Here is a 57671-nt window from a genome sequence, read left to right as displayed (position 1 = left end):
AATGCTTAGGAATCCGGATTTGTCCGGGAAGTACCTGGCATTAACTATATCTTCTGTTTTTTTATTTATTGGAGCTGCTGCACAGGACAACTCTCCCTATTCGAGGTACGGATTGGGCAATCAAACACCTACCACAAATGTAACCAACAGGGGTATGGGCGGTGTGGCCGCGGCTTATAATGATGCCTATACCGTAAACTATGCCAACCCTGCTTCTTTTTCGTTTTTCCAGTCTTTGCAAGAGCCTAACTCCAGGAAGCTGAACTCCGGCCGTGTGGTATTTAATGTAGGTGCCGACGGGCAGGGGCGCACGATTACAGATAAAAGCGGACAGGCAAAATTTACCTCGCCCAATGTATTATTCAGCCATGTAATGGTAGGGGTACCGCTAAGAAAAAACTGGGGTATGGCGTTGGGAATAAGGCCAATTACCAGCATCAGCTATAAAGTGCAAAACCTGGGAAATAAGTACGATCCGAACAGCGGAAAATTAATAGACACTTCTTCCACATTGTATGAAGGTCAGGGTGGAGCCTACCTGGGTTCTTTAGGTACCGCAGTAAAATTCAAAACAGGTAAATCTCAATATCTTAGCCTGGGTATGAATGCCGGTTATATGTTTGGCAGCCGCGACTATAATTCGCGTTTGTCATTGTTTAATGATTCTACGCAGTATGCCAGTGCCCATTATGAGCATAAGACCAGTCTGGCGGGTCTTTATTTTGATGCAGGTTTGCAATATCATTTAAAGGCCAGCGAAAAAATATATATAGGATTGGGTGCTTATGGTAACTGGCAGCAAAAGATCAGCACCAACCGGAATACCGTGGCTCAAACCTATACCTACAGCAATGAAACGGGTTATATAGCAATAGATACGGCTACTTTTACCAGTAATGAAAAAAATAATTTTATATATCCTTCCAGCATTACCGGTGGTTTTACCATACAGAAAGTAGGAAGCATGCTGGATAATGAAGGCGGATGGATGTTTGGAGCAGATTTTACGCAGAACAACTGGGATCAGTACCGGTTCGAGGGAAAACCTGACAGCTCGGTAAAAAGCAACTGGCAGCTAAAGATGGGCGCTGAATTTCATCCCGCGCCCAAAAAGAATTTATTAAGCCGTACCGCTTACCGGGTGGGCTTTTTTACCGGTCCTGATTATATCTACGCTCATAAAACCACAACACCGGTGTTAGGAATAACGGCCGGCCTGGGCCTGCCTATTGCCAACTACAGCATGATGAGCCGGCAGTCCAGCATGATCAATTTAAGCTTTGAATATATTAAGCGGGGAAATAACAGCAATGTTATTAAAGAAAACCTGTACCGGCTCTCGGTTGGCTTTTCACTCACTGATCTCTGGTTTGGAGGCAAAACCAAGTATTACGAGGATTAGTACAGGACTGTTATTATCTTCAGTCATTTCAATAGTTGTATGTTGAGGAACTTTATTGTTTTTATAGCTGCGGTCATCTTATGCTCCTCCTGCGAAAACAGTGAGAGCGATATAAACGCGCTCAATTCAAAATCGGTTCAGAAAGATGAAGCAATCCGGGTAGAAAGCTATTTGTCGCAGAATGGCAAAGTAAAAGCCAGGCTAACCGCGCCCTTAATGGTTCGTGTAATGGCAGCCATTCCTTCCGATACCCCTTATATTGAGTTCCCTAAAACCCTGCATGTAGATTTTTTTAATGATCTGAAAGTTGTCGAGAACAAGCTCGATAGCAAATATGGAAAATACTTCGAATCGCTTCGTAAAGTGTATTTAAAAGACAGCGTTCGGGTGGTAAGTGTGAAAGGAGATACATTAACCTGCGATGATCTTTGGTGGGACCAGAACAAAGAGCTGTTCTATACAGACAGGCCGGCTATTTTGAAATCACCGAGCGCTCTTCCTATTTATGGTAAGAACGGCTTAGAGGCCACGCAGGATTTTAAGAAGATTACCTTTAAAACAGTTGAAGAAAGCCGTATCTTAACCGGAGAGGGAACTTTGCCGGGCCCGCAATAGTGTAATTATTTAACAGGTTTTCAGGTTGGGTCTATTTTTCTGTTTTCTTAATGCTGATTTTTAATAAACCCGTTATGCAGCTAAAAAACAGGACGGCCTTTATTACCGGCGCCAGCCGGGGTATCGGTAAGGCCATAGCGCTTCGTTTGGCAAAAGAAGGTGCCAATATTGTAGTAGCCGCAAAGTCGGTAAAGGAAAATGAAAAGCTGGGGGGAACTATTTTTACCGCAGCCGAAGAAATTGAAGCTGCCGGAGGAAAAGCATTAGCCGTTCCCTGCGATGTAAGAGATGAAGCGTTGATACAGGACGCTGTGGCTCAAACAATCAGCAGGTTTGGCGGAATAGACATGGTAATTAACAATGCATCGGCTATAACGCTTACCAAAACCGGCGACACCCCAACCAATCGTTTCGACCTGATGCAGGATATTAATGTTCGCGGCACGTTCCTGGTTACTAAAAATTGCCTGCCGCATTTATCAAAGTCAGACCAGGCGCATATTCTTACACTTTCTCCGCCGCTGAACTTATGTCCTCAATGGCTGGGCGCCCATATGGCGTATACTATAAGCAAGTATAATATGACAATGATGGCTTTAGGCTGGGCAGAGGAGTTTAAAAATATACCAATAGCCTCTAATGCTCTTTGGCCATGCACTACCATAGATACCGCAGCGGTAAGGAACCTGCTGGGAGGACAGGCCCTTGTAAACATGAGCCGAAAGCCCGGCATTGTGGCTGATGCGGCTTTTTATATAGTGAGCCGAAAACCGCAAAGCTGTACCGGCAACAGCTTTACAGATGAGCAGGTACTGCGGCAAAACGGGATCACCGATTTTGCATCTTACGCTGTGGTAAAAGGTGCCCAGCTGTATAGGGATCTGTTTCTTGATGAATAACACGCTGTGGTGTTAGTTGGCAGCTGACAGCTGTTCGGCAATATACAGAGATTGGCTACGGTGAGTGTTGTATATAACGGATGATTGAATATTGATTGTTTTTGGATTTGATCTGTAACGGTTGTATTGCCCTTTCCTTTGAGGTGGAAGAGCCATCATAGCAATAAAAACTGTTGTCAAGTGTTCGATGTGAGCTATGAATCCGCCCATACCCCTATTTCTTTTGCCTTTTTCTGAAGAAATGCTAATGCTGCTTCCCGGTTATTTTGCACCTCCCCGTCAAGGATCGCGTCTTTCAGGCTGTCTTTTAAAAGCCCCACCGGCCTGGAAGGGCTGAGATGGAACAGCTGCATAATCTCTGAGCCGTCAACGGGCGGTTGCCAGTTCCTGATCTGGTCCTTTTCTTCCACTTCTCTACAGCGTTCGCGCACCAGTTTAAAGTTAGCCAGGTAGCGTTTTACTTTCTGTTTGTTTTTACTCGTAATATCTGCTTCGCAAAGCATCATGAGCGCATCAAAATCCTCCCCGGCATCAAAAAGTAAACGGCGTATGGCAGAATCGGTAATATTTTCTTTCGTAAGGCTGATAGGGCGCAGGTGTAGCTCCACCAGCTTTTTTACAAAACGCATTTTTTCATTGCCGGGTAGTTTCAGGGCGTTAAAGATTTTAGGAACCATTCTCCCGCCTACCGCTTCGTGCCCGTGAAAGGTCCAGCCATGCCCCTCTTCAAATTTTTTGGTGGCGGGCTTGGCAATGTCGTGCAGGATGGCGGCCCATCTCAGCCAGAGATCGCCAGATTTTTTTGCTACATTATCCAGTACCTGCAGCGTATGGTAAAAGTTATCTTTATGCCCGTGACCGTCAATATATTCAGCACCGGCCAAAGCCACCATTTTAGGGAAGATGATCTGTAACAGACCCGTTTTATACAACAGGTCAAAGCCAATGGACGGTTTCGGCGACAAGATGATCTTGTTCAGCTCGTCTGTGATCCTTTCCTGAGAAATAATCTTTATTCTTTCTGCCTGCTCAGTAATCGCCAGCAGTGTTGTACCGGCAATGGTAAAGTGGAGCTGGGTGGCAAAGCGTATGGCACGCAGCATCCGCAACGGGTCGTCGCTAAAGGTTTGCTCGGGTTCAAGCGGTGTGATAATTGTTTTTTCTTCAAGATGCTTTACCCCGCCAAACGGGTCTATGAGCCTGCCAAAGTCTTTTTCATTTAAGCTGATAGCCAAAGCGTTGATCGTAAAATCGCGCCTTTTCTGATCGTCATCCAGAGTGCCGGGTGTTACCTCCGGCTTGCGGCTGTTGCGCTGATAGCTTTCTTTTCGCGCCCCTACAAATTCAATATCAAAGGCAGCCTGCCCTCCATTTGAAGAAGGGATCGGAGGCGAGGTGATCTGGGCTGTTCCGAAATTTTTAAAGAAATTAACACGCGGAGCCGGATCAAATTTTTTAGAAACGGCATTAGCTAATTTAATTCCATCTCCCACGCAAACAATATCAGCATCTTTTGTAGGGCGGCCCAGCAGTTTGTCGCGTACAAAACCTCCTACCAGGTAGCTTTCCAGCTGAAGCTCCTGCGCCGATTGGGCTATCGCATTAATAATAAATTTTTCCTGATCGTTTAATTCAATGTCCATGCGGGACAAAGATAGTGTTAGGTTGAAAAGTTTGACGGTTGAAAAGTTGAAAAGTTTCATGTTTCAGCTTCGTGGTGTAAACTGAACATCAAACCCTCACCACCACCACTTTCCCATTTTTCCATTTTATAATAGATGAAGGTTGCGCGGGGCGGTTATCATTCTGCCTGTATTTTACACAGTAATCCACTCCTGATTTTATGGTTTCGCTGATAGATGAAAAATGTGGGGCGGCCGGCTCGCCCGATATATTGGCCGATGTAGACACGATGGGTTTTCCCAGTCGTTTAATAAGCGCTTTGCAAAAATCTTCTTTGCATATCCGGATAGCAATGCTGCCATCGCCGGCTAATAAATTTTCGGCAAAGCCCAGTCCGTTCTCATAAATAACCGTTGTGGGTTTGGTAGTAGTGTCCAGGTAATCGAACAGGCTCAGGTCTACGGCTGCAGTGTATTGCATTACATCCCGCTCGGTAGACACCAGTACAATCAGGGCTTTACTATCATCTCTCTTCTTCAGCTCATATACCTTTTTAACAGCCTCTTCATTAGTCGCATCGCAACCAATGCCCCAAACGGTATCGGTAGGATAAAGTATCGTGCCCCCGGCCCTTAACACTTCAACTGCTTTTTTTATATCTGCTTCAAAGTTCATAATTTCTGTTTGCATTTCACCCTGCATGTAATCCTTCACTACGCACTATTCGCCTGTAAGTGTTTATTTTCCTGCGGATTGGTACATATTCATTATCGACTGTACATAAACATCCGGAGCAAATCTCCTGGCATTTTGAAAACCTTTTTCTATTGCCTGTTGCCGGTAAGCGGCATCGCCATAAAACTTCCTGAACCCTTCGGCCATGGCTTCAGGGCTTGCGGGATCGGCTAAAAAAGCAGCATCGCCTGCAATTTCGGGCATACATGATGTGGTAGAAGTAATTACCGGCACTCCTCCAGACATGGCTTCAATAACAGGCATTCCAAACCCTTCATAAAAAGAGGGGTATATCATGGCCGTGGCCAGCTGGTATAATGCAGGGAAATCACCGGTTTCTATAAAGGGCTTTTTACCTGCAGCGGCTAACTCATCCGAAAGAAAGATCACTTGGTGCTCTAAATTATTTTCCGAAAGATATTGCTTCACCTTTTCCTTGTAAGTTCCCCCTTTACCTACTACAACCAGGGGTATAGGTATCTCTTTTTCAACAAGGTGTAAAGCTTTGCATATATTCAGCAGGTTTTTTCTTTCGATGATTGTACCTACATGCAGGAAGAACTGTTCCGGAAGCTGGTATTTTATGCGTACCGCTTCTTTTTTTTCTTCACTTTCAATAACGTTAAAAATGGGATCGCAGCTTTGATAAACAACTGCTACTCTCGAAGGATCGGTGCCATACAGGCTTATAATATGTTGTTTTGTTTCTTCGCTGATAGCCATTACTTTGCTGGCATTGCGGCAGGCATATCTCAGCTTGGTACGGTATATTTTTGCATCAATAGGTTTAAAGTCCCTGGGATGTAGTTCCGGAAAAAGATCATGAATGGTAACAACAGCAGGAATACCGGTTTGAACAATGCCAACCGGTATTTCCTGGCTGGGGCCGTGGTACAGATCTATATGAAGTCTTTTAAGATCCCGGGTTACCCATTTGCTGCGCCAGGCGCTGCGCCATATTTTGTGCAGCGGTAATTGCGGCAGTATTTCATGAATATTGGCTGTTTCCGGTTGAAACAGTTTCCCGGGCTTTGGATTAAATAAATAATATTCATTATCGGGATAATAAGTCGCCAGCAGTCCGATCATCACCCGGCTGAAAAAACCGAGCCCGGTAGCATTGTGGAAAGCTCTTTTAGCATCAAAACCAATGTTCATGGCGCAAAGATAACCTAAGTCTATTGTCAATAGACGATTAACTGGTTCACTGTTTGAGAGGCTGTGCGCCCCTGACTCAGGCAGGCCCCGTATTTACTATTTTGTCTTTGACAATTAATAGAGATAAAGGTATGTGGTTTTAACCGTAGTAAAAACTATTGCTGAGGCCGAACACGAAGCAGCATTTGAAAGGAAGCAGGCGGATGGTATTCCATTGGAAAAAGCAAGACAAGAGCTGTTGGAACATGTAAGAAGCTTTGAATAGAAGAAAAGGAAATAATAATCAGCAAGGCTGTTGTTATATTTTTAAAAGAGCTAACAGCCACACTTTTCCGAAAGGAATACTTTGGTTTTTTGGAAACAGCAGAGAATTATGTGAATGGTTTGATTGACGGGATATACTCACAGCTACTCAGCGTAAGCTATTACGAAACTCCCAAAGAGCTACAACATTAAGGCAATTACTATGTAAAGATAAAAGGCAGCAAACGTACAACCTGGTACGTGTTTTTTAATAAAAGCGCAAACCGTTATTTTATGCAGTTCATTACCAACAATCATACTCCGCAAAGCGCTTATCTCAATAAGTTATAGCTATCTTTGCCCCCACAAAATTTTACTATGCAAGATTTAATTTTAGAAGCCTGGGCCGATAGAGAGCTATTAAAAACAAAGAAATACAGCGACGCCGTAAGAGAAGTAATTGAATCGCTGGATAAAGGAAATTTACGGGTTGCCGAAAAAGCAGAAAACAAATGGAAGGTTAACGAATGGGTGAAGCAGGCTATACTGATGTACTTTGGGATACAGCCTATGCAAACATGGGAGGTGCCGCCATTTGAGTTTTACGATAAAATGTTGCTCAAAAAAGATTATGAAAAGCTGGGCGTGCGTGCGGTTCCTCATGCTGTAGCGCGCTATGGATCGTACCTGGCGAGGAATGTAGTACTGATGCCATCGTATGTGAACATCGGCGCTTATGTAGATGAAGGTACTATGGTGGACACCTGGGCAACGGTGGGCAGCTGTGCGCAGGTTGGTAAAGGTGTGCACCTGAGTGGTGGCGTAGGTATTGGCGGAGTGCTGGAACCCCTGCAGGCAAGTCCGGTTATTATTGAAGATGGCTGTTTCCTGGGTAGCCGTTCTATAGTGGTAGAAGGTGTGATTGTAGAGAAAGAAGCAGTGCTCGGTGCAAATGTGGTGCTTACCAAAAGCACCAGGATTATAGATGTAAGCAACGAAGTAGGCATTGAGTCGAGAGGCCGTATTCCTGCACGCAGTGTGGTAATTCCGGGGAGCTATTCCAAAAAATTCCCTGCAGGAGAATACCAGGTGCCCTGCGCCCTGATCATCGGCAAACGTAAAGCCAGCACTGACCTGAAAACCAGCCTGAACGATGCTTTGCGCGATTTTAATGTGGCGGTATAAACAGTTCATGGCGTATAGTTGATCGTTTATGGCAGACGTATGGATTTATCACCGGCCCCTCGATTATACGCTATGAACTATGGACCATTAACCATGAACTATTTTTCCATTTGAAGGCACTTGTATATAAATCAACCGGGAGCTGGTACACTGTTAAGGATGAGCAGGGTAAACTCCATAATGCCCGCATGAAGGGGGTATTCAAGATAGATGATATTACCAGCACCAACCCTATTGCCGTGGGGGATGAAGTAACGATTGAAATAGAGAACGTAACGGAAGCTACGGCCACCATCACTGAAATCCTGCCGCGCAGAAATTATATCAACCGGCAATCGCCCCGTCAAAAGTATCATCAGCATATTATTGCCGCTAACCTTGACCAGTCTTTGCTGGTAGCTACTTTAAAAGATCCTAAAACCTCTCAGGGGTTTATTGACCGCTTTTTGGTGGTTTGCGAGATGTACCATGTTCCGGCTATTATCATTTTCAATAAAACTGATATTTACCGCGATAAAGAATTGAAGAAGCTGGAAGAGCTGGGCAGTATGTACCGCTCTTTAAATTACCAGGTATTTGCTATCAGCGTGGAAAAGAACGAGGGGCTGGAAGCGCTGCATCAATTGCTAAAAGATAAAATTACTTTGGTAAGCGGGCATAGCGGTGTAGGTAAATCAACCTTTATTAATTATTTATTACCCGGACAGGAGATTAAAACCCAGGACGTAAGCGGGTGGAGCGGTAAGGGAATGCACACTACCACCTTTGCTACTATGTACGATCTGCCCGATAGCGGAAAGATCATTGATACGCCGGGTATCAGGGAGCTGGCCGTTACGGGGCTTGACAAAGAAGAGCTGTCCCATTATTTTCCTGAAATGCGCGACAGGCTTAACAACTGCCACTATAATAATTGCATGCACATTAACGAGCCGGGTTGCGCTGTTAAACAGGCCGTAATAGACGGGGAAATATATGAAGACCGGTATGTGAGCTATGTGAATATACTGGACAGTATGGAAAATAAAAGTTACTGAGTTGATAAGCTGTTTCAAATGTGGCTGTGCGAGGCGTCCTCGCTTCGCATTTTGTATGTTATCGTCTCCCGGCGATATATAAACTATCGCTCTAATACCCTAACGCGGTGCTTCATTCACTCCGTCAAACCAGCTGCTGTATTTTACATAATTATTGGCGATCCGGTTGATCTGGCCGCTCACCAATTCCTCCGAAACACTTTTTACTTTTTTTGCGGGCACGCCTGCATAAATACTGCCTGCTTCGCAGATAGTATTTTCCAGAACAACGGCACCTGCGGCAATGATCGTATTGCTATGCACCACAGCATGATCCATAACAATAGCCCCCATGCCAATTAATACATTATCATGCACCGTACAGCCATGTACAACAGCATTATGTCCGATAGAAACATTATTCCCGATGGTGGTGCCTGCACCCTGATAAGTACAATGTATGCAGGCCCCGTCCTGTACATTCACTTTATTGCCCATCTTAATAAAATTTACATCGCCGCGCAGCACGGCATTAAACCAGATGCTGCATTGATCACCCATTTGCACATCTCCTACAATGGTGGCATTGGGCGCAACAAAACAATCGGCTCCAAATTGTGGCTCTTTTCCTTCAACGGGTAATATCACCGGCATAATTTGTTTTTTGCTAAGATAATAAAATGATAACCGCTGTGTGCAACCTCCCCGATCCCAGGCAGACCGGCCGACTCTAAAAGTATATTTTACCTGTGTGCAGATTGGCCGGGAACAGGCCTCTGCCATAAAAACTTTTATGCTTTTTAAGGTTCAGACAATTAGTTACATTTGCCCGATGCAGGGAAAAATAGATAAGATAAAAAATTTATATAAGAAATGGAGTGGGCATGAGCCGGCTTCAATAGATATATTGCCGCAGGCAGGAAGCGAGCGCCGTTACTTCAGGCTTTGGAATGAAAATAAAGAACCGGTGATAGGTACACATGGGGCCAATATCCCGGAAAATGAGTCGTTCCTGTATTTTTCTGAACAGTTTTCAGCAAAAGAGTTACCGGTTGCCAATATTTATGCGGTCAGCAAAGACAGGCAGTTTTACCTGCAGGAAGATTTTGGCGATGTCTCGCTGATCAGCCGGCTGGAAAAAGAGGGATATACGCCCGAAGTTTATGCCTTGTTTAAACAGAGCCTGGAAAAGCTGGCTAAACTGCAGGTGGAAGGAGATAAAGGGCTGGATTACAGCAAATGCCTTACCAACAGTGAGTTTGGCAAGCAGGCTATTATGGCCGATCTCCTGTATTTCAAGTATTACTTTTTAGACGCGTTGCGTAAGCCGTACGATAAGCAAAAACTGATAGATGACTTTGAAGCGCTGAGCAATTACCTTACACATACCGATCATAAGTTCTTTATGTTCCGCGACTTTCAGAGCCGAAACATACAAATAACGGGAAATAACGGGAATGAGGCGGTTCACTTCATCGACTACCAGGGGGGCATGAAAGGTGCTCCGCAGTATGATGTAGCTTCTTTGCTTTGGCAGGCCCGGGCCGCATTGCCCGATGACTGGAAGAAAGACCTTTTGAAGGATTATATGACAGCACTGGAACCTTTACTGGAAAGGCCTTTGAACAGATCGAGCTTCAAAAGCCAGTATAACGGTTATGTATTGATAAGGTTACTGCAGGTATTGGGCGCTTATGGCTTCCGGGGCCTGTTTGAAAGAAAAGCCCACTTTTTAACCAGTATCCCGCTCGCATTAAAGAATTTAAAAGCGTTTATAGAAACGCACCCTATGGGTATTTCTGTACCCGAATTTGATAAAGTGCTGCAGTTATGTGTGGCTGATGAAATAATACAGCAGTTTACCCCGGTGCAGGCAACGGACGAAACCCCGCTTGTGGTAAAAGTGTGCAGTTTCTCTTTTAAAAAAGGATTGCCTGTTAATGATGAAGAAAACGGGGGCGGTTTTATATTCGATTGCAGGGGAATATTGAACCCGGGTCGGGTAGAAAGTATGAAATGCCAGACTGGTCGTGATAAGGATGTGATACAGTTCTTAGAGCAACAGACAAAAATGCCGGTGTTTTTGCACAGCGTTTTTGATGTAGTCGATATAAGCGTGGAAGATTATATCAAACGCGGTTTTGACAGCTTATACGTAAGTTTTGGCTGTACCGGCGGCCAGCACCGGAGTGTATATGCCGCTGATGCGTTAGCAAGACATCTGAAAAATAAGTTCAAGGTGAAGGTAGAGATAAATCATTGGGTACAGGATGCAAAGGAGTGGGTCAACGAGAAAAGTCAATAGCTGATGGCCCATAGCTTTCGCAAATTCAGGTTCTTTCACAGTATAGAAATTTATCTTATAGCGTTTAAATTTGAGAGTTTAAAAGTGTGGCATCTGGCAGCAGATTTATCTAACCAAATTGATTTACTTACTAAATCCTTTCCTTTTGAAGAAAGATATAGTTTATCCAGCCAGATAAAACGCGCTGCAGATTCTGTCGCTTTAAATATAGCTGAGGGAAGCACTGGTCAAACTATCGCGCTCAGATCAGCTATTGAAGTGGTTGCTGCGCTGTTTCTTGCAAAAGGAAGAAATTATATTTATGAAGAAGTAAAGCAGAATTGTATAACGAATACGAAATGTTGTGTAAAATGATATCCGGCCTGAGGGATTCTCTTTGATATGAAGGATATCTGAAATTATAAGAAACAATGGACAATAGACAATGGACAATGGACTATTCCGGGGGTGTACGTGGCTCTGCTCTCATCTTCTGCGCCGGCCTCGGCACCCGCTTCAAACCCTGGACAGACAAGCACCCCAAAGCATTAGCCGTAATAAATGGGAAGCCGCTGCTGCAAAGAAATATTGAGTACCTGCAACAGTATGGTATAAGGGATGTAATTGTGAATGTGCATCATTTTGCGGACCAGATCGAGGAGGCTGTAAGAAAAAATGATGGATGGGGAAGCCATGTCATCATAAGCAATGAGCGCGATGCCGTACTGGAGACCGGTGGCGGACTGCTTCATGCAAAACATTTATTCAAACCGGGAGAAAAATTTATTACCTGCAATGCAGATATATTGACCGATTTAGACATTAATCAATTGCTTGCCTTTCACGCGCAGGAAAAGCCATTGATCTCCTTTGCCGTAAGCAACAGGAAAACCTCCCGTAACTTATTGTTTGATGAGAACAACAGGCTTTGCGGCTGGCGCAATAACACTACCGGCGAAGAAAGGATATCTGTAGCCAAAAAGAATCTGATAGCGAAAGCTTATGATTGCGTGGCAGTATTTGAATACGGGGTATTTGATCATATTCATTTTTCAGGAAAATTTTCTTTGATCGATCTGTACCTCGACCTGGCTAAAACGCAGAGGATAGCAGGCTTTGATCATAGCGATAACGGCGATAAATGGGTAGATGTAGGCAGGCCGGAGAGTGTGGCTGTGGCCGAAGCTATGTTCTCTTAGCAGAGTGGAAATGGTTTAAAAAGCTGATAAGTTGACATGGGTTGTAAAGCATATCAGTAAAAGCAATCAGCAATGATAACATATAGTTTAAGACAGCATATTGTTTGGCAATGGCTTTTGATTTCAATTGCATGTATAATTTTTTCCTATTTAACGAGAGAGATTGACTTTTTACGACAATTCTTCATTATAACCTTTGCTGTTCTGTTTTTGCTGTGTATATCCTACATCATATTTTTTCCTACATACTTCGGTTCTTTTATCAAGGTTTCAGAAACAGCTACTGGCTTTACATTAGAATACCTGGATAAGAATGGCGATGTAAAAAGACGCGAGGATATAAATATGAATGAGCTGAATAGTTTTTCCTTCTTTGATATTTCAAGCCAGGTGGTCAATCAGAGAAAGTTTGTATTCAGGAGCACCTCTCATATTGTAAGGCTCCCCATGGTGTACAGGAAAAAAGTAAAAGGCACCATGCTGCAAACGGAAGAGATCATTGACCGGTTCTTTGAAAAGATTGAAAAGTATAATAATTTACAAGGCAGTCATTTTATTGAAAGAACGCCCGGCTTTATTGCTTCTAAAGCCGGGCTTGCGCTAATTATTATATACCCATTAATAATGATGGCCTTTCTTTTATTTTCCGGCAAAGAAAAAGTATTGGCCAAGGCCATCATCCCGTTACTTCTAAGCCTTGCTCCCTTACTCATTATGCGTTACAAGGAACTGAACAATATCCGGAATAATAAAAAAGGTTGAGAGGGGTTTCTCCTGTCAACCCATGAACTTTTCAACTTATCAACGAAACGCTTACTTTGCCGCCTGCATCGGGTTTTTTCCAACGCTTTGCCCGCGGCGCGCACCTCCATCTGTTTTTTGAGAGAAGGCTTTAAACCTTGTGGGTGCGGGCATAGTGCCCCAGGCATTGTTGGTTACATCAATATCAGCTGTTTCCTGTAGCGGGTCTAACAGGATGGAAGCTACTTCTTTATCTTTCACAAAGAATTTTTTTACCTGCTGCTCGTTATGCCTCCATATTTGTGCGGGTATACGGTCTGTTTCCTTGCTGCCGTCTTTATACGTCCATTCAATGATGATCGGCATTACCAGGCCTCCTTTATTGCTAAAGCTCAGTTCATAAAAATATTTGTTAGCAAATTTTTCTTTTGCTTCCGGCGTAAGTGCAGTAACGGTCATGGGTATATCAACTGTAAAGGTTTGGGTGGTATCTACTTTCTCCATGCCGCGCGCATAGCGCCAGTAAAAATCACGGGCTTCGGGGTTAACATCAGTATAAAAACGGAGATTTTTATCACCCCTGTTGCGGATCTTGGAAATGTCATCATAAGGGTTGGCCGCCGGAGCTGCTACCTTCTCCTGTACAGACTTACTTTCAGGTAGCGCACTGCTTAAGTCTGCTTTTGCATATTTAACGGTATCTAAAGAAATATCAACCGGCTGTATGCCATAAAACCAGCCGCGCCAGAACCAGTCTAAGTCTTCTCCGCTGGCATCTTCCATAGTACGAAAAAGATCAGCAGGTGTAGGATGTTTGAAGGCCCAGCGGCGCGCGTATTCTTTAAAAGCAAAATCGAACAGCTCGCGCCCCATAATCGTTTCGCGTAAAATGTTTAAAGCTGTTGCCGGTTTGGTATAGGCATTCGGGCCAAAGCCGATGATATTTTCAGAATTGGTCATTATAGGCTCCAGTTGCTCTTTGGGCAGCTTCATATAGTCTACAATAGCGCCTGCCCATCCTTTTTTAGTAGGGAATTTATTGTCCCATAATTCTTCAGTAAGATATTCTACAAAACTGTTCAGTCCTTCATCCATCCATGTCCACTGGCGTTCATCGCTGTTTACGATCATCGGGAAAAAATTGTGCCCCACTTCGTGTATGATCACACCGATCATCCCGTTTTTTACAGATTCGCTGTAAGTGCCGTCTTTTTCAGTTCGTCCAAAGTTGAAGCAGATCATCGGGTATTCCATACCATTGGCAGCCTCCACGCTCTGGGCAACGGGATAAGGATAAGGGAACGTAAAGTCCGAATACGTTTTAATGGTATGCGCTACAGCAAGGGTTGAAAATTTTCTGTACAACGGGTAAGCTTCTTTACCATAGAAGCTCATACACATGATTTTTTTACCGTTTACCAGCTGTGGCATGGCGTCCCACACAAACTTCCGGGAAGCGGTCCAGGCAAAATCCCTCACATTGTCGGCTTTGAATATCCATGTTTTGGTTTTGCTGCTTTTGGTTTTTTCTGCGGCAGTAGCCTCGGCAAGCGTTACGATTTCAAGAGGTTCTTTTGCTTTTGTAGCCTGGTTATACCTTGCCATTTGTGCAGGACTTAAAACCTGTGCATAGTTTTGACATTCGCCGGTAGCGCCAACAATATGATCGGCAGGTACTGTCATTTGAACATTATAGTTACCAAAGGTTAAGGCAAATTCTCCGCGGCCTGTGAACTGATGGTTTTGCCATCCCTGGAAATCGCTGTATACACATACACGTGGATACCACTGTGCTATGGTATACAGGTTATTGCCATCTTCTGCAAAATGCTCATATCCTCCGCGGCCACCGTATTTCATACGGTCTGTAATTTTGTACCACCAGTCAATTTTTAAAATATATTTCTGGCCGGGCTTTAAGGGTGTTGGCAGATCTACCCGCATCATGGTTTTGTTAATCGTATATTTCAGTGGCGTACTGTTCGCATCTGTTATTTTTTTTATCCTGACTCCTTTCCCGTTATCCATCGGGCTAAGCTCTTCTTCCATTGCCGCCAGCATACCATCAGTTAAAGCCACAGGCATTTGAGATGCCTTTTGGTAGTTGGCATTATTGAGGTTGCTATGTTGATTTTCATCTAACTGGAACCAGATATAGGTAAGCACATCCGGCGAATTATTGAAGTAGTTCAATGTTTCGCTTCCGGTTAAAATATTATTTTTTTCATCCAGCACGCATTGTATATCGTAATCGCAACGCTGCTGCCAGTATTTAGGCCCCGGTGCGCCGCTGGCAGTTCGGTATTCATTGGGTGTTGGCAAAATGGTTCCCAACTGCTCAAATTTATTACCGTGGTTGCTGGTGGGATTGTTTTGAATATCCTGTGCCGAAACACAGCTATACAAAATAATACAGGCGGTAAAAAACAATGGATATAATACGGTGCCTAATGGAATTTCAATTTGCTTGTTTTGCGTCATATCTATAAGTCATTTTTGTAGAGAAGATGTATTCCTGGTAATAACCCACTCCACAGCTCCTGAAATGGGTAGAATTTTTTCGTAAGAGCCGGCAGGTTTGCCAACCGGACAAACAGAAATACGCCCTGTTTATCGTGGGGACAATAAAAATTAACCCGGAATCCTTTCAATTGCCATTTTTGTTGCAAAAATAAAAACAGCGAGTGATACTACGAATATATAAACTCTTTGAGGAATTTTTATAAAATCGGATAGAAGTTTGCTGATCAGCAGGATGATCAACACCACCACCACCTGGCCGGCCTCCAGCCCGACATTAAAACCAAAAAGCCCCCAGCCCAGCGATTGGTCGCTGGCCAGCATCATCCTGATAGAGTTGGCAAAGCCCAGGCCGTGTATAAGACCAAAAAAGAGCGCCAAAAAATAGTTGCTGTTTATCTTTTTTACAGGGTTGCCGCTGACCATGTTCCAGAGTGCTGTAAGTACAATAGTTACAGGGATCAGGAATTCTACCCAGGAAGATGAAATGCGTATAATGTCCAGCACACTGAGCGCTAAGGTAAGTGAATGGCCGATAGTGAATGCCGTTACCAGTATCAGCACTTTTTTCCAGTCTTTGAAAGTATAAACAACTGCTAATACTACAATAAACAACTGGTGATCCAGGGCATCAGTGCTGATGATATGCTTCCATCCTTCAGTAAAATAAAAACCAAAATCGTTCATATTCCTGTGAAGTTAGCAGGTTTAAAGATTAAAAATTAACAATACCCGCACAAGTAATGCTGCTTTTCGAGCAACGAATGAAGCGGGTTTTCTATCTTCATCACTATTTTTGAAAAATATGTTAGCAGTATTCATTCAGCAATGGCTTTTAAGTCTGCTTTTATGCTTTACAAATGTACATCCTTACCATGTAAGCGCCACGGAAATGGAGTACGATGCAAAAAGCAAAAAGGTGGAGATCAGCACAAAAATTTTTACGGATGATCTTGAAACGATACTGGCAAAATTGTACAGGCAGAAAACCGATCTTTCCGCTAAGGCCTTAAGGCCGCAGATGACCGTACTGATCGATAAGTACATAACATCGCATCTTAGTGTTAAAAATGGCGATAAGGTATTGCCGCTTAATCTGTTAGGCTGGGAGCTAGATCGCGAAGCGGTGTATGTTTATACGGTAGCGAATGCCCCTGTTTTCGATCCTAAAAATATTACTGTTGAAAAAACGGTTTTATATGACCTGTTTGACGATCAGGTAAATATTATCCATTTCATATATAATGGCCGGCGGATCAGTAATAAGCTGGTATATCCCGAAAAAAAAGTGCAGTTGTCTTTCTAGGATATTTCTAAAAGTGTATTGGTAACGGCTGTTGCCGGTGATTTACCGTCCATCATATTTTGCGTTCGTTTATAGGTCTGCTTCAGGAAATTACTGTAAATTCAATCCTTTAAATTTTTTTGCATGAGATGTAAATTCCTGTTTGCTTTTCTTTTAATAACGAGTGGCTGGTCAGCTTTTGCTCAAACAAAATCCAGGTACAATGCTAAAGAAGCTTTTGATCCGCAGTTCTATCCGTACCCTGGAAACGAATACCGTAGCGCCAGTGGTGAGCCGGGGCCTAAATACTGGCAGAACAGGGCTGATTATAAGATCAGCTGCACTATTGATACGGTTAATCATATTATAACCGGATCAGAAGAGCTTCTGTATACTAACAACAGCCCCGATAACCTGAAGTTCTTATGGTTACAGCTGGACCAGAATATTTATCGGAAGGATTCACGTGGCTCAGCCACTACTACGGCTGCAGGGGGCCGTTGGGCAAACACAGGCTTTACAGAAGGAGACATTATCCAATCAGTTTCGGTTGAAGTGAACGGTAAAAAATATACGCCTGAATATACTATAACCGATACCCGTATGCAGCTGTGGCTGCAGGAATCTTTAAAAAATGCCGGCAAGGTAAAGCTATACATGAACTGGTCGTTTAAAATTCCTGAGTATGGAACAGACCGCATGGGCAGGCTGCATACAAAAAACGGGTGGATATATGAAATTGCCCAATGGTTCCCGCGTATGTGTGTATATGATGATTTGCAGGGCTGGAACGTATTACCCTATACTGGACAGGGAGAGTTTTACCTGGAATATGGAGATATTGAATTTACAGTGATTGCACCCGCAGATATGATCGTTGTCGGGTCAGGCGAGTTGCTGAATCCTGCAGAATGCTTTTCTGCCACGGAAGTAAACCGGTATTTCAATGCAAAAAACAGCGAAAAAACAGTACTCATTCGTAGCGCTCAGGAAGTAAACGCCGGTATTAAGCCCATCAAAGCTACCAACACCTGGAAATTCAGAATACAGAATACGCGTGATGTGGCCTGGGCAGCATCGAAAGCGTTTGTGCTGGACGGGGCCAGGATCAATTTGCCCAGTGGCAAAAAATGTATGGCATTAAGCGCGTATCCCGTAGAGTCAATCGTAACGAACGGATGGCAGCGCAGTACCGAATTTACCAAAGCATCTATTGAGCATTACTCCGCCAAATGGTTCGAATATCCTTATCCTGCGGCAACCAATGTTGCAGGTATTGTAGGTGGTATGGAATATCCCGGCATTGTATTTTGCGGGTACAGGGCAAGCGGCTTTGACCTTTGGGGCGTAACTGATCATGAATTTGGCCACACCTGGTTCCCAATGATAGTAGGAAGCAATGAAAGGAAGTATGCATGGATGGATGAAGGCTTTAATACCTTCATTAATGATCTTTCTACAGAGGCATTTAACAATGGTGAGTTTCATCAAAAACAAAGTGAAGAGGAAGCCAGGAGCTCTTTCGGTGAATATATAGATGGAATACATACTATTCCTGATGCTGTTCAGCAAAGTAGCCTGGGTGTTACAGCCTATTATAAACCTGCCCAGATGTTACACACTTTAAGAAATAATGTATTAGGCATAAAGCGGTTTGATGCGGCATTTAAAGAATATATTAACCGGTGGGCATACAGGCATCCCGCCCCATGGGATTTTTTCCGTACTATGGAAAATGTTGGCGGAGAAGATCTTGCCTGGTTCTGGCGCGGCTGGGTGCTGCATTCGTGGAAGATCGACCAGGCAGTAAAATCTGTTGCCTATAAAAATAATTTACCTGTAAACGGAGCAGTTATTACTATCGAAAACCTGGAGCAAATGCCCATGCCTGTTACTGTGTTGGTAAAAGAAAATAGCGGGCAGGAACAACGCCTGTCATTCCCTGTTGAAATATGGCAACGCAGCGGTACCTATACTTTTGCGGTATCTACTACCAGTGAAATAAAGGAAGTAAGAATTGATCCTGATAAAACCCTGCCAGACTGGAACCGTGTTAATAATGTTTGGTTAAAGAAATAGTACCGGACATGGTCAGACCGGGACGGCCAGATCTGTCCTACCCCGCTATGTGAAGCGAGAATGCTTCACACCTTATATGGTCGCCCCGCGCTGTGCGAAGCGTCCTCGCTTCGCAATATTATTCTGTCGCCTCCTGGCGACCTGTTCCGGACATTTATGGAAAAAATGCGCTTTTGTTTCTTAATAGCAAAGGCATAGCAACATGGCAGGTATAAACATAAACCAAGGCGCGATACGCCATCAGCACGGTTTTGCGAGAAAACACAGGCCCCTTTCGCTACGTATTGATATGACTCCTATGGTGGACCTGGGCTTTTTGCTGATCACTTTTTTCATCTTTACCTCGGCATTAAGCGAGCCCAATGCGATGAACCTGTTTATGCCTAAAACAGAGGGCCCGCCGTCTTTAATACCACAATCCGGGGCGTTAACTATTATTGTAGATAAAGAGGGTGAGCTGTTCTATTATGAAGGAGCGCCCGCAGCAGATGGATCAAACTTTACACAAAGCTCATTAAGCAGTATCAGGAAAGAAATAGTACGTAAAAAACATGAGGTAATATCAAATTATATACCTGATGCAGCCTGTGAAGCCAGGGCCGTTGCTAACAAAACAGGTATGGACGATTGCCGGCAAAAAAATCTCACCCTTTTAATAAAACCCACTGCTGACGCAGATTATAAAACGATTGTTGCTGTGCTGGATGAAATGGCTATTAATAAAATTGCCCGCTACGCATTGCTGGATCCTGATGAAAATGAGTTAGCGGCTCTCCGCTTGGTAAAGTAAGCATGCTCACTTTTTAATGCTCAAAAAATAAATCCGGGAGGGTAATGGGTGGAGTGTGTATAATGTACGGAGTATGATTCACGGTCAACATTAGCCATTTCAAATCAGCCATCTCAAATCTCAAATTATTAACTTAAAAATCATGGAAACAACAAAGATCCTTACGGCAAACCTGCTCGACATTGTATTCGATGGCAGGAACAAATCTTACGGTGCGTATGAGCTTCGTAAAAACTATCAGCAAAGAATGACCAAGGCCATGTTGCTCACAGCGGGCATTTGCATTATTATCGGGGGAAGCGCCTGGCTTAAAAATACTTTTTCAAAAGCAGAGCCGGCCCCGCTTGTAAAAATTTATGATAATCTGGTAATTGAAGATATTAAACCTGTTGAGGAAAAACTACCCGAACCCCTGCCACAGCCTCCTGCTTCCAAAGTAGAAGTGCCAAAGATCAAAAGCATAGCATTTACTACTCCTGTTCTTACAGAGAAAGATTTAGCAGATCCCCCGCCAGCACAGGCAGATATGATAGATACCCGTATCAGCAATATTACACAGCAAGGAACAAAAGATATAGGATTAGTTGTAACACCTCAATCATTGGAAGACGGAAAGGGCCTGATCGTATCAACAAGAAAAGAAGAGATTGATTACACCCAAACGTTCATTAAGGTGGAAATTGATGCTTCCTATGTGGGTGACTGGAAGCGTTTTCTCGAAAGGAATCTTTCGGGAGAAGTTCCGGTAGATAATGGCGCTGCGCCAGGTACCTACACGGTGATGATACAGTTTATAGTGGCTACAGATGGCTCTATAAGTGATATTCAACCGCTCACCCATCATGGATTTGGAATGGAACAGGAAGCGATGCGGGTCATAAAAAAATCCGGTAAATGGAAGCCGGCTATTCAAAGCGGTCGTGAAGTAAAAGCGTATCGCCGGCAACCGGTAACCTTCCAGGTACTGGAGCAGTAATGCAAAATGTTTAAGCTGCGGATGCACGGGAAAAAGTAATGGCATCTTTAGTTTTTTTAACATTATTATAGCAAATTTAATTTGGTTTTGCCAATTTGAACTTCTTAACTTTAAGCGAACTTTATGAAAATATTTAACCATTTGATACTGATTGTATTTTGCTGACCAGACGAATATTTTCCTTTTTAAAAACTTATTAGCAGCTGTAATTGCGTGCGATTAGCTTTTTGCGCACAAAGAAAAAGCAAAGCAATGCGTTCCTTAGCATTAAAAACACCTGGACGCTGAACAACCGCTCCGTGGCGAAAGAAAGGAGAGGAAAACACTTAAATATTTTTAAATATGAAAAAGATTGAAATGAATCAAATGGCGGGTGTCACGGGTGGAAAATTGTCGAATAGAGACTGTATGTTACGTGGTGCCGGTACCTTTTTGTTAGTAGGATTAAGACTTTGGGGGCCTGCAATTGCTTTGGTAGCAACCTCTGGAGACTGCTTTTAAACTTTTTTAACTCAAAATTGCAATTCATGAATGCTAAAAGGTTGTTGATAATAGCTGTGGTAATTCTGTTTCTAAATATTCTACTTGGCTATTATAATATGCTCAACATACCAACTAAATCGTACTATGAAATTTTTACAATTCCATGTTTTTGCATTTTGTGTTCGGCAATAATTTTGTTAAAGGGCAGGAAGACTAAGTAAATTATTAAATACCTAAATCTTTATTATGAAACATATTTCTGTTCAAAAAATGAACTCTATTCAAGGTGGTAAAATGGCAAGTCTTTGTTTTTTTGCAGTCCCAATTTTTTCTGTAACTGCAACACATATGCCAGGAAATATAGGTACTGCTTGGAGTCTTGTTCAGGCTTGTTGGAACAGCTAACAGAACCAATATTTTTAAATAAGTGACTTTAAACTATAAGTAAAGTCACTTATTTATATTACTAACCTTATTGATGGGTGCTTTTGGATTCAAGAATAAATCACTAAAATCACAGATGCAAATGCAACATCTATTTTGTTTTGTGTTAAGGTAAGCAGAATTAAGTGTTAAAGCTTTAATTTTATTTTCAGTTAAATCCTGACCTCTAATATTCAATTCTTAAGTGTTAGATGGTATTTTGTAATTTCTGTTTTAAGCGAACTTTATGAAAATATTTAACCATTTGATGCTGATTGTATTTTGCTGACCAGACGAATATTTTCCTTTTTAAACACTTATTAGCCGCTGTAATTGCGTGATATTAGCTTTTTGCGCACAAAGAAAAAGCAAAGCAATGCGTTCCTTAGCATTAAAAACACCTGGACGCTGAACAACCGCTCCGTGGCGACAGAAAGGGGTGGAGCAAATTTAAAACTTTTTAATTATGAAAAAAATCGAGATGAATCAAATGGAAATGGTGGAGGGAGGGAAAGAGCAAATCTCTTGCGAAAGAGCAATGGGGTGGTTGTTTGGAGCAGGAACGGTAATAGCATTTATTCCAGGATTGTTTCCTTTAGGTATTGTTTTAGCAGCAGCTGGTGCTGGTACTGCTACAACGTGTTAATGAAAATATTCATTATATAAAAATCATTTTATGAAAAAACTACAATTAGCGGAAATGGAGGAAATCTCTGCAGCTTTCAATTGGCGTGAGTTTGTAAAAGGAACTTGTGAGGGCGCTGCTTTTGGGCTATCATTAGTAGCGATGCCGCTTGGGCTTACAGTTGCTGTAGGTCTTGGCGGTACATTTGGATGCGGCTTAATATAACAATTAAAGGAACTTATGACTCTTAGTAACTGGACTCATAAGTTCCTTTAAATTTAAATCATAGTTATGAAAAGAGAGACTATAATAGGCTTACTGTTTATTTGTAATGCATTAATAACTATTACGCTACTTTGCATAGGAAACTTATACTGGGATACAAAGCAATCATACCTTTTGGTTTGTTGTATCCCTTTGATATTAATGATGCATTTTATTAGAATGAAAATAAAAAAGTTAAAAAGAGAGCAAGAGTTATGATAAAATCCTGATAGGGTCTGATTCAATAGGTCCGTTTTCAACAATGTTGTAGTCTTGATAACAGTCATGTAAGTAAATAATCTTGTTCAAAATGTATAATACTGAACTTCTAAATATCAGGAACTGGTTTTATTTTTTTATACTGTTGCTATTTCAGTTTGCGATAATATATTTTATAAATTATTTGTATTATTCAGAAAACTTATTTTATTCATCATACGCTGATCAGCTGACATATGATAGAATTCAGGATTTATATCTCTCTCAGAACAAGTACAAATGGCTGGGCTATCTATTTATACCGTTATTATTTTATATAAAAGTGCTGTATAATACCTGTGTAGTTACTACAGGCTCTTTACTAAGTGATTCCCGCGCCGGATTCAAAAGCAATTTTAATGTATGTCTCAAAGCAGAGTATGTTTTTGTAATCATGCTTTTTGTAAAATTCCTGGTGCTTGGCTTTTTTAAGGAGGTTAATACATTAGATGACCTAAGCTTTATGCCCGGCTCGCTGGCCAATTTGTACAAAGTGAGCGAATTGCCTAAATGGGCCGTGTACCCTTTACAAACTCTTAATTTATGGGAACTGCTGTTTTGCTGGGCTGGTACGGAGCTGTATGCTTTGCAATTCGGGATTTCTAAATCAGCGGCTGTTCAGCGCTTTTGCATACCATACTTAACAGGCCTATTTATATGGGTACTGGTTGTTGTGTTCATAACCTTACAATTATCGTAACCATGCGTATTGTAAAACTGCTTATCCTGTTACTGGTTATTTCTGCTATTGGTATTTTACTGTACAAAATAATCAATAGGGTCAATAGCAAAACGGCAGCGGAGCAACGCACGGCTATACTACCTGCTTTTACATTTTATACTTTAAGCAATACTCCTTTTACTAATGATTCGCTTATAAAAGTTAAAGGCACGGTTATAATTTACTTCAATACAGGCTGCGAACATTGCCAATACGAAACAGAGCAGGTTGTAAAATATGCCAATAAGCTACAGCAGGCTGATTTTTTAATGGTGTCTCATCAGCCGGTAAGCGAGTTAAAGGTGTTTGACAGTATTTACAGTATAGCGGCCTGCTCATTTATAAAATTATTACACGATAGGGAATATACAATGCAACGGGTATTTGGAGCCAATACTGTACCAACAATTTTTATTTATAATAAAGACAATCGCTTTATAAAAAAGTACAGCGGCGAAGTAAAAATAGATGCTATTATAGATGCCATTAAATAAAATGCAGCCTAAGCAGCAAAAAAATATTCGTAAAACGTTTGCGCTTCAGCACGACCAGTCCGACTGTGGCGTGGCCTGCCTCTTATCCTTAATAAAATATTATAGTGGAAATAATACGCTGGAAAACCTGCGGCATTTAAGCGGCACTAACACTACCGGCACTACTTTGCTGGGCTTGTATCACGCGGCTAATGCGGTTGGCTTTACCGCCGAAGGCTGCGAGGCTGATATAAACGCGCTTGCTGAACATGGCAAACCCTGCATTTTACATGTAACCATTAATGATAATATGCAGCATTATATTGTGTGTTACGGACTCAAATCCCTTTCCGGCCGGGGAGGGGGCGGAGGTGAGGCGTTTCTCATTGGCGATCCTGCTCAAGGCATTGTGCATTACTCCAAAAATGAGCTGGATAAAATATGGCAGTCAAAAGCTTGCCTTACTTTAGAACCGAATGAAAAATTTATTAAAGCTGCCGATGAAAAAAAAGCAAAAATAAGCTGGATCAAAAATCTTGTAAAAGAAGACGCGCCTATGCTGGGCATTGCCGCTTTCTTAGGCGTGGCCGTGGCCGCATTAGGATTAGTCATGGCTGTATTCTCTCAACGGCTGATAGATGACGTTTTGCCCAATAAGGACTATGAAAAATTGTACATCGGTATTGTGCTGGTGTTTTTGCTGTTGCTGGTAAAAGAAGGACTTTCTGTATTACGGCAGCACTTTTTGATTAAGCAGGCAAGAGGTTTCAATCTAAGAATCGTCAGCTTTTTCTTCGGGCATTTACTGCAATTGCCCAAGCCGTTTTTCGATAGCCGTAAAATTGGGGATATGACGGCGCGTCTCAACGATACCAGCCGCATACAGCGGGTAATAAGCCAGTTGGCAGGTAATATAATGATAGACATTTTAGCCGTTATTGTATCAATGGTATTTGTATTTACCTATTCCGCCACCGCGGGATTGATATGCCTGCTGACGCTGCCATTGCTGTTTCTGCTTGTTTATAAAAATAATCACGCCATCATCGGGCGACAGAAAAACGTGATGCAGGGATATGCCGGGGCTGAGGCTAATTATATCTCTACCCTGCAGGGTATTGAAGCAGTAAAAACGGGGAATCACCAGGAAGCCTTTAATGCAGCAAACAATACTGTATATCAAAAATACCAGGACGCTGTATTTAACCTGGGCAGTTTTCAGATCAGGCTTTCCTTTATCATTAATGTATCCGGGCTCGTTTTTCTAACAGGTATCTTAGCGTATTGTTGTTATGCGGTGCTCAACAACGAATTAAAAACCGGGGCGCTGATAGCCATACTTTCCATGTGTGGTACTATGCTGCCAGCGGTTGCGAACCTGGCATTAATTATGATACCTGTTAATGAGGCAAAAATTGCTTTTGACAGGATGTTTGAATTTACCAACAGTAAGCCGGAAGATGCTGCTGGTATAGTTTTGAATGGTAGTTTCCAATCAGTTTCTATAAAAAATCTTTCTTTTCGGTTTCCCGGACGCAGACCATTACTTAAAAGTATCGGCTTTACTGTAAATAAAGGAGAAATCATTGCCTTAATGGGAGAAAACGGCTGTGGTAAAAGTACCCTGTCTCAATTATTGCTGAAAAATTATGATTATGAATGTGGAGATATCCTGGTAAACGGAAAAATATCTCTGAAACAGGTTAATATACAAAGCTGGCGAAACCTGATAAGTGTAGTACCGCAGGAACCCCATATTTTCAACACAACGATTCTGGAAAATATCGCTTTTGAAGATGCGGCTAAAAGAACAGGCGAAGTATTACAGTTTTTACAGCGATATGGCTTTGCTTCCTTTATAGATGGTTTGCCGCAATCTTTTATGACTGTTGTTGGAAAAGGGGGAATCAATTTATCTGGTGGTCAAAAGCAGATGATAGCGCTGGCCAGGGCATTATATAAAATGCCGCAGCTTTTAATTTTGGATGAAGCAACTGCCGCTATGGACAGAACAGGTGAGCAGTTTGTATTGCAATTATTGATGCGGTTAAAGCCACAAATGGGGATTATCTTTATTACTCACCGGCTTCACGTGTTAAAATCTTTTTGCGACCGTATCTGTCTGCTGGAAAATGGCATCATTACTGCGTCAGGCAGCCATGATTGCCTTATTGAACAGGATAACCTGTACAGTAGATACTGGCAGGATATGCTTTAATAATGCCCGGCAAGCAGCTTGTAAGGTCCTTATTAACTATTGTTCTTTAGCAAATTTTTTTGTGGCTACTTGTTCTTGGAAGAATCTGTAATTTTGCAGCACAAAAAATTACAGTACATGACATTGCATCGTGAAGGAAAGGGTTCTATTGCTATTGCGGTTATTCTTTTCCTGATTATCAATTTTATTTCATACAAATTTTTATTTGCTTCTTATCCTGTTATCTTTTATCTGCTGTTATTAGCAACATTGGTGATTTTGGGATTGGTTATCTCTTTTTTCAGGATACCTGACAGAAGGTATAATATTAACCCCAATGCTGTAATAGCACCCTGCGATGGTAAAGTAGTGGTAATCGAAGAAGTGCAGGCCGATGAGTATTTTAACGACAGACGCATCCAGGTTTCCATTTTTATGAGCCCCTTAAACGTACATGTAAACCGCAATCCGGTAAGCGGCGAAGTGGTATATAACCAGTATCATAAGGGCAAATACCTGGTAGCCTGGCATCCCAAATCATCTACCGAAAATGAGCGCCATACCAATGTATACCGTGTCGGCGATAAAGAAGTGCTGACCAAGCAGATTGCCGGTGCACTGGCAAAGCGTATTGTTAATTATCTTTCTGTGGGCAGCAAAGTGCAGCAGGCCGGGGAAATGGGATTTATTAAATTTGGCTCCCGGGTAGATCTGTTATTACCCCTTAATGCTGATATTAAAGTAAAAATTGGTGATATTGCAGTAGGAGGCATTACAGAAGTTGCCTACTGGTAAGATTTGTGTAAGGTGTAAGGATGACGGTTTTTATGCGAAACTCCATCTTGTAATAGATAAAAAAATATATAGATGAAAAAATTATTTTTGATTGCAGCAATCGCTTTTTCCATTCATGCCCAGGCGCAACGCAGTTATGCAGAGCAGGTAGAAAAAACCGCGGCCCAGTTTATAAAAGCTTTGGAAGACAGTGATATTAAAACCCTGGGCGCTTTGGCTGCTCCTAAATTAACCTATGGCCACTCCAGCGGCAGGGTTGAGAATAAAGAGCAGTTTTTACAAACTTTTAGATCAGGAGCATCTGACTTTGTAAAAATCAATATTACAGACCAAACTATTGATGTTACGGGCACAACAGCAATTGTACGCCATTTATTTGATGCAGATACCAATGACAATAACAAGCCCGGCCATATTACTTTAAAAATTATGACGGTTTGGCAAAAGCAGGGGAGTAAATGGATACTGCTGGCGAGGCAGGCAGTTAAGCCCCCGGTGCAATAACAAAAGCACTATTGTTGTGTCGTAAGTTGGTCAAGTTAAGTGAAAACAGAAATAATAATGTTCAATACTCAACGCTCAATATTCATTTATGAGATTGGTATACAAGCTAAGTATTGATTATTGAACATTGCGTATTAAGTGTTAAAATGAAACCACTTATAATTCCTGTAACACTACCAGTCCTTTCCAACACTGCCGCCAAACTGTGTTTTTTTATTTGACGCTTTTCTTTGCGTATTTCGTTCCTTCTGCTCCAGTCTGTCTAACTGCTGCTGTGCCTGGCTTTTATCTAATTTAGATGGCTGGGGCTTTTCTTCGCCACCTCCACCGCCACTCCTTTTTTGCTCAGACAAAGCTTTTTGTAAGTTCTCCCGGGCATTATCATCCTGGCTGTTCAATCTTAATGCCTGCTTATAGGCCTCAATACTTTCCTCCGTTTTATTTTGATTACTATATACAACTCCTGTATTATAGTAAGCGCCTGATCTTAATGCAGCAGTTGCTGCTGCAGATGAGGAAACCTGCTGGTAAGCTTTTACCGCATCGTCGGGCTTTTTTTGTTTGTATAAAGCTGTGCCTTTGTTAAAAAGTGCGGTGTACCTGTATTTTTCTTCGGTAACCTTATCATAGCTTTTTACCGCTTCAGCCAGTTGCCCTCTTTTAAAAAAGGTATTGCCTTCTTTTATAAAGCTTTGCTGGCTCTGGGCAGCACCAAGCAAAACAAGGGCTGAGAATAATAATGTTAAAAATAATTGCATAACAATTTCCAACTTTTAAACTTTCCAACTTTAACTGTTCTCTGTATCCGTCAGCCTTTCCTTCCTTCCGGCAGTAACTGTTCCCAAATGAGCAACAGCAGCATAAGGGCCACAAAAACCCAGAAATAATAGGAAAAGCTCATGAGACTGGTATCGCCGGTTACCTTTTTATCTATCTGGGAAAGGTTGGCGGTTATCTGCTTTACAGCATCATCACTGTTTTGCAGATGCACGTAAATACCATGGGTATTGACCGCTATTTGCTTCAGCTCCTGCTCATTCAGCTTTGAAATAATTTCGATACCGGTTTCCTTGTCTACCTTATGCCCGCTGGTAGAGTCATCTGGAATGAAGCTTCCGGTGGGAGAGCCAATTCCTACTGTATTTACCATCAATCCGCGTTTCGACAATTCTTTTGACAGGCCAATAGCTTCTTCATCATGGTCTTCTCCGTCAGAAATTAAAACTACTGCCCTGTACCTGGCATCGCGTTCTCCAAAAGCATTCAGGCTTTCCTGTAAAGCGTCGCTTATCACCGTACCTTTCATGGGAACCGCATCTGGTGAGGCTTCATTTATGAACATTTGTGCAGCTCCATGATCGGAGCTGAGGGGCATCTGCAAATAGGCTTTGCCTGCGAAAAGCACCAGGCCTACACGGCTGTCGGGAAGGGCGTCCATTAATTTGCTGATGAGCTGTTTAGCCCTTTGCAGGCGATTAGGCGCAACATCTTCGGCCAGCATGCTTCTGCTTACATCCAGTGCAAATACTACGTCTATACCTTTACGGACAATGCCATCACTTCCTCCTGGCTTACGCAAATTCATCACGGCCAGAACGCCCATCACAAAAGCCAGGCAGATCAGTATGAACTTTACTGTAAAACGATGGGAGCTGTACCTGCGCAACATGGCTTTTACCAGCCATGGACTACCTATTTTTTCTGCAGTACGCTTTTTCCATTTGTTTACACGAAGGAATAGTAACAAAAAGAAAAGAAGCGCTAAAAAGAGCCATGCAAAAAACGCATATTGAAACTGGAAGGAGTTCATGGTTTGTTACCGGTTTCAGGTTTCTGGATATTTAAAATTCAATATTTTACATTCCTTCCTCTACATCTGCCCTTCAAAAAAACCATATTCCTTTAAAATAGCTTTAAGCATTTTAAGCCTTACGGTACTCATATCATAATTCGGGTCGGGCGATTCAACATTTAAAACGAAAAAATAGGGATGTTTATTTTCTTCAATCCATCCCACCACCCATCCCAGGGCATGACCTTTATCGGTGGTGCCCCAGCCCGTTTTATAAGCCAGGGTATAGTTGGAATTATTTTCCAATAACATCGCGTGTTTTACTTTCTGCTGATATATTTTGAAGAAAGGCAGTTCATCAAAATACAATTGCTTCACCACGCCGAGGTTCTGATCGGGGGTCAATTTAAGCGAGTTGTCTAACCAGAAACTGTCAATCTTTGAAATTTTATAAGGCTTTTTATCTTTACCTGCACCATATTTAAGAGAATCCAGCCAGAACTGCATGGTATCTTTCCCTATACGGCGCGCTATTTCCTGGTAATAAGGAACGGATGATGCACGGAATGCCTGGTACATGTTCAGATCTTTATTCCATGCTTCCACAGAGCGTTGAACACCATCCCATGGGATAACCATACTGTCGCTTGAAATTTTGCCGGTTTGCAGGCCGATCAGCGAATTAATGATCTTAAAAGTAGAAGCCGGTAAATAGGCGCTGTCCCGGTAACGTTTAAGGTTGTAAATAGTAAAAACGCCCGTGCCGTTGTTAAACAATGCAAAGCAGCCGTCTAAATGATTTTCATCGAAGTACTTTTTAGGACTATCATCCACTTTTACATTGTTTTGGGTACAGGATACCGTCATACCTGCTGCCACCATTACCATTACAATTAACCTTTTCATATTCTTTATCATACGTTATGCAAAAATAGGCCTACCATTGTTTTGGCCGGTGTTTTTAGCGTTTTTTAACACGGAACTGGCACGTAGATTGTAATTAGCTTATATATAAGTAGTTATGCCGGAAGCATTATTTTCATACGACCCATTGAACGATTATCGGTTAATACTGGATTTGCCTGCCGGCATAAAAGAAAAGGTAACAGCAGCGAAGACTGCTTTTGACCTGGAATACAAGGGCATGACGATAGCAGGCGGACAACCGTTCGTGTACCTGGCGGCGTTTTCGCAAAATGAATCTCTGGAGCAGGAAATGTCCGATACGCTGTACAGGATCGCATTAGGCTTTATGCCTTTTAAGGCACATCTTAGAAACTTTGATCAAACAGGCCATAATGAAATATTTATGCCGTTTGAAGATGTAAAACCGGTTGAGTTACTGATACAGCGGTTAAAAAGTGCGGGCCCGGTTTTCAAAAATGCAAAGTTTAATGAGTTGCCAAGAATATCCATTGCCCGGGGATTACAGCCTTTTCAGTTTAACAAAAGCTGGGCGGCTTTTGAGCATCGCCGCTTTTCTGCCACATTTATTGTAGAAGGAATGCTGTTGCTGAAACGCATGGAAGGCTTTAGCAGCTGGCAGATATTAAGGCGCCTGGAGTTTGAGAATATGGTGGTTGAATGAGCCAATTAGCCAATGTGCTAATATGCTAATGCCCGTTCGGCGTTCAATGGACGATGAACCTCAAACTATAAACCTTAAAACCTGAAACTTTAAACCTTAATATAAATCTTCTTCTTATCCAGCCACCAGCAAATAGCCCACATAATTATAATGATACAAAGCGCATAAAGAAGTGAGCCGGCCCTTGGATCACCCGGGATATGAATAAAGATCTTTTTGTACAGGACGTTCCAGAAGGTAGTTCCATCCTGGAATTTAAAAAGTGCTGCTGTTTTAGGCAGAAAGGCGCTTAATGCAAAAATGAATAATGGGTTTTTCCCAAATACTTCGAAAAACCGGGTGGGGAAGCCCCTGTAGCCTTTTACTTCTATAAAATAGATCATAGTGCTTAACGTAACAATAGCCAGTCCGACCGTATAAACCGTATAAGAGCTGGTCCATATTTTTTTGTTGATCGGAAACACCATATCCCAGCAAAAGCCGGTTATGAGCAGTGCTACCCCGGCAATAAACAACCCCGTAAGGGTTTTGTAGATGGCATTGGGTTCTGAAGCGGACGCATTGTTTTTGATATACATTCCAACAAAATATCCAAAAACCACTTCAACAATAGCAGGAAGGGTGCTCAGGAGCCCCTCGGGGTCAAAGGGAACCCCTTCCCCTTTATACATGTGCGGAATATGCAGGATCGCTTTATCTATTTCTGTTCCAACCCAGCCTTCTATACTATAAGGGTCTGCCGGGTTGCCTAGCACACATATAGCCCAATATAGCAAGAGCAATAAAAGACCGGTAAAATAAGCAACTTTAGGCTTCAAATAGTAAACAATAACAGATGCAAAAAAATAGCAAACGGCTATACGCTGCAGTACTCCAAAAATACGCACGCCTTTTTCGTTGTCATACTGGTTGATCCATCCAATAAATTCAAGACTGTCTTCGTTCCAGCGCACAAAAGGGTACCAGTTTAAAAACAGCCCGATTCCAAAAATAAGAACGGTCCTTTTTAATATCTTTTTCCAGAAGGCACTATCGCCCTGCTCTTTCAGCCGGGGCATTACAAAGGCCATAGCGTTGCCCACCGCAAAAAGAAAAAAGGGGAAAACGAGGTCGGTAGGAGTAAGCCCGTGCCAGGGAGCATGTTTTAACGGAGGGTAAATATGTGCCCAGCTGCCGGGGTTATTTACGAGTATCATGAGGCATACGGTAGCGCCTCTGAATATATCAAGCGATTGATAGCGTACTTTCATGCGTATATATTTTTAACAGGCAGGCTTACAGGCGAGCATGGGTTATTGTCTTGGCCTCCCTCAAACTTACAGTAAAAGTATTCATTCCTTCATTAGTACAGATGAGAATTTTTTATCCTGTTAGCAAGAAGTATAAAGGCGGTACATCGGGTGAGGAGCATCCATATGTGGTCTCATACAGCTATATTTGCAAATTATTTTAACTGAACTAATTTTAATTCATGTCTGGCAAAACCATTATGATCACCGGCGGAGCAGGTTTTATAGGCTCGCATGTTGTACGGTTATTTGTAAATAAGTACCCCGATTATAAGATTATTAACCTGGATGCGCTTACGTATGCAGGAAACCTGGAGAATTTGAAGGATATAGAAGACCGGTCCAACTATGTTTTCGAAAAGGTGAATATAGTGGATGCCGAAGCCGTGAAAGCCATTTTTGCAAAACACCAGCCTGATGGCGTGATACACCTTGCTGCCGAAAGCCATGTAGACAGGTCGATTACCTCTCCCCTAGACTTTGTTTATACCAACGTAATCGGAACCGTAAATCTTTTAAATGCGGCGAAAGAACTATGGAAAGACGATTTTGAAGGTAAAAGATTTCATCATGTCTCCACAGATGAGGTATACGGCGCTTTAGGCGATACGGGTTTTTTTACGGAAGATACTGCTTACGATCCCCACTCTCCCTATTCCGCTTCCAAAGCATCATCAGATCATTTTGTTTATGCTTACGCGGACACGTATGGATTACCGGTGGTTTTAACCAATTGCTCTAATAATTACGGTCCCAATCATTTCCCCGAAAAGCTGATCCCGTTGATGATTCACAATATCATTAACCACAAGCCGCTGCCGGTGTATGGTGATGGAAAGTACACCCGCGACTGGCTATATGTGATCGACCACGCCCGGGCTATTGATCTTGTTTTTCATGAAGGGAAAAATGCGGAAAAGTATAATGTAGGAGGTTTTAATGAGTGGAAAAATATCGACCTCGTGAAATTACTTTGCAGGCAGATGGATGAAAAATTAGGCCGCGAGCCGGGCACCAGCGAGCAACTGATCACTTTTGTAAAAGACCGTCCGGGGCACGATTTAAGATATGCTATTGATGCGACCAAGATCAACAAAGAATTAGGGTGGTCGCCTTCCGTAACTTTTGAAGAAGGCTTGTCTAAAACTATTGATTGGTTTTTAAGTAATCAGGAGTGGCTTAAAAATGTAACCAGCGGCGATTATCAGAAGTATTATGAGAAGCAGTATGATGCTAATTAATGCTAATTATGGCGAATTGATGCTAAATACATCTGGCGAAATATTATTTAAAGATGAAAGCTACATGATTGTAGGGGCGTGTATGCGGGTGCACTCTGCTTTAGGCCCGGGGTTTTTGGAATCTGTTTATATGGAAGCACTGGAAAAAGAGTTTGGTCGTGTGGGTATCGTCTTTGAACGAGAGAAGAAATTGCAGGTAATGTTTGACGGTATTATCTTAAAAAAGTATTTTAAAGCCGATTTTCTATGTTATAACGAAATCATTGTTGAAGTTAAAGCAATGAGTGTACTTATACAAAGAGAAGAAAAGCATGTGCTGAATTATCTTCGTGCATCTAATAAGAAGTTAGGAATATTAGTAAACTTTGGTGAGCCATCGCTCAAGTATAAACGCATACTTAATTCAAGGTATTCGCATAATTAGCAGTAATTCGCAACAATTTGTAAAATTCGCATTAATGAAAGGTATAATTCTCGCAGGCGGCTCCGGTACAAGGCTCTATCCCATAACAAAAGCAATCAGCAAGCAGTTGATGCCTATCTATGACAAGCCTATGATTTATTATCCGCTATCTGTATTGATGATGGCCGGTATAAACGAAGTGCTGATTATAACGACTCCGGAAGATAATGCGGGGTTTAAAAGATTGCTAGGTGATGGCTCCCGTGTGGGATGCCGGTTTGAATATGCGGTGCAGGAAGAGCCTAACGGATTGGCCCAGGCATTTGTGATTGGGGCGGAATTTATCGGGAACGATAAGGTAGCGCTGGTTTTAGGAGACAATATATTTTATGGAACGGGTTTAGGAACACAACTAAAAAAGCTGGCCGATGTGGATGGCGGGTATGTATTTGCTTACCGGGTAAGCGATCCCGAAAGATACGGTGTGGTGGAGTTTGATGAAGCAATGAAAGCCGTTTCGATCGAGGAAAAACCCCAACAGCCTAAATCCAATTATGCTGTGCCGGGATTATACTTTTATGATAATTCTGTGGTGGACATAGCCAGGCAGCTCGAGCCATCTGCCCGTGGTGAATATGAAATAACTGATGTAAATAAGATCTATTTAAAGCAGGAGAAGCTGCATGTAGCCGTTTTAGACAGGGGCACCGCCTGGTTGGATACCGGAACTTTTGATTCGCTTACCGATGCGGCAGAATTTGTGCGGGTGATAGAAAAAAGACAGGGTACCAAAATTGGATGTATTGAAGAGATCGCCTGGCGCAATGGCTTTATTACAAAAGCACAACTGGATGTGCTGGGAGATGAGCTCATCAAAAGCGGATATGGAGAATATTTAAAAAAGCTGTAAGTTGAAATAGCTTATCTTGTTTGATAAAATGGTATTCGCGGTTATAATACTTAAAGGTCCTCAAAATATAAACTAAAATACATTATGAAAATTGCTGTTGTTGGAACGGGATACGTAGGGTTAGTGACGGGAACCTGTTTTGCTGAAACAGGTAATATTGTTCATTGCGTAGACGTAAATAAAGAAAAAATAGCAAAGCTGAAGAAAGGTCAGTGCCCTATTTACGAACCAGGGCTGGATGTGCTTTTACAGCGGAACCTCAAAGAGAAAAGAATTTTGTTCTCTACAGACCTGAAAACTGCTGTTGATAAATCTGATATTATTTTCCTGGCCCTGCCCACTCCTCCGGGCGAAGATGGCTCTGCAGACCTGAAATACATTTTAAATGTTGCGGAAGATTTATCAAAAATTATAACAACCTATAAAGTAATTGTAAATAAAAGCACAGTGCCCGTAGGTACCGCCGAAAAAGTAGCGGAAGTGCTGGGTAAGCAATTATCAGAAGACCTGTTTGATGTTGTTTCAAATCCAGAATTTCTGAGAGAAGGTATTGCAGTTGACGACTTTTTAAAACCGGACAGGGTGGTAATCGGAACATCTTCAGACAGGGCGCGTGATATGATGAGCGAATTGTACCAGCCTTTTGTCCGCCAGGGAAATCCTATTTATTTTATGGATGAGCGCAGCTCGGAAATGACTAAATATGTTGCCAACTCCTACCTGGCTATGCGTATTTCGTATATGAATGAAGTAGCCAATCTTTGTGAGCTTACCGGCGCAAACGTAGACCTGGTACGTATTGGTATTGGTAGCGACAGCCGTATTGGTAAACGGTTCCTGTTCCCGGGTATCGGTTACGGTGGCAGCTGTTTTCCTAAAGATGTATTGGCGTTGCACCATACTTCCAAACAAAATAAGTACGATTTTAAATTACTGGATACAGTAATGAAGGTGAACAAGAACCAAAAAACAGTTTTGTTCAAAAAGATCAAAAAGTACTATAAGAACGACCTCAAAGGCAAAAATTTTGCCATGTGGGGACTGGCATTTAAACCTGAAACAGACGATATCCGCGATGCGCCTTCTCTTGAATTAATAAATGAATTGTTGCATGCAGGCGCGAGTGTAACGGTATTTGATCCTGAAGCTATGGGTAACGTAAAAAGCCTTCTGGGAAATAAGATCACTTATGCAAAGGACCCCTATTCGGCGCTTAAAAATGCCGATGCTTTACTGATTGTAACGGAATGGAGCGAGTTCAGAAATCCTGATTTTGAGCGAATGGTAAAGAACCTGAAATCCAAAACAATATTCGATGGCAGAAACGTTTTCAACCTCGAAAAAATGGAAGAGTTAGGATTCCATTATAACAGCATCGGCCGGAAAACTATCAACAGCAAAAACTAAAAAATGAAGAAAAGGGTACTAATTACAGGAGCCGCAGGCTTTTTGGGATCACATTTATGCGACAGGTTTATTAAAGAAGGATACCATGTAATAGCAATGGATAATCTTATTACAGGAGATTTAAAGAACCTGGAGCACCTGTTCCCGAACCCTGACTTTGAGTTTTATCATCACGATGTTACCAAATACATCCATATTCCCGGCAGCCTGGATTATATCCTGCATTTTGCTTCCCCGGCCAGTCCTATCGATTACCTGAAAATACCCATACAAACCCTGAAAGTAGGGGCTATGGGTACGCACAACTGCCTCGGCCTGGCCAAAGCAAAAGGTGCAAGGATACTGGTAGCCTCAACAAGTGAGGTATATGGCGATCCTTTGGTACATCCCCAAACAGAAGAATACTGGGGCAATGTAAACCCGGTGGGACCCCGTGGTGTATATGATGAAGCCAAACGTTACCTGGAATCCATCACCATGGCCTATCATACTTTTCACAAAGTAGAAACCCGCATTATCCGGATCTTCAATACCTACGGCCCCCGTATGCGGCTGAATGACGGACGGGCGCTGCCTGCATTCATTGGCCAGGCATTAAGGGGAGAAAACATAACCGTTTTTGGCGATGGATCTCAAACCCGTAGCTTCTGCTATGTAAGCGACCTGGTTGAGGGCATCTACCGCCTCCTTTTAAGCGATTATACAGGGCCTGTAAATATTGGTAATCCTGATGAAATATCTCTGAAAGATTTTGCCGAAGAGGTATTAAGCTTAACAGGAAATACCGTTAAAATTGTTTATGAACCATTACCGGTAGACGACCCCAAGCAAAGAAAGCCCGATATCACAAAAGCAAAAACTATTCTGAGCTGGCAACCAAAGGTCAGCAGGGCAGAAGGTTTACGGGAAACCTACAACTATTTCAAATCTTTGCCCCCTGAAGAGTGGTTTAAACAGCCGAAGGAGTTCGTTTCAACAAAATAGATATATTTAGCTGTTAATTTACATCTTATTGTGATAAGGAAAGCTGTTTTCCTGGTGGTATTAATGACTGGTTCGCTTGGGGTTTTCGCACAGCATTACCAAAGGGAAATGGTTTGTGATCCTGATACGGTGAACTATGGAAATGGCTATTCAAAGCTTGGGCCGGTAGAACAGTATAAGGCTTTCAGATGTGTGCAGGTGACAAAACTGGGGATCAGGGTTGATGTGGGGTTCAACCACTATGTCTATAGTTCAAAAACCAGGGATTGGCTGGGCAATCACAACGGACCGCTGCTGGGTATATCCATCGCCTATACCAATTTTAGTATAGGCTTTAAATTTAAACCTGCAACTGTTACACCGCAAACAGAGCTTGCTTTTAATGAAGTGCTACTGACCAGCGAAGCAAAGCTTAACCCCAATAAAATGGACTACGAATTAGCTTATTCCATTAATCTGAGGCAAAACATTTCTATCGAGCCGTTTATTGGCCTTTCTGCAAACCGGTTTGTAGTGATAAATGAAAAGGATCTGAAAAAGCACTACGAGATTAAAAATGCCAAAGGTTCAATTACCGGAGTGACGCTCAACAAGTATTTTAGTTTGAAAGGCGTTCAATTCTTCTCAGTATTTGCCAGATATGGATATGGATTTGTAAATTTTAAAAGCTCTCATGAGCAGCTAGGCAACGGCTACTCAGACCTGTCGTTGGGAATTGCCTATAAAGCATTCGGGAAAAAGCAATTCCTTAAAAGAATTGTAGAATAGCCTAGATATCCGGGTCAGTGCTCTCCAAAATGAACCCCCATTTGACCTTTTTTGGCGCATTTCTTGACAAATAGGGTAAATCGCAGATGACTTTATCTGTAGTAATGACAGGGATTGCTTTTCGGTAAAATTTTTGTAAAACTTAATACAGTTTAATTTATTCCCTATATTTTATAGGTATCTTAGCGTACTTATTTAAACTACAAATCCGGGCAGCATGGAAAAAGAAAAAGAGTTTAGTGATCTGTTGGTTGATAATGCAGGGTTTTTAAAACCATTTGCCGTCAATCTTACAAAAAATAATGAAACTGCCAACGACCTTTACCAGGAAACCCTTTATAAAGCGTTGGCTAATAAAGAAAAGTATAATTCCGGTACTAATATTAAGGCATGGTTATTTACTATCATGCGTAATATTTTTATTAATGATTATCGTCGTAATGCTAAACGCAGAACGGTTTTTGACAGTACTCCGGAAGACTACCTGATCAACCTGAGCCAGGTGTCTGTTGCCAACTCTGCAGAAGGAAATTTGAGGCAGAAAGAAATAGAAGCGGCTATTGAAGGGCTGCCCGAAACCTTTAAAGTACCTTTCAAATTGTATTTTGAAGGGTACAAATACCAGGAAATATCCGAATACCTCGATGAGCCCTTAGGTACTATCAAAAGCCGCATTCACTTTGCGCGCAAGTTACTGAAAGAACAGATCAACAGATATTAATGCAGGAATTGATTGGTATTGCTTTTATCAATCTTATAAATTATAAAGAGGCTGTTTCCGCTTTTGGAGACAGCCTCTTTTAGTTTTTTCAAAAACCTTATCTTGCGCTCTTCCCTTAATTGATTTGATCTTATGGAATTATATTACTCACTGTCTATACTTATAGTAATTGCATCGTTATTTGCATTTTTAAATCTTAAAATTTTAAAACTACCGTCCAGCATTGGTATTATGCTGATCGCGTTGGTTAGCTCTGCGTTATTGGTACTTATTGGTCATTTTTTTCTGCCCAAAACACTGGAGCATTTTTCAGGTTTAATTAGCGGGGTTGATTTTACGGATGTGTTAATGGGCGCTATGCTGAACTTCCTGTTATTTGCAGGCGCTATCCATATACATGTTAATGATCTCAGGGAACAACGTGCGCCTATTGTTATTTTTGCTACCATCAGTGTGGTGATATCTACGGTTGTGGTGGGATATCTTTTGTACTTTGTGCTGCCCTGGCTGGGCATTTCGTTACCGCTGATCTATTGCCTGCTTTTCGGGGCGCTCATCTCACCTACCGACCCTATTGCGGTGCTGAGCATTCTGAAAAAAGCAAAAGTGAATAAGTCTTTAGAGACTAAAATAGCCGGGGAATCTTTGTTCAATGATGGTATTGCAATTGTGGTATTTACCATCCTGTTAAGCATTGCAAAAGGAACAGACGAAACCATTGATACGGGTACTGTAAGCTGGCTTATCCTCAGAGAAGCGGGCGGTGGTATTTTGCTTGGGTTAATTTTAGGCTTTACGGCTTCAAAAGCCATAAAATCGATTGACGATTATATTGTAACCGTATTGATAACCCTTTCGGTGGTGATGGGTGGTTACCTTATTGCCCATCAGCTGCATATTTCGGGGCCGCTTACAATGGTGCTGGCAGGGCTCATTATTGGCAATGTCGGAAAAAAAGTGGCCATGTCGGCTCCTACACGCGAGTATGTTGAGAAATTTTGGGAACTGATAGATGAGATCCTGAACGCCATACTGTTCCTGTTAATTGGATTAGAATTAATGGTCATTCCCGAGCTTAATAGATTCCTGGTTGCCGGTCTCCTCTGTTTTGTACTTGTGATAGCCGCCAGGGTTGTTTCCATCTGGCTGCCCACAAGGATGATCGCATTCAGAAGAAAATTTTCGGCGCAGACCATTAGGATCCTGGTTTGGGGTGGGTTACGCGGTGGCGTTTCTATTGCTTTGGCACTTTCTATCCCGGCTACAGCGCAAAAGAACAGTGTTGTTGCCATTACCTACATAGTGGTGGTTTGTTCCATACTTATCCAGGGGTTATCAATAAATAAGCTGGCCAATAAGGGCGCAAAGCTGGAGGATGCGGTGAAAGGTGGATAAGTTTATAGGTCAATTACAGCCTGTTTTTATCATTCATAAAAATTAAATTCGCAACTTATAATTCATCGTTCATCACGAACCAGTCACAAATATTAGCCAGCCCTATTGTCTATCTCAAGGGTGTGGGCCCACAGCGCGCCGAGCTTTTGCAAAAAGAGCTGGGCATTTTTACGTTTAACGACCTGTTGCATCATTTCCCTTTCAGGCATGTAGACAAAACCAGGGTAACGGCTATCGGCAATATTGATCCCGCTGAAGAGTACGTGCAAGTGGTGGGCCTCCTGGAAAACATGCAGGTGATCGGCGAAAAGCGTGGCCGGCGGCTTATCGCGCAGCTACGGGATAAAACCGGTTTGGTGGAGCTGGTCTGGTTCAGCGCCATCAATGTCATTCAAAAAATGCTGCATCCGGGCCAGGCCTACATTGTATATGGGAAATTATCGTGGTTTATGAGCAAACCACAGATCGTTCATCCCGAAATGGAAGCATGGTCACCCGAAAAGCTGGCGGGCAAAGACGTGCTGGAGCCTGTTTATCCATCAACAGAAAAACTGAAAGCCAAAAACCTGGGCGGCAGGCAGATAGGTAAACTCACCAAGGTATTATTGCCTCATATTCGGCTTAACGATATCCCCGAAAATTTCCCACAGCAACTGCTGGACGATCTGAAGCTTATGCCGCGTTTCGAGGCTTACCAGCAGATCCATTTCCCTCAAACCCAGAAACATTACGAGGCAGCTTTACGCCGGCTAAAGTTCGAAGAAATTTTCTGGGCGCAAATGCGTATGAATCTATTACGCTCCCAGCGGCACCGTTTTTCAAAAGGGGTAGTGTTTGACGTGGTGGGAGATCATTTCAATACATTTTATAATCAATACCTTCCTTTTGAGCTGACAGGAGCGCAGAAACGGGTGCTGAAGGAAATAAGAAGCGATACGGCACGGGGCAAACAAATGAACCGCCTGCTACAGGGCGATGTAGGCAGCGGTAAAACCATTGTGGCGCTGCTTTGCATGTTGCTGGCCGCGGATAACAGTTACCAGTCGGTATTGATGGCGCCTACGGAGATCCTTGCCCGGCAGCACTTTCAGGGAATTACTTCTTTGCTGGAAAAGATGGACATTGAAGTAGCGCTGCTTACCGGCTCCGTAAAAGGAAAAGAACGGAAGAACATATTGCAGGGCATTGCCGAAGGAACTATTCATTTATTGATCGGCACTCATGCTGTAATAGAAGATGCGGTGCAATTTAAAAACCTGGGCCTGGTAATTGTAGATGAGCAGCACCGCTTTGGAGTAGCGCAGCGCGCGAGGCTTTGGGAGAAGAACGATATACCACCTCACGTGTTGGTAATGACTGCGACACCTATTCCACGAACATTAGCCATGACAGCCTACGGCGATTTGGATTACAGCGTGATAGACGAGTTGCCCCCCGGCCGTCAACCTATACAAACCGTTCATCGCTTTGATAATGACCGGAGCCAGGTGATGGATTTTCTGAAAGCCGAAATTGCTTTAGGCAGACAGGTGTACATTATTTTTCCCCTGATAGAAGAAAGTGAAAAACTGGATTATGAGAACCTGATGCGTGGTTACGATGAAATAAAAACTTATTTCCCCGAACCGCAGTACTGGATCAGCATGGTACATGGTAAGCAGCCTGCTGCACAGAAAGAGCTGAACATGCAGCGGTTTGTAGAGCATGATACGCAGATCATGGTTTCTACAACGGTTATCGAGGTAGGGGTCAATGTGCCGAACGCATCGGTAATGGTAATTGAAAGTGCAGAAAAATTCGGGCTCTCGCAATTGCACCAGTTGCGGGGTAGGGTAGGGCGTGGCGCCGAAAAAAGCTATTGCATTTTGCTTACAGGAAGAAAGTTGGGTAACGATGCCCGCGAACGCATGAAAATAATGACCAGCACCAACAATGGTTTTGTGATTGCCGAAAAAGACCTGGAGTTGCGCGGACCCGGCGATATTGAAGGTACGCGGCAAAGCGGCGCGCTCAATTTTAAGCTGGCCAATATTGTGAACGACAGGGCAATGGTGGAAACGGCAAAAAAAGTTACAGAAGAAATATTAACAGACGACCCCGACCTGTCAAAGCCTGAAAATGCACCATTGAAGCAGTTCCTGCAATCGCAGAAGGGGAAGACCATTTGGAGTAAGATCTCATAACCTGGTCTGACCGTCCCGGTCTGACCAGCATAAAGAAAGTATATTTGAGTGAAGAATTATAAAATGAAACCTACCATTTATACCATAGGGCATTCCACCCACAGCATAGAGGATTTTATTGAAATGCTGCAATCCTTTGGCATCAGGGCCCTGGCAGATATCAGGCGTTTTCCCTCTTCACGAAAGTATCCGCAGTTTAATAAAGAAAATCTCGATGCGGCATTAAAACGTAACGGCATAGATTATATACATCTGGAAGATTTGGGCGGAAGAAGATCAGTGCAGAAAGATTCCGATAACAGCCGCTGGCGCAATGCTTCTTTCAGAGGTTATGCAGATTATATGGAAACAGAAAGTTTTAAAAAGGCAATGGCCGTATTAGAAGCGATGGCATTGAAACACTCCGTAGCCTATATGTGTTCCGAAGCGGTGTGGTGGCGATGTCATCGCTCGCTGGTATCTGATTATTTAAAGGCAAAAGGGTGGACGGTGTTACATATTATGGCAGCAGGCAAAGCAGAAGAGCACCCTTACACATCGCCCGCAAGAGTGGTGGGCGACCGTGTGTTTTATTCCGATAAAAATTTGTTTAATGATTAGAGTAAAAACCTGCCAAGTACTTTCATAAAATCCAACTTATTACAACTTAAAAAAAAGGCTTTATTGTGTTCCATTATTAGTTAACTTTGCCAAATGGATGCCATTAGAGAAATTATCTTTTACAAAAAATACTTCGAGGACTTTTTTGAAACTCTTCCTCAAAAAGTAAAGGATAAAATAGATGAAGTACTTTTCATGATTACGATTATTGAGCGCATCCCTGCAAAATTTTTTAAAAGCATCGAAGGCATAAAAGGCCTGTTCGAAAGTCGTGTTGAATATGAAAGTAATATTTACAGAATCTTCTGTTGCTTCGATAGAGGAAACTTAGTAGTGTTGTTTAACGGGTTTCAAAAGAAGGCACAAAAAACACCCGCAAAAGAATTAGAAAAAGCAGAAAAAATAATGAAGGAATACCTTGCCCATCAGCAGGCAGGGTTTGATGAACAAAAAGGCAATAATAATGAAAGCAAAAAATAAAAATATCACCACTTTTTCAGAACATCTTGATAAAAGGTATGGGAAAATAGGCTCTGCAAAACGTACAGAATTTGAGATAAAAGCCAAATCTTTTGCAATAGGGGAGCTTATTAAAGAAGAACGAAAACAAGCCCAATTAACACAAGAGCAACTGGCAGAAAAGATTGGGGCCAAAAAGAGTTTTATATCCAGAATTGAGAACGGGCATAGCGATATCCAGCTATCCACTCTTTATAAGCTTATTGAGTATGGATTAGGCCGGAAGGTAAATCTGACTATTCAATAACTCCCATAATCATTAAAGCTGGATAATTTCCCAGGCGAGTCTCTGCTTGGTGGGCCTGTGACAGAAGGCACGGCTTGCCGTAGCCAGGAGTAAGAAGCCATAAATTGCCACAAATTCCAGCGTCCTGTACGGCAGAATGATTTTGGGGTACAACAATTTGTTATACAGATCAACGTATGCCACGAATGCACGAATAATTCCCTTTTTCAGCTATCTTCTCTATTCGTGCATTCGTGGCTATTGTTCTGCTAATTGGTGGAGACAAATCAACTCAACAGAAGGATATTGAAAAGGCGAAGGACATTTGGGACAAATTAAAGAAGTAAAAAAATGGAAACATCAAAATTTGATATTGCAGACTACTTGGACAGCAACGAAATGATTGCCGAATATCTAAATGCTGTTTTGGAAGAAGGAAATGATACTGAGATTGTGTCTGCAATAGGACATGTAGCTAAGGCAATTGGTATGACTAAAATAGCAGAACAAACCGGAATGAGTAGACCAAGTCTATACAAAGCATTATCTGACGGAGCCAAACCACAATTTTCAACTATCATGAAAGTTTTAAAAGCTGTTGGCGGACAAATTAGAGTAAATCCGATATCTGCCTAAAAAAACTCCATAATAATAGCTCATTTCTCAGGCGGGTCTCTGCTTATTACATTGTGACAGGCCGCAGAACTCGCCGTAAATTATATCACTCCTCAAACTCAAACTCAAAATCAAGCAATTTTTTAGGATGTACTTCCAGCCCTTTAGCTATTGCTACTAGAATTGATAAAGTAGTACTATGTTCCCCATTGATAATTCTGTAGACCTGTTTGGTTTCAATGCCACCTAGAGCTGCTACTACTTCCGGTGTTTTATGTTTTTGTTTAATAAGCTCCTTCAAATGTTTCCCAAAGGCATCCAAATATTTCTGATTTCTGATTTTCACAGAATGAAAGGTAAAAATATTTGCAAAACAAAATTATCAAATTTGACAATTTTAATGTATCGCCTTATTTTATTATGTAAATGATATATTGCTTCTCAGGCGAGTCTCTGCTTGTAGTATTATAAGCATGAGTGCTCGCCGTAACATCACTCCTCAAATTCAAACTCGAAATCAAGCAGTTTTTTAGGATGCAGTTTCATAGCTAACGCTAATGCAACAAGCGTTGCTACCGTAGGGCTTTGCCCTTTTACTTCTATCAGATAAATTTGTTTGGGCTCTACTCCGGCCATTGCCCCCAAAGTTTCTCTGGACAGCTTTTTTGTCGTCCTAAGCTTTCTTAGATTTTCACCGAACGCTATATCATATTTGGGGTTTCTTATACTCACTTGTGTGAAGGTGCGATGTAATAGAAAAAAGTATCACGTCAAATTTAACGTGATATAAGTATTTGCTTATATTTGGGATGGATAAAAATATATTTGCGATTCTTCATAAAATCATTTGAAGCATTCGCTTTGAGTCTCGCTTTTGAAACCTGAGAAATTTCTGTAGCGCGCGAGATGAGCTAACCGGGCTTCTTGCTTTTATCTTTTTTCAGAATAACCTTTTCTGGTAGAAATTCACGAGGTGATAGGTTAAAGTAATCGGCTAATAAACTGATGTGAGTAAGATTGTACTTTGCCCTATTATTTATACTCTCTATATTGCCTATGAATGATTTTGATTTTCCTATGATATTGCCAATATCATCCTGAGAGAGATTCTTACTTTTTCTCAAATCTCTGACATAATCAATTACATATTGCTCAATAGGGGATATATATTCCTGCTCATTCATTAATCCGAAATAATGAAAGAATAAAAAAAATATGCACACACATGTGTGTGCGATTGTTTTTTTACTTAGTTTTGTTTTAAAGAATTTTAAAATAGTCTTTTGATGGGTTAGAAATATTATTCGAAATACATAATTAAATAATTGAAGCATTTCGCTTTGATTCTCGCATTAGAAACGTCGGAACTTTCAATGTACACGAGATGATAGGTAAATTGCCCACGTTACGGCGTGGGCTCTTCCGAACGTGTACAGGTCTCCGACGGCCTCTAATGCGGTAAGTTGAGCGCCACGCCTTTTTTGTGCAGGTGCTATAAAAAAACTATTATGAACACCGCTACTACACCTGCACCGCAACAACCGTTTAACGAGGCCCAATGGCTGCGTATCTTATTTTTAATAGCCGATACCGAGCAATGGTTACAGCAATTACACAAAGATGTTTTTTACCAGTTGCCGCTAAAGCATCATAAAAAGCTGCTGCGCAAAAGCTGGTATTTAAGCGCTACGGCGCTGGCCCATATTATAGAGCGTCATTATGCGCCCGTTGCCCGCCATCCCGGCGCGGGCAAATTCACCATCAGCATAGATAGAATGGTAGCCATTATAAAAGAGGCTTTTGCCGGAGAGCCGCGGCCCGTACCGCAAAGCTGCCACCTGCAAAGGTTATGGGATACCGGCAGCCCTGTTGGATATGATGTAAATGGCAACCCTACCAGCCTGGTTACGGTTATTGCTGATGCGGCGGGGCGTATTGTTACGGCGTTTCCGGGTGTAGTGGTAGAGGCGTCTGCCACTACCTTGGGAACGTTAAGTGGTTGATAGAAGTAAAATGCTAAATAAGTAATCAATTATTTCTTCCACCTTTTTCTTAACGCTATTTTTTCAAGGCCATCTCAAAACGAGGAAAAAAATCAGGCGTAAGCAAACCTGCCCGTCCGTTCAGGCGGGTATTCACAGATGATTTGCCAAGCAGAGCGCTGATAGTAATTCCCGCCGGAAATAGTCCGCAACAATTTCCGGCTGCCTTTTTTGCTCCACTTTTTTGGCAAGCAAAAAACGTGGAAAAAAATTAAGAGGTATTGATGCTTCTAACCATGGTTCGTCAAGCTCCATGACATAATATAAAAATGCTATTATCATGAACAAACGCCAACACCTATACCTGGGTTGCTTTTTAAACCGCATCGCCATAACGTACCATTGCCATCCCTTAAAAGCATCGCCGCTTCAGATACTGAAGGACTTTTTTACTTACGCACCACCGGCATACCATTTAAAAGCCTTTGATGAATTTTGCCTGGCGGCGCTGCATGATTCCTACTGCTGGCATAGGGGCAGTCCGGGCAATGCGCTGTACTATAGTGAGCAGTTGGAGTTGTTGATAGAAGCCGCTTACCTGCTGTATTGGAAGCCGCACCGGTATAAAGTCCGCTTTAAAGAGCATGCGGCGTTTCTGCATACATTTTTCAGTTATGCATCGCCGGGCGAATGGAAAAAGAGGCATCATGCTTTTACCTCGGCCGCTATATCTAAAAGCTCGGTAGCCGACGAGCTGGCTGCTGCTGTTATATATGAGCATACTGCTTACCTTAAAAAGCTGGTAACCGTTGCTGCAGTTATAGCATCAGGCTTCTGAAGGGATAGTTAAATATGTGAACTGAAAGAAAAGAGCTGCGAAATGTTCATCGGCGTATTGGTTTTCATAAAACAGCCATGTGGAAGCTTTTTAGCAAAAAATGTTTGCTGAAACAGAAGGTTTGACATAAATTTATTGTCATTAATATTGTTAAGTCATTAAAATTCAATAAAAAACTCTCAGCCATGAAATTATCTGAATTAAAACCCGGGGACTGGATATTATTAAACGACGAAGGTGTGGAAAGGGACGGTACGGTAATAAGCGTCAGCCAGGAAGATCATAAAGTGCTGGTAGATAATGGTATACAAGAATTTTGGTATGAGCTGGAGTATATCAAGCCCCTGCCGCTTTCTGAAAAACAGCTTTTTGACCTGGGATTTGAAAAACTGGAGTCAGATAATGGTGCCAAATATGGCAAAGGAGCATTCAGGGTACATACGCCATCTGAAACCGATTTTTCGCAGGTAGAGACGTGGTATAGAGAAGATAAAAGATATTTTAACCATCCCATCACGGTAAGTCATCTCCAGAATATTCATTTAGATATGACCAAAGTGCCGCTGGAAGGATAGGGTAGTAGTTGGGAAGTTGATAAGTTGACAGGGAAAGCTCTTGCAAACTTTTCAACCTTCTAACTTTTTAACTAAAAAACCCCTTATACCGAAAATTTCGGGATGGGGTTTTTTTATTAACATAATCTCCCTATCTTTGCACCCCTAAATTTTTATGGCAAAACAACCCTTAATAAAACAAGATGGTGTAATACTCGAAGCTTTGTCCAACGCTATGTTTAGGGTAAAGCTGGATAATGGCCATGAAATTTTAGCTACTATCTCAGGAAAAATGAGGATGCACTATATCCGTATTTTACCTGGGGATAAAGTCGGATTAGAGATGTCTCCTTACGATTTAACACGTGGGCGCATCAATTTTAGGTATAAATAATTGTCTTACAACGTTAAAAACTTATAAAGATGAGAGTAAGGGCATCCATTAAAAAGCGCAGCGCGGACTGTAAAATTGTACGCCGTAAAGGGAAGCTGTATATTATTAACAAAAAGAATCCCCGCTTCAAGCAAAGACAAGGATAAGGCGGTAAGGTCTGAAAGACCGGGAGTCTGAAGCTATTTTGTGTACTTGCAGGCTTTTCCGGCTTACGGGCTCAATCATAAATCAAAAATTAAAAAACACAAATAGAACTATGGCACGTATTGCCGGTGTTGATTTACCAAAAAACAAAAGAGGAGAAATAGGGTTAACCTATATCTACGGTATTGGCCCTTCTACGGCTAAATATATTCTGGATAAGAATAATATCGACCGTAACAAAAAAGTAAATGACTGGAACGATGACGATCTAAACGCTATCCGTTCTACCATTACAGAAGAGTTAAAAGTAGAAGGACAGTTGCGCAGCGAAGTTCAAATGAACATCAAGCGTTTACTGGATATTGCCTGCTATCGTGGTCTCCGTCACAGGAAAGGGTTACCTGTTCGTGGTCAGCGTACTAAAACCAACAGCCGCACACGGAAAGGTAAACGTAAAACTGTTGCCGGTAAGAAGAAAGCCGCTAAGAAATAATTGCTGAAAGCCTGAAGCGTAAAGCTTAAGGCTTTTTTGCATTGCACCAAGTTATAACCAGATCAATTACGGAAGCCCGGTGCAGGAACAGGGTTGGTTTGGGTTCCGCTTATGGCGGAATTATTTATTTCATTTAAAGATTACCTCAGTTTCACATGGCAAAAGCACAATTAAGCGCAAAAGCCGCCGCTAAAAAAAGGATCGTAAAAGTAGATGCTTACGGCGATGCGCACATTTCTGCAACATTCAACAACATTATCATCAGTCTTACCAACAAAACAGGCCAGGTTATTTCCTGGAGCAGCGCTGGTAAAATGGGCTTCCGCGGTTCTAAAAAGAACACGCCTTACGCCGCCCAGATGGCTGCGGCTGATGCTGCTAAAGTAGCTACTGATGCAGGCTTGAAAAGAGTAGATGTGTTCGTAAAAGGGCCCGGCTCTGGCAGGGAAGGTGCTATACGTTCTCTTTCTCAATCCGGTATTGAAATAGTAACTATTAAAGATGTTACGCCGCTTCCGCATAACGGATGCCGTCCTCCCAAGAAAAGAAGAGTTTAATTTTTTATGTACGATGTTGGTTGTACGATATACGTACATCTTACATCGTACAACCTACATATTTTTGAGCCAGTTTGGTTTCATTTTTAAAAAGGGTACACAATTAATTTTTTCCAAAGCTTTTTAACGATTGATGTACCGGTTTCTAAAAAAGCTTAAATGAAAGTATAATTATGGCACGTTACAATGGTCCCAAGACCAAGATCTCCCGTATTTTCGGGGAGCCTATTTTAGGTAATGGTAAATGGTTGGGTAAAAACAGCAACCCTCCCGGTCAGCACGGTGAAAAGCGCAAGCGTAAAACCCTTGGCGAATACGCTTTGCAATTGCGTGAAAAACAAAAAGCCAAATACACTTATGGCGTTTTGGAAAAACAATTCCGCAAAACTTACGAAGAAGCTAACCGTCGTAAAGGTGTAACCGGTGATAACCTTATCAAATTACTTGAATCCCGTTTAGACAACACAGTATTTCGTATGGGTATCGCGCCCAGCCGTCCCGCTGCACGCCAGTTGGTAAGCCACAAGCACATCGAGGTAAATGGCGAAGTAGTGAACATCCCCAGCTATTTATTGAAAGCCGGTGATATCATCACTATTAAGGAAAGCAGCAGGGCCCGCACTTCTATCACAAGTGTGGTAAGCGCTAAAAATCCTAAATACACCTGGTTGGACTTTAACGAAACAACGCTTACAGGTACTTTCATTACTTATCCTGAAAGAGAAAGCGTTCCTGAAAATATTAAGGAACAGCTGATCGTTGAGTTGTATAACAAGTAATTTTTTAGAGAGTGGTGAATAGTGAGTAGTGAATGGGGTCAAATTTGAAGCCCTGCCTACTTGCCGCTACTACTCCCTACTTACCTTAAAAAATAAAATATGGCAATTTTAAATTTTCAGCAGCCGGATAAAATCATCCTCCAAAAAGCTTCTGACTTCGAAGCCCAGTTTGAATTTGCACCATTGGAGCCAGGTTATGGCGTAACCGTTGGTAATGCGCTTCGCCGGGTTCTGTTAAGCTCTTTGGAAGGGTATGCTATTTCGGCTATTAAAATAGAAGGTGTTGACCATGAGTTTGCTACCATCAAAGGTATCAGCGAAGACCTGGTTGAGATCATCCTGAACTTAAAGCAGGTTCGCTTTAAGAAAATTGTTGACCACGAAGTGGCCAATGAAAAAATTTCATTATCTGTAAAAAACCAGGCGCAGTTCACCGCTGGCATGATCGCCGATGGCACACAGTCTTTCCAGATCATGAATCCTGACCTGCTTATATGCACGCTGGATGCTTCTGCCAAGTTAGATATTGAATTAACTATTGGCAAAGGCCGTGGTTATGTACCTGCAGAGGAGAATGCCGTAAAAGATGCGCCGGTTGGTTTAATACCCATCGATTCTATCTTCACTCCCATTAAGAATGTAAAATACACTATTGAGAATACCCGTGTGGAGCAACGTACTGACTATGAAAAGTTAGTAATGGAAGTGGTTACAGATGGCACTATTCATCCTGAAGACGCGGTGAAACAAGCCAGCCGTATTCTTATCCAGCACCTGATGATCATCACCGATGAAAACATCACTTTCGATAATAAAGAAGAAAAGAAAGAAGACCTGGTAGATGAGAATACACTGCAACTGCGCAAGGTGTTGAAAACCCCGTTAGAGGACCTGGATCTGTCTGTACGTGCCTTTAACTGTTTGAAGGCTGCGAAGATCAACTCTTTAAGCGAGCTGGTACAGTACGAACAGGAAGACCTGATGAAGTTCAGGAACTTTGGCCAGAAATCTCTTTCAGAAATTGAGCAGGTGCTGAACGAAAGAGGCCTTGGTTTTGGAATGGACCTTCAGAAATTGGGTATCGATAAAGACGATTATTAAGAATTAGCATATTATCACATTAAATAGTAGGTTACAATTCCTTGACACGGTGTAACTGAATTTTTTAACCAAAATTGAATGAGTGAAATCTGAATTTTCAAATTCTCACACTTTCAAATTTTCAAATTAACAAGTCATGCGTCACGGAGACAAAATCAAAAACTTAAGCCGCACCAAAGCGCACAGAGAAGCTTTACTGGCCAATCTTTCCTGCCAGCTGATCAGGCACAAACGTATTGTAACTACTGTTGCAAAAGCTAAAGCGCTTCGCGTTTATGTAGAACCGCTGATTACCAAGAGCAAAGAGAACACGACCCACCAACGCCGTATTGTCTTTGGCCATTTACAGGATAAAGAAGCTATCAAAGAATTATTTGATAATATAGCCGGTAAAGTGGGTGGTCGTCCCGGTGGTTATACCCGTATCATCAAATTAGGTATTCGCCCGGGCGATGCTGCTGAAAAAGCTATGATTGAGCTGGTAGACTACAACGAAATTTATGGTAAAGGTGCCGGCGAAGAGAAAGCGGCAGCTAAACGTACACGCCGTCGCGGTGGCAGTAAGAAGAAAGCGGAAGCTACTGAAGCCACTACTGTTGTTCCTGCAGCTGAAGAAGCGGAAGAGGCAAAACTTGCTGTGAAAGAAGAAGCGGCTGTTGAGGCAACTGAGGCTAAAGCCAATGATACTGCTGAAGAAACAAAAGAAGAAGGAAGCGAAGAAGCGAAAGCTTAATTGCTGAAATACTTTGAAGGGAATGCCTCGCGAAAGCGGGGCATTTTTTTGCAACAAAAGCCGAAGCTTTTATGCAGCTACAGAATAATGGAGCTTACTTTTACCAGATTTCTTTTACTTCCCGTTTTTTGATCTCTGTTTTACCAAATTTCCTGGGGTAGTAAGAAAAAGTGAGCATAAAGTATTGTTGCAGGCCGTTCGTAATGCGGGTAGTGGTACCAAACTGCCCGGCGGTATTGCTGATGTTTTTGAATTGCTTCAAAATATCCATTGCCGAAAACTTAAGCTCTCCCTGCTCGTTCTTTAAAATTCTGCAGGTAGCAAATGCATTCCATAAAACAATGGGCTTATCAAGATTGGTATTTTGGGTATGATCGAGCGTGGAGCTGAGGGTATAATTTTTAGGCAGGTTTACGGTAAAACCTAACCGGGTAATATCCGATTTGTTTTTGAATGATCTTAAACCAGCACCGGATTGATCGGTATTATAGTTACTGATGCTTTTACCCACATTAAAAATGATCATCGACTTTAGTGATAACTGAAGCGTGATATTGTTGTTGATGCCCGAAGTGCTGGTTTCGGAATAGATATCATCAATATAGTTGGGATTTTTATTGTTATTGTACGAGCCATTATACATTAATTGAAGATTGCTTTTTTTAAGGGTGCGTACAATATTCAGGTTATAGCCCAGGTTGTAAGACTGGCTTTGCCTGGCGTTAATATAGTAGTATGTTCTTTTACCCGATGGATCATTAATTAAACTGTCGGTAACAGGGTTCAGTGAATGATTATAGTTCCCGTTGATACTGCCATTATAGGCATATTTTGATTTAGGCTTTTGCGAATTGAACCATGCGTTAAAGCCGTAACTATGATTCACCCTGTTCTTTAAATCAGGATTCCCGACGCGCACATTGAATACATCTACATCATCGGTGATAGTGTACAGCTGGTCAACACTGGCATAATCAAAGTTTTTATTATAGTTCAGGCTTACGTTGTATGAAAAATCATCTCTTTTGTTATAATTATAGTTTACGTAACCATCATATCTAAAAAAGGAAAAAGAGCGGTTTAAATTGCGGATAGCGAATGAAGACGAGTTGTTATCCTGTTTAAGATCTTCGGTGAAGTTTATATAGATATAAAAGTTACGGGAGTAAGTGTCGCTCCATTTATAAAATGATTTACCCAGGCGAAGGGTTGGTGCATATTCTATTTTTTCGTTGATATTATTATTGGTTAAGCGCTCGTTAACTTTAAAGCTTCCATTGGGGCTGTCAAAGTCCGCTACACGGTCTGCCCTGTCAGATTTTGTATAATTAAAACGTTGATCAAGGCTTAAATCGATACCGAAGAAATTAAACCGACCAAACAACAACCTTCTTAATCCTCCATAACCTATACCGGCCCCAACATTTAAATTAGAAGTGGTATTGTGATAGTTGCGGTTGTAAGTGGTATCGTCGCTGCTGTTCACGAAAGATTTAAAAATGCTGTTTACGTACCGGTCAGATTCGCTGCTGCTGTTATTAACGTTCAGGTTAACATTGAACTGAGCCAAAGGATTTTCGTTACTGTATTTTGAGTAGTTGGCGGACAGCGATTGGTGGTTTGATCTTTTTTGTTCGGTATTTACAACATGGTTGGTGCTGATGAGACTGTTAACCGAGTCCCTGATATCGGTGGCTCTCGTAGTTTCGCTATTGCCGCTGTTAATACCCGCATTACCATTTATAGCAAAATTGTCGTTATAGCTGTTGGTCTTAATATAGTTTACTCCAAAACTATGGTTCTGGGCAACCCCATTGGTAACTGAGCTGTCCTGTACCCATTGTGGATTATCCAAAGCAGTTCTGTTTTGTAATGATAAATTGGTGAGGAAGCTGTTTGTGCCGGATTTTGTATAGTTTAGAGTAATTCTGTCGTTCTGCCTGCTGTTGGTGTTTTCAATAAAATTGTGTGTAAAAACGCCACCTATGGAATGGTTCCTGTTAATGCCTTCGGTATTAAAATTTCCTACATTTCGAAGGTTGGGGTTATAGTTCCTGTAAGTGTTATTTTGAAACATCTCCTTCAGGTTCTCAATATTTTTGTTGATGTTGTTATATCCGCCACCGATGCCAAACGAGGTTTTTTTATTATACATCTGGAATGAAAGATCGCTTTCAAACCTGTTAGTAGTTCCATATCCTATGCCTGCTTTGCCAAAGTAACCGGTTTGCTTGTTTTCTTTCAGCCTGATGTTCATGGTAAGCAAAGAGTCTTTTTGCCGCCTTTCTTCTGGTTTAAGTGTTCTGTCAACTTCCTGGTACACCTGTATTTTATCAATAGCATCTTTAGGAAGGTTTTGGGTGGCCAGCCGGGCATCATCCGATCCCATAAAAGGTTTTCCATCAACTAACACACTGGGAATTTTTCGCCCGTTCATAGTTATAGTACCATCTGCCCAAACAGTTACACCTGGTACCATGGTCAGCAAGTCTTCCACCACTGCATTAGGGTCCATTTTAAAAGCTGCAGGATTGATCTCAAGCGTATCGCCATTCATACGAATAGGTATATGAGCAGTTACGGTTACGTTAGAAGAGTCGTGAAAAGACGGCGACAGCAAAATGTTGATATTATATACTGCTGAATCCAGCTGAATCGTTTTAAAAAAACTCCCAAACCCGGCATAGGTTACATTTAAAATAATGTCGGTATGAAAAGGCAGTTTAGTGATTTGAAACACCCCATAGGAATCAGTTAGCTGGTAATTTAGCAGCGAGGAATCTTTCTTAAAAAGGCTGACGGTAGCTGATTCTAAGGAAACCCCCGTTAAAGAATCTTTTACTGTTCCTTTAATAGTGCCTGTTTGTGCTTTAATAACGGACGATAACAATATGAAAGCAAGCGTGAGTAAAATTAGCGGTCTCATTAATTAGTTTTGATAGTGAACTCAACAATAACAGCAGAAGGATTTTTACTGTCTTTGAAACAGGCTTCCAGTTCTTTAGGGAATGGGGCCGATTTGTCTTTTAGCTCGTACACTTTTTTAAGATCTTCCGGGCTTATAAGGGTGTAGAATTTTCGGTTGCTTCCTATACTATAGCTTCGCTCCATTAAAAGAGGAAGGTTATACAATGCACTATCCGGTTTCACTTTTCTCATGTCATAGGTAGCCGTGTTTTTTTTATCGTAAACATACTGCCCGTAGTTACTGAGAAATCCTATTGTAAAAATCATAAACCGGTCGGTTTCATTTAGCGAATAAATTTGCCGGAGTAACCAGCCATTGTTACGCTCAAAATTTTCCCTTTCGGTAGCGTTTTTGAAAGGTTTTTCAAAGAACCATTTGGGAAGGCTGTTCTCCATGGGTAGTATGAGCTGATAAGCCGGCGTAACCACACCGTTGGAAAGTGTATAAATAGTATCTACATAAGGACGGGTAATGTAAAAAGCACCAGGCTTGCCCGACTCCTGGGTATGTGCACTTAACCACTGGCCGTATAAGTACCGGCTTTCTTTACGCTTATCATACGGGAAATATCCGTTTACAAATTTTGTATTTTTATAGATCTTTACTTCGTAATCAATACTATCCCTGTAGTTTTTATCTACAGATATTTCATAGGTACAGTAATAATCATCCTTCAGGTTATAGGCCCCCAAAATATCAAAAGCCGTTATTGCTGCTTTTTTTATTGCGAACAGGGTATCATTCAAATCAACAATATACTTTTTGTAGTACTTTTTGTTTCGCGGATCGTCAAAGCCGTTTTTAATTTTTATTTTGTCTTTTTGTGTAAGGTTATAGTTTTTATTGGTTAAGAGAAAGACCATTTGTTGCTTATTCTTGTCATAGTTTGGAGATGCCGATTCTCCCAGTTTCTTATAAGAGATCTCTTTTACAAACTTTCCATCTTTTGTATACACAAGCAGTGCTTTTTTGAAATAATTGTTGATATAAAAGAACTGATCAGCAACATAGGCATAGCTATAACGTCCAATTTCCACCTTTTTGTTGGCTTCAAGCGGGTAAAACCTCAGTGAGTCAAAAAACAAAGATTGGCCGGCCGGGGTGGCTGCTTTGGGACTTAAATAAATTTTAGCGGGTTGTCCGTATACTACGCTATAAGTTGTTATACAAGCGAGCAGTAAAGCCTTTAGTTTCAATTTGACAGAATATTTAATGGGGTGAAGATATATGCCTATTTGTTAAGTATTTACAAAGATTTTGTATAGGGGATTAAAAAAGTTGTAAACGGGATAATCAGCCTTGAATCTGGTAATTGCTATAAGTATTTTGAAGAGCGGATGATTTCATGCAGCACCTGCGCCTGCATAAGGAAGGCGTAATCCATTGTTACGGATAAGCAGGTCATAATATTTCAATAAAAAAGAGGCCATTACAGCCTCTTTTATTTTTATGTAAAGTTTAATGGGATCTTTTATAGCCAGCTTCCTGTAAAGGCATCACTGGAATTAGGATCGCTTGCCAGTTTCTTTCTTCTTGCTGACACCTTCTTTTTCTGCCTGAACATGGTTATAATCATTAATGGTATAAACAGGAAGATCGCAGGCGGAATTCCCATAAAGGAGATCCATTTTCCTCCATATTGTTTTTGCATCGGACGTTTAAGCCTCTCTGCAATTAAATACATACTGGGCACCATGAACAAAGTCATAAAGAAGGCGAATAGCAAACCAAAGATAATGGTCCATGAAAGCGGTTTCCAGAAGGTTACATTATCCCCGCCGAAGAATATTCTCGGGTTAAGCTCAGAGAACAGGGTAACAAAGTTGATGTTAAATCCTACGGCAAGCGGTATTAGCGCCAGTATCGCTGCCAGTGCCGTAAGCAATACCGGTATGATACGTGTTTTACCTGCCTGAATTACTGCATCTCTTGTTTTCAATCCCCGTGCCCTCAGCTCATCCGCAAATTCAATTACAAGAATCCCGTTCTTTATTACGATACCTGCCAAACCCAGGATTCCTACACCGGTCATTACTACAGATACCGTCATACCTGTAAGCGCAAAGCCTAACAGTACACCAATGATACTGAAAACTATCTCGGTAAGGATAATGACAGATTTGCTCATAGAGTTAAACTGCCATACCAGTATCATCAGGATCAGGCCCAGGGCGATGAGCAATGCTTTTCCAAGGAAAGCGCCTGTTTCAGCCTGCTGCTCCCCTTCGCCGGTTTGCTTAATGGTTACATCATCACCGGTTTTCCTGAAACTTTGAATGGATTTGGCAATCTGGGCATTCACTGCCGTAGGGGTGTATCCCGAAAGTACGTTGCTTCTTAAAGTAATAACGCGCTTCTGATTCTTCCGCTGCACACTTCCCAGCGTGTTGGTATAGTCTACAGTTACCAGCGAGCTTATTGGCACGCTTTTTACCTGCCCTGTAGCCATATCCCTGAAGCGGACATTCATATTCAGCAGATCGGTCAGGCTTTTTCTTTGCAATTCATCGCTACGCACATAAATCTTATATTCATCTTCACCATCTTTTATTTTGCTGGCTTCATTACCAAACAAGGCAGTACGCAATTGCATTCCTATTTGGGCCGAAGAAACCCCTTCTCTTAAAGCACGTTCACGATTTACTGTAAGTGAAATTTCAGGGCTGGCCAGATCCACATTCATCTTTAATTCTTCTACCCCCGGAACCTGTATACTGTCTAAATAGTTTTTAAGGTCTACCGATGTTTTAATCATATCGTCAAACTGTTCGCTGGCTACTTCAATATTAATAGGAGGGTCCGTGGGCGGGCCGTTCTGCTCCTGCTCTACAGATACTTCTGCGCCCGGAATATTTTTAATAGCCGCACGTATCTTATCGAGGTAAGGCCCTGTTTTTACCCCATGCCTTTTTTCATATTCTACAAAAGACACCTGTACACGGCCCAGCTCGCTTCGTGTGCTCCTGTCACCACTGTTCGGGTCGGCAGCGCCTA

General features: G+C 41.9%; 64 protein-coding genes (2 of these 64 cut by a window edge). 48 read left to right on the top strand and 16 right to left on the bottom strand.

The genetic code is table 11. From position 1 onward, the window contains the following. The 4 genes from ACYVBM_RS03650 to ACYVBM_RS03635 all read left to right on the top strand — a co-directional run. Positions 1–9, top strand: partial view of a type III pantothenate kinase gene (locus ACYVBM_RS03650; protein WP_460684257.1) — the 3' portion only. 720 nt of this gene lie to the left of the window's left edge; 9 of the gene's 729 nt are visible here — the last part of the coding sequence; its start codon lies off the left edge, out of view; its stop codon occupies positions 7–9. After that, the gene (locus ACYVBM_RS03645; protein WP_460684256.1) at positions 2–1402 is read left to right on the top strand and encodes a hypothetical protein; all 1401 of its coding nucleotides are present in this window, start codon (positions 2–4) and stop codon (positions 1400–1402) included. The genes ACYVBM_RS03650 and ACYVBM_RS03645 overlap by 8 nt, the downstream gene beginning before the upstream one ends. 39 nt (positions 1403–1441) lie before the next feature. Further along, a complete protein-coding gene (lptC, locus tag ACYVBM_RS03640) occupies positions 1442–2017 on the top strand; it encodes an LPS export ABC transporter periplasmic protein LptC (RefSeq protein WP_460684255.1) in 576 nt (191 codons plus the stop codon). A gap of 74 nt (positions 2018–2091) precedes the next feature. Continuing rightward, positions 2092–2916, top strand: a complete 825-nt coding sequence (locus ACYVBM_RS03635) for an SDR family oxidoreductase (RefSeq protein WP_460684254.1) — start codon at positions 2092–2094, stop codon at positions 2914–2916. A gap of 194 nt (positions 2917–3110) precedes the next feature. Here the strand turns inward: ACYVBM_RS03635 and ACYVBM_RS03630 are convergent, their stop codons facing one another. The 3 genes from ACYVBM_RS03630 to ACYVBM_RS03620 all read right to left on the bottom strand — a co-directional run bounded on the left by ACYVBM_RS03630 (position 3111) and on the right by ACYVBM_RS03620 (position 6432). After that, entirely contained in the window at positions 3111–4559 is a 1449-nt protein-coding gene (locus tag ACYVBM_RS03630) for a CCA tRNA nucleotidyltransferase (RefSeq protein ID WP_460684253.1), read from the bottom strand. Between the two features lie 88 nt (positions 4560–4647). Further along, on the bottom strand, positions 4648–5229 hold the full coding sequence (locus ACYVBM_RS03625) for an L-threonylcarbamoyladenylate synthase (protein WP_460684252.1): 582 nt from the start codon (positions 5227–5229) through the stop codon (positions 4648–4650). A gap of 48 nt (positions 5230–5277) precedes the next feature. Further along, a complete protein-coding gene (locus ACYVBM_RS03620) occupies positions 5278–6432 on the bottom strand; it encodes a glycosyltransferase family 4 protein (RefSeq protein ID WP_460684251.1) in 1155 nt (384 codons plus the stop codon). A 133-nt stretch (positions 6433–6565) separates the two neighbouring features. On the opposite strand from ACYVBM_RS03620, the gene ACYVBM_RS03615 reads away from it, so the two are divergent. The 3 genes from ACYVBM_RS03615 to rsgA all read left to right on the top strand — a co-directional run bounded on the left by ACYVBM_RS03615 (position 6566) and on the right by rsgA (position 8897). Further along, on the top strand, positions 6566–6697 hold the full coding sequence (locus ACYVBM_RS03615) for a hypothetical protein (RefSeq protein WP_460684250.1): 132 nt from the start codon (positions 6566–6568) through the stop codon (positions 6695–6697). Positions 6698–7053: 356 nt separating this feature from the next. Continuing rightward, positions 7054–7860, top strand: coding sequence for a 2,3,4,5-tetrahydropyridine-2,6-dicarboxylate N-succinyltransferase (locus ACYVBM_RS03610; RefSeq protein WP_460684249.1), 807 nt, complete (start codon positions 7054–7056; stop codon positions 7858–7860). Positions 7861–7970: 110 nt separating this feature from the next. Then, a complete protein-coding gene (gene rsgA / locus ACYVBM_RS03605) occupies positions 7971–8897 on the top strand; it encodes a ribosome small subunit-dependent GTPase A (protein WP_460684248.1) in 927 nt (308 codons plus the stop codon). A gap of 99 nt (positions 8898–8996) precedes the next feature. Here the strand turns inward: rsgA and ACYVBM_RS03600 are convergent, their stop codons facing one another. Beyond that, a complete protein-coding gene (locus ACYVBM_RS03600) occupies positions 8997–9530 on the bottom strand; it encodes a gamma carbonic anhydrase family protein (RefSeq protein ID WP_460684247.1) in 534 nt (177 codons plus the stop codon). A 178-nt stretch (positions 9531–9708) separates the two neighbouring features. Here ACYVBM_RS03600 and ACYVBM_RS03595 point away from each other — a divergent pair, with 178 nt between their 5' ends. The 4 genes from ACYVBM_RS03595 (at position 9709) to ACYVBM_RS03580 (ending at position 13121) form a co-directional block, all read left to right on the top strand. Beyond that, positions 9709–11181, top strand: a complete 1473-nt coding sequence (locus ACYVBM_RS03595; protein ID WP_460684246.1) for a RapZ C-terminal domain-containing protein — start codon at positions 9709–9711, stop codon at positions 11179–11181. A gap of 84 nt (positions 11182–11265) precedes the next feature. Beyond that, the gene (locus tag ACYVBM_RS03590) at positions 11266–11535 is read left to right on the top strand and encodes a four helix bundle protein (RefSeq protein ID WP_460684245.1); all 270 of its coding nucleotides are present in this window, start codon (positions 11266–11268) and stop codon (positions 11533–11535) included. A gap of 56 nt (positions 11536–11591) precedes the next feature. Beyond that, entirely contained in the window at positions 11592–12359 is a 768-nt protein-coding gene (locus ACYVBM_RS03585; protein WP_460684244.1) for a nucleotidyltransferase family protein, read from the top strand. 210 nt (positions 12360–12569) lie between these two features. After that, positions 12570–13121, top strand: a complete 552-nt coding sequence (locus ACYVBM_RS03580; protein ID WP_460684243.1) for a hypothetical protein — start codon at positions 12570–12572, stop codon at positions 13119–13121. A gap of 51 nt (positions 13122–13172) precedes the next feature. On the opposite strand, the gene ACYVBM_RS03575 is transcribed toward ACYVBM_RS03580, so the two are convergent. Together ACYVBM_RS03575 and ACYVBM_RS03570 are read right to left on the bottom strand one after the other, a co-directional pair. Then, entirely contained in the window at positions 13173–15581 is a 2409-nt protein-coding gene (locus ACYVBM_RS03575) for a M1 family metallopeptidase (protein WP_460684242.1), read from the bottom strand. Between the two features lie 150 nt (positions 15582–15731). Beyond that, complete coding sequence (locus tag ACYVBM_RS03570; protein ID WP_460684241.1) at positions 15732–16307, bottom strand: HupE/UreJ family protein; 576 nt, start codon at positions 16305–16307, stop codon at positions 15732–15734. A gap of 118 nt (positions 16308–16425) precedes the next feature. On the opposite strand from ACYVBM_RS03570, the gene ACYVBM_RS03565 reads away from it, so the two are divergent. From ACYVBM_RS03565 to ACYVBM_RS03505, 13 genes are all read left to right on the top strand, one after another. Then, positions 16426–16926, top strand: a complete 501-nt coding sequence (locus tag ACYVBM_RS03565; protein WP_460684240.1) for a DUF6702 family protein — start codon at positions 16426–16428, stop codon at positions 16924–16926. Between the two features lie 123 nt (positions 16927–17049). Then, complete coding sequence (locus tag ACYVBM_RS03560; protein WP_460684239.1) at positions 17050–18984, top strand: M1 family metallopeptidase; 1935 nt, start codon at positions 17050–17052, stop codon at positions 18982–18984. A gap of 202 nt (positions 18985–19186) precedes the next feature. Then, positions 19187–19774: an ExbD/TolR family protein gene (locus ACYVBM_RS03555; RefSeq protein WP_460684238.1), complete on the top strand. Its 588-nt coding sequence runs from the start codon at positions 19187–19189 to the stop codon at positions 19772–19774. A gap of 142 nt (positions 19775–19916) precedes the next feature. After that, a complete protein-coding gene (locus ACYVBM_RS03550; RefSeq protein WP_460684237.1) occupies positions 19917–20750 on the top strand; it encodes an energy transducer TonB in 834 nt (277 codons plus the stop codon). 342 nt (positions 20751–21092) lie between these two features. Beyond that, complete coding sequence (locus tag ACYVBM_RS03545) at positions 21093–21251, top strand: hypothetical protein (protein WP_460684236.1); 159 nt, start codon at positions 21093–21095, stop codon at positions 21249–21251. Between the two features lie 228 nt (positions 21252–21479). Beyond that, positions 21480–21638 carry a hypothetical protein gene (locus tag ACYVBM_RS03540; RefSeq protein WP_460684235.1) on the top strand — a complete coding sequence of 53 codons (159 nt, stop codon included), beginning with the start codon at positions 21480–21482 and terminating at the stop codon, positions 21636–21638. Between the two features lie 484 nt (positions 21639–22122). Further along, positions 22123–22302, top strand: a complete 180-nt coding sequence (locus ACYVBM_RS03535) for a hypothetical protein (RefSeq protein WP_460684234.1) — start codon at positions 22123–22125, stop codon at positions 22300–22302. Positions 22303–22332: 30 nt separating this feature from the next. Continuing rightward, positions 22333–22506: a hypothetical protein gene (locus ACYVBM_RS03530; protein WP_460684233.1), complete on the top strand. Its 174-nt coding sequence runs from the start codon at positions 22333–22335 to the stop codon at positions 22504–22506. Positions 22507–23086: 580 nt separating this feature from the next. Continuing rightward, positions 23087–23503: a hypothetical protein gene (locus tag ACYVBM_RS03525; RefSeq protein WP_460684232.1), complete on the top strand. Its 417-nt coding sequence runs from the start codon at positions 23087–23089 to the stop codon at positions 23501–23503. A gap of 2 nt (positions 23504–23505) precedes the next feature. Then, the gene (locus ACYVBM_RS03520) at positions 23506–24018 is read left to right on the top strand and encodes a peroxiredoxin family protein (protein ID WP_460684231.1); all 513 of its coding nucleotides are present in this window, start codon (positions 23506–23508) and stop codon (positions 24016–24018) included. Then, positions 24005–26215 (top strand): peptidase domain-containing ABC transporter, encoded by a 2211-nt coding sequence (locus ACYVBM_RS03515; RefSeq protein ID WP_460684230.1) that lies wholly within the window; start codon positions 24005–24007, stop codon positions 26213–26215. The genes ACYVBM_RS03520 and ACYVBM_RS03515 overlap by 14 nt, the downstream gene beginning before the upstream one ends. A 117-nt stretch (positions 26216–26332) precedes the next feature. Continuing rightward, positions 26333–26989: a phosphatidylserine decarboxylase family protein gene (locus ACYVBM_RS03510; RefSeq protein WP_460684229.1), complete on the top strand. Its 657-nt coding sequence runs from the start codon at positions 26333–26335 to the stop codon at positions 26987–26989. Between the two features lie 72 nt (positions 26990–27061). Next, positions 27062–27493, top strand: a complete 432-nt coding sequence (locus tag ACYVBM_RS03505) for a nuclear transport factor 2 family protein (protein ID WP_460684228.1) — start codon at positions 27062–27064, stop codon at positions 27491–27493. Positions 27494–27666: 173 nt separating this feature from the next. Here ACYVBM_RS03505 and ACYVBM_RS03500 read toward each other — a convergent pair whose 3' ends face one another. From ACYVBM_RS03500 to ACYVBM_RS03490, 3 genes are read right to left on the bottom strand one after another with little or no spacing between them, the layout of a single operon-like run. Then, on the bottom strand, positions 27667–28251 hold the full coding sequence (locus tag ACYVBM_RS03500; RefSeq protein WP_460684227.1) for a tetratricopeptide repeat protein: 585 nt from the start codon (positions 28249–28251) through the stop codon (positions 27667–27669). A 50-nt stretch (positions 28252–28301) separates the two neighbouring features. Then, on the bottom strand, positions 28302–29303 hold the full coding sequence (locus tag ACYVBM_RS03495) for a VWA domain-containing protein (RefSeq protein ID WP_460684226.1): 1002 nt from the start codon (positions 29301–29303) through the stop codon (positions 28302–28304). Between the two features lie 60 nt (positions 29304–29363). Continuing rightward, positions 29364–30191 carry a penicillin-binding transpeptidase domain-containing protein gene (locus ACYVBM_RS03490; protein WP_460684225.1) on the bottom strand — a complete coding sequence of 276 codons (828 nt, stop codon included), beginning with the start codon at positions 30189–30191 and terminating at the stop codon, positions 29364–29366. 115 nt (positions 30192–30306) lie between these two features. Here ACYVBM_RS03490 and ACYVBM_RS03485 point away from each other — a divergent pair, with 115 nt between their 5' ends. Next, positions 30307–30873 (top strand): hypothetical protein, encoded by a 567-nt coding sequence (locus ACYVBM_RS03485; RefSeq protein ID WP_460684224.1) that lies wholly within the window; start codon positions 30307–30309, stop codon positions 30871–30873. An 89-nt stretch (positions 30874–30962) separates the two neighbouring features. Here the strand turns inward: ACYVBM_RS03485 and ACYVBM_RS03480 are convergent, their stop codons facing one another. Beyond that, positions 30963–32123 carry an acyltransferase family protein gene (locus tag ACYVBM_RS03480; RefSeq protein ID WP_460684223.1) on the bottom strand — a complete coding sequence of 387 codons (1161 nt, stop codon included), beginning with the start codon at positions 32121–32123 and terminating at the stop codon, positions 30963–30965. A 221-nt stretch (positions 32124–32344) separates the two neighbouring features. Between ACYVBM_RS03480 and rfbB the strand changes: the two genes are divergently transcribed. The 13 genes from rfbB (at position 32345) to ACYVBM_RS03415 (ending at position 44155) form a co-directional block, all read left to right on the top strand. Continuing rightward, the gene (rfbB, locus tag ACYVBM_RS03475; protein ID WP_460684222.1) at positions 32345–33403 is read left to right on the top strand and encodes a dTDP-glucose 4,6-dehydratase; all 1059 of its coding nucleotides are present in this window, start codon (positions 32345–32347) and stop codon (positions 33401–33403) included. Then, entirely contained in the window at positions 33378–33827 is a 450-nt protein-coding gene (locus tag ACYVBM_RS03470) for a GxxExxY protein (protein ID WP_460684221.1), read from the top strand. The genes rfbB and ACYVBM_RS03470 overlap by 26 nt, the downstream gene beginning before the upstream one ends. Positions 33828–33861: 34 nt before the next feature. After that, complete coding sequence (gene rfbA, locus ACYVBM_RS03465) at positions 33862–34716, top strand: glucose-1-phosphate thymidylyltransferase RfbA (RefSeq protein ID WP_460684220.1); 855 nt, start codon at positions 33862–33864, stop codon at positions 34714–34716. Positions 34717–34800: 84 nt separating this feature from the next. Next, the gene (locus ACYVBM_RS03460) at positions 34801–36123 is read left to right on the top strand and encodes a UDP-glucose dehydrogenase family protein (RefSeq protein WP_460684219.1); all 1323 of its coding nucleotides are present in this window, start codon (positions 34801–34803) and stop codon (positions 36121–36123) included. Between the two features lie 3 nt (positions 36124–36126). Continuing rightward, entirely contained in the window at positions 36127–37107 is a 981-nt protein-coding gene (locus ACYVBM_RS03455; protein WP_460684218.1) for a UDP-glucuronic acid decarboxylase family protein, read from the top strand. Positions 37108–37137: 30 nt separating this feature from the next. Beyond that, a complete protein-coding gene (locus tag ACYVBM_RS03450; protein WP_460684217.1) occupies positions 37138–37875 on the top strand; it encodes a hypothetical protein in 738 nt (245 codons plus the stop codon). 217 nt (positions 37876–38092) lie between these two features. Beyond that, complete coding sequence (locus ACYVBM_RS03445; RefSeq protein WP_460684216.1) at positions 38093–38596, top strand: RNA polymerase sigma factor; 504 nt, start codon at positions 38093–38095, stop codon at positions 38594–38596. Positions 38597–38728: 132 nt separating this feature from the next. Continuing rightward, entirely contained in the window at positions 38729–39991 is a 1263-nt protein-coding gene (locus tag ACYVBM_RS03440) for a cation:proton antiporter (protein WP_460684215.1), read from the top strand. Between the two features lie 20 nt (positions 39992–40011). Further along, positions 40012–42174 (top strand): ATP-dependent DNA helicase RecG, encoded by a 2163-nt coding sequence (gene recG / locus ACYVBM_RS03435; protein WP_460684287.1) that lies wholly within the window; start codon positions 40012–40014, stop codon positions 42172–42174. A 63-nt stretch (positions 42175–42237) separates the two neighbouring features. Beyond that, positions 42238–42774 (top strand): DUF488 domain-containing protein, encoded by a 537-nt coding sequence (locus tag ACYVBM_RS03430; protein ID WP_460684214.1) that lies wholly within the window; start codon positions 42238–42240, stop codon positions 42772–42774. A 93-nt stretch (positions 42775–42867) separates the two neighbouring features. Then, on the top strand, positions 42868–43254 hold the full coding sequence (locus ACYVBM_RS03425) for a type II toxin-antitoxin system RelE/ParE family toxin (protein ID WP_460684213.1): 387 nt from the start codon (positions 42868–42870) through the stop codon (positions 43252–43254). Then, entirely contained in the window at positions 43238–43540 is a 303-nt protein-coding gene (locus tag ACYVBM_RS03420; protein WP_460684212.1) for a helix-turn-helix domain-containing protein, read from the top strand. Before ACYVBM_RS03425 ends, ACYVBM_RS03420 begins: the two co-directional genes overlap by 17 nt. Positions 43541–43870: 330 nt before the next feature. Next, a complete protein-coding gene (locus ACYVBM_RS03415; protein ID WP_460684211.1) occupies positions 43871–44155 on the top strand; it encodes an addiction module antidote protein in 285 nt (94 codons plus the stop codon). A gap of 85 nt (positions 44156–44240) precedes the next feature. Here ACYVBM_RS03415 and ACYVBM_RS03410 read toward each other — a convergent pair whose 3' ends face one another. The 3 genes from ACYVBM_RS03410 to ACYVBM_RS03400 form a co-directional block, all read right to left on the bottom strand. Next, on the bottom strand, positions 44241–44480 hold the full coding sequence (locus ACYVBM_RS03410) for a helix-turn-helix domain-containing protein (protein WP_460684210.1): 240 nt from the start codon (positions 44478–44480) through the stop codon (positions 44241–44243). 146 nt (positions 44481–44626) lie between these two features. Then, positions 44627–44866: a helix-turn-helix domain-containing protein gene (locus tag ACYVBM_RS03405; RefSeq protein ID WP_460684209.1), complete on the bottom strand. Its 240-nt coding sequence runs from the start codon at positions 44864–44866 to the stop codon at positions 44627–44629. Between the two features lie 179 nt (positions 44867–45045). Next, positions 45046–45318, bottom strand: a complete 273-nt coding sequence (locus ACYVBM_RS03400; protein ID WP_460684208.1) for a helix-turn-helix domain-containing protein — start codon at positions 45316–45318, stop codon at positions 45046–45048. A gap of 324 nt (positions 45319–45642) precedes the next feature. Between ACYVBM_RS03400 and ACYVBM_RS03395 the strand changes: the two genes are divergently transcribed. The 10 genes from ACYVBM_RS03395 (at position 45643) to rplQ (ending at position 51709) form a co-directional block, all read left to right on the top strand. Further along, positions 45643–46137 (top strand): hypothetical protein, encoded by a 495-nt coding sequence (locus ACYVBM_RS03395; protein WP_460684207.1) that lies wholly within the window; start codon positions 45643–45645, stop codon positions 46135–46137. Positions 46138–46456: 319 nt separating this feature from the next. After that, entirely contained in the window at positions 46457–46954 is a 498-nt protein-coding gene (locus ACYVBM_RS03390; protein ID WP_460684206.1) for a hypothetical protein, read from the top strand. A 185-nt stretch (positions 46955–47139) separates the two neighbouring features. Beyond that, positions 47140–47529 (top strand): hypothetical protein, encoded by a 390-nt coding sequence (locus ACYVBM_RS03385; protein WP_460684205.1) that lies wholly within the window; start codon positions 47140–47142, stop codon positions 47527–47529. Positions 47530–47683: 154 nt separating this feature from the next. Next, a complete protein-coding gene (gene infA, locus ACYVBM_RS03380; protein WP_460684204.1) occupies positions 47684–47902 on the top strand; it encodes a translation initiation factor IF-1 in 219 nt (72 codons plus the stop codon). Positions 47903–47931: 29 nt separating this feature from the next. Continuing rightward, a complete protein-coding gene (gene ykgO, locus ACYVBM_RS03375; RefSeq protein WP_071609307.1) occupies positions 47932–48048 on the top strand; it encodes a type B 50S ribosomal protein L36 in 117 nt (38 codons plus the stop codon). Between the two features lie 110 nt (positions 48049–48158). Then, entirely contained in the window at positions 48159–48539 is a 381-nt protein-coding gene (gene rpsM, locus ACYVBM_RS03370; RefSeq protein WP_460684203.1) for a 30S ribosomal protein S13, read from the top strand. A gap of 155 nt (positions 48540–48694) precedes the next feature. Beyond that, complete coding sequence (gene rpsK, locus ACYVBM_RS03365; RefSeq protein ID WP_460684202.1) at positions 48695–49096, top strand: 30S ribosomal protein S11; 402 nt, start codon at positions 48695–48697, stop codon at positions 49094–49096. 173 nt (positions 49097–49269) lie between these two features. Continuing rightward, the gene (rpsD, locus tag ACYVBM_RS03360) at positions 49270–49875 is read left to right on the top strand and encodes a 30S ribosomal protein S4 (RefSeq protein ID WP_460684201.1); all 606 of its coding nucleotides are present in this window, start codon (positions 49270–49272) and stop codon (positions 49873–49875) included. A 99-nt stretch (positions 49876–49974) separates the two neighbouring features. Beyond that, positions 49975–50976 (top strand): DNA-directed RNA polymerase subunit alpha, encoded by a 1002-nt coding sequence (locus ACYVBM_RS03355; protein ID WP_460684200.1) that lies wholly within the window; start codon positions 49975–49977, stop codon positions 50974–50976. A gap of 136 nt (positions 50977–51112) precedes the next feature. After that, positions 51113–51709 (top strand): 50S ribosomal protein L17, encoded by a 597-nt coding sequence (gene rplQ / locus ACYVBM_RS03350; RefSeq protein WP_460684199.1) that lies wholly within the window; start codon positions 51113–51115, stop codon positions 51707–51709. A 100-nt stretch (positions 51710–51809) separates the two neighbouring features. Here rplQ and ACYVBM_RS03345 read toward each other — a convergent pair whose 3' ends face one another. The 3 genes from ACYVBM_RS03345 to ACYVBM_RS03335 form a co-directional block, all read right to left on the bottom strand. Further along, the gene (locus tag ACYVBM_RS03345) at positions 51810–54635 is read right to left on the bottom strand and encodes a carboxypeptidase regulatory-like domain-containing protein (RefSeq protein ID WP_460684198.1); all 2826 of its coding nucleotides are present in this window, start codon (positions 54633–54635) and stop codon (positions 51810–51812) included. Further along, a complete protein-coding gene (locus ACYVBM_RS03340; RefSeq protein ID WP_460684197.1) occupies positions 54635–55873 on the bottom strand; it encodes a 6-bladed beta-propeller in 1239 nt (412 codons plus the stop codon). The genes ACYVBM_RS03345 and ACYVBM_RS03340 overlap by 1 nt, the downstream gene beginning before the upstream one ends. A 275-nt stretch (positions 55874–56148) precedes the next feature. Beyond that, on the bottom strand, positions 56149–57671 hold the 3' end of the coding sequence (locus ACYVBM_RS03335) for an efflux RND transporter permease subunit (RefSeq protein ID WP_460684196.1). Its footprint extends 2101 nt past the window's final position; the window shows 1523 of its 3624 coding nt (coding positions 2102–3624); the start codon falls outside the window, past its right edge — the gene reads right to left on this strand; the stop codon is at positions 56149–56151.

It is taken from the genome of Niabella aquatica (assembly GCF_054779315.1).
Note: the sequence above shows the minus strand (reverse complement) of the source record. Positions and strands in the feature narration are given on the sequence as shown.

Bases quoted from the DNA above. Each gene is read 5' to 3' on its own strand.
- ACYVBM_RS03505 (WP_460684228.1), top strand. From the start codon at position 27,062: ATGAAAAAATTATTTTTGATTGCAGCAATCGCTTTTTCCATTCATGCC.
- ACYVBM_RS03500 (WP_460684227.1), bottom strand. From the start codon at position 28,251: ATGCAATTATTTTTAACATTATTATTCTCAGCCCTTGTTTTGCTTGGT.
- ACYVBM_RS03345 (WP_460684198.1), bottom strand. From the start codon at position 54,635: ATGAGACCGCTAATTTTACTCACGCTTGCTTTCATATTGTTATCGTCC.
- ACYVBM_RS03540 (WP_460684235.1), top strand. From the start codon at position 21,480: ATGAAACATATTTCTGTTCAAAAAATGAACTCTATTCAAGGTGGTAAA.
- ACYVBM_RS03535 (WP_460684234.1), top strand. From the start codon at position 22,123: ATGAAAAAAATCGAGATGAATCAAATGGAAATGGTGGAGGGAGGGAAA.
- ACYVBM_RS03530 (WP_460684233.1), top strand. From the start codon at position 22,333: ATGAAAAAACTACAATTAGCGGAAATGGAGGAAATCTCTGCAGCTTTC.
- ACYVBM_RS03555 (WP_460684238.1), top strand. From the start codon at position 19,187: ATGGCAGGTATAAACATAAACCAAGGCGCGATACGCCATCAGCACGGT.
- ACYVBM_RS03430 (WP_460684214.1), top strand. From the start codon at position 42,238: ATGAAACCTACCATTTATACCATAGGGCATTCCACCCACAGCATAGAG.
- ACYVBM_RS03570 (WP_460684241.1), bottom strand. From the start codon at position 16,307: ATGAACGATTTTGGTTTTTATTTTACTGAAGGATGGAAGCATATCATC.
- ACYVBM_RS03575 (WP_460684242.1), bottom strand. From the start codon at position 15,581: ATGACGCAAAACAAGCAAATTGAAATTCCATTAGGCACCGTATTATAT.
- rplQ (WP_460684199.1), top strand. From the start codon at position 51,113: ATGCGTCACGGAGACAAAATCAAAAACTTAAGCCGCACCAAAGCGCAC.
- ACYVBM_RS03495 (WP_460684226.1), bottom strand. From the start codon at position 29,303: ATGAACTCCTTCCAGTTTCAATATGCGTTTTTTGCATGGCTCTTTTTA.
- ACYVBM_RS03470 (WP_460684221.1), top strand. From the start codon at position 33,378: ATGAGAAGCAGTATGATGCTAATTAATGCTAATTATGGCGAATTGATG.
- ACYVBM_RS03390 (WP_460684206.1), top strand. From the start codon at position 46,457: ATGAACAAACGCCAACACCTATACCTGGGTTGCTTTTTAAACCGCATC.
- ACYVBM_RS03550 (WP_460684237.1), top strand. From the start codon at position 19,917: ATGGAAACAACAAAGATCCTTACGGCAAACCTGCTCGACATTGTATTC.
- ACYVBM_RS03440 (WP_460684215.1), top strand. From the start codon at position 38,729: ATGGAATTATATTACTCACTGTCTATACTTATAGTAATTGCATCGTTA.
- ACYVBM_RS03455 (WP_460684218.1), top strand. From the start codon at position 36,127: ATGAAGAAAAGGGTACTAATTACAGGAGCCGCAGGCTTTTTGGGATCA.
- ACYVBM_RS03645 (WP_460684256.1), top strand. From the start codon at position 2: ATGCTTAGGAATCCGGATTTGTCCGGGAAGTACCTGGCATTAACTATA.
- ACYVBM_RS03415 (WP_460684211.1), top strand. From the start codon at position 43,871: ATGGAAACATCAAAATTTGATATTGCAGACTACTTGGACAGCAACGAA.
- rpsK (WP_460684202.1), top strand. From the start codon at position 48,695: ATGGCAAAAGCACAATTAAGCGCAAAAGCCGCCGCTAAAAAAAGGATC.
- ykgO (WP_071609307.1), top strand. From the start codon at position 47,932: ATGAGAGTAAGGGCATCCATTAAAAAGCGCAGCGCGGACTGTAAAATT.
- ACYVBM_RS03600 (WP_460684247.1), bottom strand. From the start codon at position 9,530: ATGCCGGTGATATTACCCGTTGAAGGAAAAGAGCCACAATTTGGAGCC.
- ACYVBM_RS03610 (WP_460684249.1), top strand. From the start codon at position 7,054: ATGCAAGATTTAATTTTAGAAGCCTGGGCCGATAGAGAGCTATTAAAA.
- ACYVBM_RS03625 (WP_460684252.1), bottom strand. From the start codon at position 5,229: ATGCAAACAGAAATTATGAACTTTGAAGCAGATATAAAAAAAGCAGTT.
- rfbB (WP_460684222.1), top strand. From the start codon at position 32,345: ATGTCTGGCAAAACCATTATGATCACCGGCGGAGCAGGTTTTATAGGC.
- rfbA (WP_460684220.1), top strand. From the start codon at position 33,862: ATGAAAGGTATAATTCTCGCAGGCGGCTCCGGTACAAGGCTCTATCCC.
- ACYVBM_RS03565 (WP_460684240.1), top strand. From the start codon at position 16,426: ATGTTAGCAGTATTCATTCAGCAATGGCTTTTAAGTCTGCTTTTATGC.
- ACYVBM_RS03635 (WP_460684254.1), top strand. From the start codon at position 2,092: ATGCAGCTAAAAAACAGGACGGCCTTTATTACCGGCGCCAGCCGGGGT.
- ACYVBM_RS03560 (WP_460684239.1), top strand. From the start codon at position 17,050: ATGAGATGTAAATTCCTGTTTGCTTTTCTTTTAATAACGAGTGGCTGG.
- lptC (WP_460684255.1), top strand. From the start codon at position 1,442: ATGTTGAGGAACTTTATTGTTTTTATAGCTGCGGTCATCTTATGCTCC.
- ACYVBM_RS03400 (WP_460684208.1), bottom strand. From the start codon at position 45,318: ATGAATGAGCAGGAATATATATCCCCTATTGAGCAATATGTAATTGAT.
- ACYVBM_RS03425 (WP_460684213.1), top strand. From the start codon at position 42,868: ATGGATGCCATTAGAGAAATTATCTTTTACAAAAAATACTTCGAGGAC.
- ACYVBM_RS03485 (WP_460684224.1), top strand. From the start codon at position 30,307: ATGCCGGAAGCATTATTTTCATACGACCCATTGAACGATTATCGGTTA.
- ACYVBM_RS03420 (WP_460684212.1), top strand. From the start codon at position 43,238: ATGAAAGCAAAAAATAAAAATATCACCACTTTTTCAGAACATCTTGAT.
- ACYVBM_RS03585 (WP_460684244.1), top strand. From the start codon at position 11,592: ATGGACAATAGACAATGGACAATGGACTATTCCGGGGGTGTACGTGGC.
- ACYVBM_RS03620 (WP_460684251.1), bottom strand. From the start codon at position 6,432: ATGAACATTGGTTTTGATGCTAAAAGAGCTTTCCACAATGCTACCGGG.
- ACYVBM_RS03595 (WP_460684246.1), top strand. From the start codon at position 9,709: ATGCAGGGAAAAATAGATAAGATAAAAAATTTATATAAGAAATGGAGT.
- ACYVBM_RS03515 (WP_460684230.1), top strand. From the start codon at position 24,005: ATGCCATTAAATAAAATGCAGCCTAAGCAGCAAAAAAATATTCGTAAA.
- ACYVBM_RS03355 (WP_460684200.1), top strand. From the start codon at position 49,975: ATGGCAATTTTAAATTTTCAGCAGCCGGATAAAATCATCCTCCAAAAA.
- ACYVBM_RS03445 (WP_460684216.1), top strand. From the start codon at position 38,093: ATGGAAAAAGAAAAAGAGTTTAGTGATCTGTTGGTTGATAATGCAGGG.
- ACYVBM_RS03460 (WP_460684219.1), top strand. From the start codon at position 34,801: ATGAAAATTGCTGTTGTTGGAACGGGATACGTAGGGTTAGTGACGGGA.
- ACYVBM_RS03395 (WP_460684207.1), top strand. From the start codon at position 45,643: ATGAACACCGCTACTACACCTGCACCGCAACAACCGTTTAACGAGGCC.
- infA (WP_460684204.1), top strand. From the start codon at position 47,684: ATGGCAAAACAACCCTTAATAAAACAAGATGGTGTAATACTCGAAGCT.
- ACYVBM_RS03545 (WP_460684236.1), top strand. From the start codon at position 21,093: ATGAAAAAGATTGAAATGAATCAAATGGCGGGTGTCACGGGTGGAAAA.
- ACYVBM_RS03490 (WP_460684225.1), bottom strand. From the start codon at position 30,191: ATGAAAAGGTTAATTGTAATGGTAATGGTGGCAGCAGGTATGACGGTA.
- rpsD (WP_460684201.1), top strand. From the start codon at position 49,270: ATGGCACGTTACAATGGTCCCAAGACCAAGATCTCCCGTATTTTCGGG.
- ACYVBM_RS03520 (WP_460684231.1), top strand. From the start codon at position 23,506: ATGCGTATTGTAAAACTGCTTATCCTGTTACTGGTTATTTCTGCTATT.
- ACYVBM_RS03385 (WP_460684205.1), top strand. From the start codon at position 47,140: ATGAAATTATCTGAATTAAAACCCGGGGACTGGATATTATTAAACGAC.
- ACYVBM_RS03630 (WP_460684253.1), bottom strand. From the start codon at position 4,559: ATGGACATTGAATTAAACGATCAGGAAAAATTTATTATTAATGCGATA.
- rpsM (WP_460684203.1), top strand. From the start codon at position 48,159: ATGGCACGTATTGCCGGTGTTGATTTACCAAAAAACAAAAGAGGAGAA.
- ACYVBM_RS03480 (WP_460684223.1), bottom strand. From the start codon at position 32,123: ATGAAAGTACGCTATCAATCGCTTGATATATTCAGAGGCGCTACCGTA.
- ACYVBM_RS03510 (WP_460684229.1), top strand. From the start codon at position 26,333: ATGACATTGCATCGTGAAGGAAAGGGTTCTATTGCTATTGCGGTTATT.